This is a genomic window from Aeromonas sp. s1(2024) (genome assembly GCF_040908005.1).
Taxonomy (GTDB): Bacteria; Pseudomonadota; Gammaproteobacteria; order Enterobacterales; family Aeromonadaceae; genus Aeromonas; species Aeromonas caviae.
On the sequence record NZ_JBFOCW010000067.1, the window covers coordinates 57088 to 113647 of the forward strand.

The window sequence follows — 56560 nt, forward strand, 5'->3', positions numbered from 1 at the left end:
GGCATTACCCTGCTGATGCCGGACTCCGCCACCGTCATCGGACACGATGGCCCACACGGCCTGTCACGGCTGATCTATGCCTACGCCTCGGCCGCCGGCAACAACGGCTCCGCCTTCGCCGGCTTTGCCGCCGCCGACAGCTGGCAGTGCATCGCCATCGGGCTGGCCATGCTGCTCGGCCGCTTCGGCTACATCATTCCGGTGCTGGCCATCGCCGGCCAGTTGGCCCGCGCCCCGCGTCAGGAGACGAGCGAAGGGGACTTCCCCGTCAGCGGCCCGCTCTTCATCACTCTGCTGATCGTCACCGTGCTGCTGATGGGGGGTCTCTCCTTCCTGCCGGTGCTGGCGCTGGGCCCGGTGGCGGAACACCTGAGCCTGCTGGGAGGAGCCTTCTGATGCTGCACCTCCGACTGATCTGCGTGACCAACTATTCGATGCAGGGAGCTTTCCAATGAGCAAATCCGCTTCAATGAGCACCGACACCATTCAGGTGAAGGGCAAGAAACAGAAATCACAGATCCTGCAGGCCATGGTGGAAGCCCTCTATCGCTTCAACCCCAGGGCGCTGTTTGGCAGCCCCATCCTGTTCACCCTCTGGCTGGCGGCCGTGATGGCGACCCTGGAGTCGCTGCTGGGGCAGCCGCTCTCCGGCGTCGCCCCTTCGCTGGCCTGGCAGCTGACCGCCTGGCTCTGGCTCACCCTCTGGTTTGCCAACTTCGCCGAGACCCTGGCCGAGGGGCGCGGCAAGGCACGGGCCGACAGCCTGAAGGCCGGCATGAGCCAACTCAAGGCACGCCGGGTCACCAGCCCGCAGGATGACAAGGGCGAGTGGGTACCGGCCACCAGCCTGCTCAAGGGCGATCTGGTGCTGGTGCGCAGCGGCGAAATGATCCCCGCCGACGGCGAAGTGGTCGCCGGCATCGCCTCGGTTAACGAGGCGGCCATCACCGGCGAATCCGCCCCCGTCATCCGCGAGTCCGGCACCGACCGCAGCGGCGTGACCGGCAACACCACTGTCGTTTCCGACCAGATCTGGGTGCGTATCACCAACAACCCGGGCGAAAGTACCCTGGATCGCATGATTGCCCTGGTGGAAGGGGCCAAGCGGCAGAAGACCCCCAACGAGATGGCGCTGGACGCCCTGCTGGTGGGGCTGACCCTGATCTTCCTGCTGGTGGTGGCCACCCTGCCCTGGTTCCTCGACTACAACGGCACCCAGGTGCCCCGGCTCTATCTGCTGGCGCTGTTCATCACCCTGATCCCGACCACCATCGGCGGTCTGCTCTCCGCCATCGGTATCGCCGGCATGGACCGGCTGGTGAAGCTCAACGTGATCGCCAAGTCGGGCCGCGCGGTGGAAGCCGCCGGCGACGTGCGTACCCTGCTGCTGGACAAGACCGGCACCATCACCTTCGGCAACCGGATGGCGGACGAGCTGATCCCGGCCCCCGGCGTGGATCCCTCCCTGCTGGCCCAGGCCGCCATGCTGGCCTCGCTCGGTGACAATACCCCGGAGGGCAAATCCATCCTGACCCTGGCGAGCAAGAGCCACACCAGACCGAGCCAGCTGGAGAGCGACATCATCATCCCTTTCAGCGCCGAGACCCGGCTGAGCGGGCTGGATCGCAATGGCCATCACTATCGCAAGGGGGCGGTGGACGCCGTGCTGCACTACCTCTCCCTCGATCGCAAGGCGGTGCCCGAGCTCATCCTCAAATCGGTGGACAACATCGCCCGCCAGGGGGGTACCCCGCTGCTGGTCTGTACCCATGAGAAGCTGCTGGGGGTGGTGTTCCTCAAGGACATCATCAAGCCGGGTATCAAGGCCCGCTTCCAGATCCTGCGCCACATGGGGATCCGCACCGTGATGATCACCGGTGACAACCCGCTGACCGCCGCCGCCATCGCCGCCGAAGCCGGGGTGGACGACTTCATCGCCGAGGCGACGCCGGAGAAGAAACTGGCCTACATCCGTCAGGAGCAGGCCGACGGCCGGCTGGTGGCCATGTGCGGGGACGGCGCCAACGACGCACCAGCCCTGGCCCAGGCCGACGTGGGCCTGGCCATGAACGAGGGGACCCAGGCCGCCAAGGAGGCGGGCAACCTGGTGGATCTCGACTCCAACCCCACCAAGCTGCTGGACGTGGTGCTGGTGGGCAAGCAGCTGCTGGTGACCCGTGGCGCCCTGACCACCTTCTCCATCGCCAACGACGTGGCCAAGTACTTCGCCATCCTGCCGGCCCTGTTCATCGCCGCCTATCCACAGCTGGGGGCGCTGAACCTGATGCAGCTGGGCAGCCCCGAGAGCGCCATCCTGTCGGCCATCATCTTCAACGCCCTGATCATCGTCGCGCTGGTGCCGCTGGCCCTGCGCGGGGTCAGCCTGCAGGGCTCGGCCGCCAGCCTGCTGCGCCGCAACCTGCTGATCTACGGCGTCGGCGGCCTGATAGTGCCCTTCATAGGTATCAAGCTGATCGACCTGGTCATCACCGGCCTGGGGCTGGTGTAACGGCATTACCGGATGCGGGGCAGACCCGCATCCACCCAACGCATTTGGAGCAAAAAATCATGATAGCAATCAGAACCCTGCTGACCCTGACCCTGCTGCTGGGGGTGGCATATCCACTGGCCGTCACCGGGCTGGCCCAGCTGCTCTTCCCCTGGCAGGCCAACGGCAGCCTGCTCACCAACGCCAAACAGCAGGTGGTCGGCAGCGCCCTGCTGGCCCAGAAATTCGAGCGGGCCGACTACTTCCACTCCCGCCCCTCCGCCAGCGATTTCGCCACCATAGGTGGCGGCGGAAGCAACCTGGGGATGAGCTCGCCGCTACGGGCCGAGTTTGCCGCAGCGGCGGCCAGGGCGCAGCCGGAAGCCAGGGTCCCCGCCCTGCTGACCCGCTCCGCCTCCGGCCTCGATCCCCATCTGCCCCTCGATGCAGCGCTGGCCCAGGTGGATAGGGTCGCCGGGCAACGGGGGCTGGATCCCGTTCGGCTGACGGAGCAGGTCAAGTCGGCGGCACAAGCTGGTATCCTTGGCCCGCAGGTGGTCAACATTCTCCAGTTGAACCTGCAACTCGATCATCAAAAGGGCGCCTGAGGGCGCTCCTTGCCGTTCGGGAAGGCTCCCTTTCGACAACGGGGACAAGCATGAGCAATGAGGTCACGGCCGCGGTTCGGCCGATGCAACGGGAGCACGGGGATGCGTGATGAAGTGAGGGCGGACGCCCTGCTGGCGAGCCTGGAGCAGGAGCACAGGGGCAAGCTGAAGGTGTTTCTCGGCGCGGCCCCCGGCGTCGGCAAGACCTACGCCATGCTGCAGGCGGTGCGGGAGCAGGCCAGGGAGGGGGTCGACATCCTGATCGGGGTGGTGGAGACCCACGGTCGCCAAGAGACCCTGGCCCTGCTCGACAAGCTCGCCATCCAGCCGCGCAAGCTGCACCTGCACCGCCAGCAGCGACTGGAGGAGATGGATCTGGACGGTCTGCTGGCGCGAAAACCCGCCATCGCCGTGGTGGACGAGCTGGCCCACAGCAACGCCCCCGGCAGCCGCCACGAGAAGCGCTGGCAGGATGTGGAGGAGTTGCTCGGTGCCGGCATCGATGTCTACACCACCCTCAACGTGCAGCACCTGGAGAGCCTCAACGATCTGGTGTGGCAGCTGACCGGGGTCAGGGTCAAGGAGACCCTGCCGGATCAGGTGCTGCTGGAGGCCGACAGCCTAGTACTGATCGACCTCCCCCCCAAGGAGCTGCTCGGCCGCCTCAAGGAGGGCAAGGTCTATGTGCCCCACCAGGCCAAGGCCGCCCTGCAGTCCTTCTTCTCCCTCAACAACCTGACCGCCCTGCGGGAGCTGGCAATGCAGACCGCCGCCAGCCACGTGGAGGGGGATCTGCAGTTGCAGTGGCAGGCCGCCGGCAAGACCACCTTGCCGCTGCGGGGCAAACTGATGGTCTGCATCGGGGATGAGCACGGCGCCGCCCTGGTGCGTTACGGCCACCGCTTCGCCCAGCGCAGGCAACTGCCCTGGCTGGTGGTGCACATCGACAGCAAGGGGCAACGCTCCCCCGAGCTGGAGCAGGCGCTGGCCCTCGCCTCCCAACTGGGGGCCAGGGTGCTGACCCTCTCCAGCCCGGCCGTGGCCGATGCCCTGCTGGAAACCGCCGAACAGCAGCAGGTCTCCCAATTGCTGCTCGGCAAATCCCGCAACCCGCCCTGGCGTCGATCCCTGGTACAGCACCTGCTCAAACAGGCGCAGGGATTCGAGATCACGCTGGTGGATACCGAGAAGCGCAAGCCCGGCCTGACCCTACCTACGGCAGGCCCGGGTGAGCTTCGCCAGAGCCTGCTCGCGGTGGCCATCATGGGGGGGACCTCGGCCGTGGTCTGGGCCCTCTCCCACTGGCTGCCCCCCGCCTCCCTGCCCATGCTGTTCGTGCTGGGGGTGCTGGCCACCGCGCTCACCACCAGCCTGGTCCCCGCCATCCTGGCCGCCGTGCTGGGCTTCGTCGGCCACAATCTGCTGTTCACCTTCCCCTACTTCTCCCTGAGCGTGGCCAGCCACAGCGACCTGCTCACCCTGTTCGTGCTGCTCATCGTCGGCATCGCGGCCGGGCGCCTCGCCTCCCGCCAGCGTCAGCAGCTGGTCAGCCTGCGCGAGACCCAGCAGCTCGGTAACGCCCTGCTCTCCCTGAGCCAGGGACTGGCCACCGCCAGCAGCCCGGTGGACGTGCTGAGACAGGGAACCCAGGCCATCGCCCTCGCCCTTGGGCAGCCCGTGTTCGCGCTCGATGGGGATTACCAGTACCGGGCCGGTGACACCCAGACCGGGCCGGGCCAGACAGACAAGGCCGCCATTGACTGGTGCCTGGCCCAGAAACAGAGTGCCGGTGCCCATACCGCCACCCTCAACGCCGCCGAGGCCCAGTATCATCACCTCGGCGATGACCTGGTGCTGGGCATCCGGCTGGCCAGCCCGCTCACCTCCGCCGCCGAGCACCAGCTACAGGCCCTGCTCACCGATATCCGCGCCGCCCTGGCGCGGATCGATCTCAACGAGCGGCTGGCGGACAGCCAGTTGCAGGCGGAGACCGACCGGATGCGCGCGGCCCTGCTCTCCTCGGTCTCCCACGACCTGAAGACGCCGCTGGCCACCATCATGGGGGCTGGCAGCACCCTGCTGGAATACGGGGACCGGATAAGTGCGGAGGACCGCATCGAACTGCTGCACTCGGTGCAGGACGAGGCGCGCCGCCTGCACGGCTATGTGCAGAACCTGCTGGACATGACCCGCATCGGTTCACCGGATTTCCAGCTGAAACGGGATTGGGTCGACCTGGCGGACCTGGTGGAAAGCGCCCGCCGCCGGCTCGACTCCTCCTGGCGCCAGCACAAGCTGCTGGTGCACTTCGATCAGCAGATCCCCCGGCTCTATGTGCACGGCGCCCTGATCGAGCAGGTGCTGGTCAACATCCTCGACAACGCCTCCCGCTACTCACCGGCCGGCACCCCCATCGAGTTCAAGGTGATGCTGGCGGACCCCGACCTCATCATCGACATCATCGATATCGGGGTCGGCATCGCCGAGTCGGATCGGGACAAGATCTTCAATCTGTTCTACACCCAGCCGGTCGGTGACTGCGGCAGCCGCGGCACCGGGCTTGGCCTCGCCATTTCCCGCGCTATGATAGAGGTCCACGGCGGCCGCATCTGGGCATTCACCGGCCCCAACGGCAACGGCACCTGCATGCGCATCTCCCTGCCGCTGGCCCTCAACGCACCGGCGGCCTGATGGTCGCCGCCCTTTTCAATCAGCAAACGGGAGGCTGAATGGCTCACATACTGGTCATCGACGACGAGGCGGCCATCCGCCGTTTTTTGCGGATCAGCCTGATCGCCGAAGGACATCAGGTGAGCGAGGCGGTCGGCGTCACCGAGGGGATGGCGCAGTATCGCCACCTCAACCCCGACCTGGTGATCCTGGATCTGGGCCTGCCGGACGGTGATGGCATCCAAATCCTGCACGCCATCCGCGAGCATCACGCCAATCCCGTGCTGGTGCTCTCGGCGCGGGACTCGGAGCAGGAGAAGGTGCGGCTGCTGGATGCGGGGGCCAACGACTACATGAGCAAGCCGTTCGGCGTCGGGGAGATGATGGCCCGTATCCGGGTGCTGCTGCGCCAGCGAGTCGGTGCCACCAGCGGCGAGTGTCGACACTTCCCCCAGTGTGGCCTGACCCTGGACAGCAGCAGCCACAAGGTGACCCTGCAGGGCGAGGAGATCCCCCTCTCCCGCAAGGAGTTCGCCCTGTTGCAGGCGCTGGTGTGCCACCCCGGCAAGCTGGTGCAACAGACCCAGCTGCTCATCGACATCTGGGGACCTAGCCACAAGGAAGATACCCACTACCTGCGCATCGTCATCGCCAGCCTGCGCAAGAAGCTGGGAGATAACCCCCAGCAACCCACCCTGATCGAAACTGAAGCCGGCATCGGCTACCGTTTTATCGGCAGCTGATGTTTCACGTGGAACGACGCCAACCGCAGCACAGTGCCAGCAGACCGCATCCCCCGAGCAGCAGTCCGAGATCCTGCAAGCTGGCTGCAACCGCCAACCCCAGGCTGAGCAGCAGGTAGTAACCGAGCCCGAACAGGGCCCCGGCACTGCCCGCCACCTCCCGATAGGCCAGCAGTGCCTGGCTCAGCACATTGGGGATAGCCAGCCCGAACGCGATCACCACTCCCGTCATGGGCAGCAGAAACCAGAGCGATGCCTGACTGGCCCACACCAGCCAACTCGAACCCGACGCCAGCACGGCGGCGAGCCGGATCAGCGAGGCAGGCGTCCAGCCACGCCCCAACAGACGCTTGTTGAGCAGGCTGCCCACCAGGGTTGCCAGCGCCAGCACGATGCCGGAGTAACCAAACTCGCCCGCGCTCAGCCCCAGACCGGCAAACAGAAACGGCGCCAGGCTGTAGTAGCCGAACAGCATGGTGTTGAACAAGGCGACCAGGGCGGCGCTGCGCCACAAGACGGTATCACGCACCATCCGGCAGGCCAGCGGCCAGAGTGCGACCCTCTGGGTGATGGCCGGGCGGGTTTCCGGCAGTTGCCAGCAAGTGACCAGCAGCAATCCAACTGCCAATACCAGCAGGGCGCCGAATACCCCGAGATAACCCAAGCCATCAGCCAGCAGGCCACCGCTCACCAGCCCCAGCACCGGGCTCAGGGAGAGCGCGATGCCCATCACCGAAAAGACCCGCGCCAGATCGCTGCCCTGATAGCTGTCGCGCAGCATGGTCTGGGTCACCACGGAACCCACGGCGGCGCCGAAGGCCGCGATGACCCGGGCCAGCAGCAGGGTTTCAAATTGAGTGGCCAGCAACGCCAGCAGGGTGCCGGCGCCATAGGTCAGCAGCCCCGCCAGCATGGCGGGACGCCGCCCGATGAGATCGCACAACCTGCCCCAGCAGACCACGCCCGCCGCAAACGCCAGAAAATAGACCGACAGGGTCTGGGACGCCTGCCCCTCGCTCACCCGAAACTCAGTGGCGATATGGGTCAGCACCGGGCTGTAGATGGTCTCCACTATCTGGGGAAACATCATCAATCCGACCACCAGCCAGCGCGGTGGCAACCTGTTGTTCATGACACACCTCCTTCACAAGAGGTCGCCATTCTAGAGAGGGATAACTTGTCCGATTACAATAAGGCGGACTATAAACAGCAAGAATCGGACACATGGCCTTTATTCTTCCCGATCACCCCTTTGATCCGGACCAGCACGACGGCAGCGCCATCGGTATTGCCACCGCCCTCGGCTGGCACGACTCCGGCCGCCATCAGCACCAGCGCCACCAGCTGCTGTTCGCCCAGGCAGGCTGCATGACCATAGAGCTGGACGATCAGGTCTGCCTGCTGCCGCCGACGCGAGCGGCCTGGTTGCCAGCGGGTCTGCCCCACCGGGTGTTGATGCGCGGAGTTGTGGCCTATCGCTCCCTCTACTTCCAGCCGGAGCCCGAGTTGCCAAACGAGATGGCGGTGCTGGCGGTCAACCCGCTGCTGCGGGAGATCATCGAGCGGATGGCGCTCTGGCCCTGGGACAAGCCGGAAGCAGAGCAAACCTGCACACTGGCATTATTGAAAGAAGAGCTGGCGCAAGCGCCGCGAGAATCCTGGCAGTTGCCGCTGCCGTCAGACGGGCGTCTGACCGGCTGGCTGCAGGAGATAAAGCGGGGTGACACCCTGCCCGATCGGCTCAACCGGCTGGCCGAGCGGGTGGGTGCCAGTGACAAGACCATAGGCCGCATCTTCATGCGGGAGACCGGCATGAGCTACCAGGCCTGGCGCCAGCAGTGGCGACTGCTGCGGGCCATGGAACTGCTGGCCGAAGCCGAGCCCATCAGCCGGGTGGCCGCTGCCCTGGAGTTCGCCAGCGACAGCGCCTTCATCGCCTTCTTCAGGCAGCACACGGGGCAGACCCCCTTGCGCTACCTCAACTCTCGGGATGAGTCGCATCGGCCGAGCTCGCCTCCACCACCAGGGTCTCCAGGGCCAGCGGCTTGAGGTTGTGGATGGCCTCTGCCACCACGTCATGGGAGGCCTGCTGCTGCAAGGCCAGCATCTCCTGCTGCAGGGCGGCGCTGTCCAGCTCGGGTCTGGGGTTCTCGGCGGCCATGGCATTCAGGCTCAGGCTGCTGGCAATCAGGGTAGCGATCAGGATCTTCATCTGGCGTGCTCCGGTGTGGTTGAGATGACCACATAACTATTCCAATAGTTGTGCCAGATTTATAACAGCATGATTTTATTGACATAAATAATTTTTTGATGCTACCACCCCTCTTCCTGAATCGAATGTTGGTTATTTTAAAACCTATAAATGGTTTTTTTTACCACCTCCATCATGGCAACCCTGTTCCACGTGAAACGCCCCGTTTTTTTGATCGACACCCGCTTTTGAAGTGAGCTATGGTGCTAGCTCCCCCCTTAACTGACTCTGGATTTGCCACCGAATGGAATTCTCCTTGTTCGGCGAGAAGTTCACTCGCCACGCCGGTATTACCCAACTCATGGACGACCTCAATCAAGGGCTGCTGAATCCCGACGCCATCATGCTGGGAGGCGGCAATCCGGCCCCCATCCCCGCCATGCTGGAACGCTTTCAGGCCGAGGCCAACACCCTGCTCGACAACGGCGAACTGATCAAGGCCATGGCCAACTACGATGGCCCCCAGGGCAAAGACAGGTTCACCAAGGCGCTGGCCGCCCTGCTCAGCAAGGAGCTGGGCTGGGAAATCTCCGCCCGCAACATCGCCCTGACCAACGGCAGCCAGAACGCCTTCTTCTATCTGTTCAATCTGCTGGCCGGCGAGTTCGCCGACGGTCGCAAGAAGAAGGTGCTGTTCCCCCTGGCCCCCGAATACATCGGCTATGCCGACTCGGCCCTCTCGGACGATCATTTCGTCGCCTACAAACCCACCATCGAGAAGCTGCCCGACGGCCAGTTCAAATACCACGTGGATTTCGAGAGCCTGCAGGTGGGCGACGACATCGGGGTGATCTGTGTCTCCCGGCCGACCAACCCCACCGGCAACGTGCTCACCGACGAGGAGATCGAGCACCTCGATCAGATCGCCCGTGACAAAGGGATCCCGCTGCTCATCGACAATGCCTACGGCGTGCCCTTCCCCGGCATCATCTTCAGCGACGCCAAGCCGTTCTGGAACGCCAATACCATCCTCTGCATGAGCCTCTCCAAGCTCGGCCTGCCGGGCACCCGTTGCGGCATCGTCATTGCCGACGAGAAGATCATCCGGGCCATCACCAACCTGAGCGGCATCATCAATCTGGCGCCGGGCAGCCTGGGTCCGGCCATCACCATTTCGATGATCGAGAGCGGTGACATCATCACCCTGAGCGAACAGGTGGTGAAACCCTTCTACCAGCAGAAAGCCACCTTCGCGGTCCAGCTGCTGCGCGAGGCCATTCCGGATCCGCGCTTCCACATCCACAAGCCGGAGGGAGCCCTCTTCCTCTGGCTCTGGTTCGAAGACCTGCCGATCCACTGCCAGGAGCTGTATGAGCGACTGAAGGCGAAGAACCTGCTGATCGTGCCCGGCCACTACTTCTTCCCCGGCATCGACGACCCCGAGTGGCGCCACAGCCAGGAGTGCATCCGCCTCAACTATGCCCAGAGCGAAGATCTGGTGCGTCGTGGCATCGCCATCCTGGCCGACGAGATCAACGCCCTCTACGCCGGTTGATTTCCCCTTCGGCATGAAAAAAAGAGGCCTGCAGATGCAGGCCTCTTTTCTATCAGGTGGTCAGCGATGTTGTTTAACCGGGCAGTGCCAGCTGATCGGGTTTGCCGATGGGGATGGCGCGGGGCTTGAGCGCTTCCGGCAGCTCCCGGGCCAGCTCTATGGTCAGCAGACCGTGCTCCAACCTGGCCCCCTGCACTTCCACGTGCTGGCTCAGCTTGAAGGCGAGCTCGAAGTCCCGCTCGGCGATCCCCTGATGGAGGAATTGGCGCTCGCCCATGGTGGCGACCTTGCGCCCCTTCACCTTGAGGGTGCCATTTTCGGTCTCCAGCTCCAGCTCATTGCGATCGAAACCGGCCACGGCAACCGTGATGAGGTAGCTGTCGTGATCCCGCTTTTCGATGTTGTACGGGGGGTAGGCCGAGGTCTTCTGATCGAACAGGCCTTCCAGCTCGCGGGCCATCCGCTCGAAGCCGACGGCATTGGAATAGAGATGAGAAAAATCGAGGTTACGCATGATCCTATCCTTCTATAAAGCAACAGGGTTTACTCTCCACGGGCCCGCCATCGGCACCCGGGAAACATCAGCAATGCAACGAGGTCAGGCTGTCAGCCGTTGATCTCGATCTTGCGGGGCTTCATCGCCTCGGGCACTTCGCGCACCAGGTCGATGTGCAGCAGACCGTTCTTCAGGTCGGCCCCCTTCACCCGCACGTAGTCGGCCAGCTGGAAGCGACGCTCGAAGCCGCGTTCAGCAATGCCTTGGTAGAGGTAGTTGCGCTCGGTGTCGGCCTGCTTGCTGCCCTTCACCGTCAGCAGATTTTCCTGGAAGCTCAGCTCCAGCTCTTCCTGGGTAAAGCCCGCCACCGCCATGCTGATGCGGTAGTCGCTGTCACCCAGCTGCTCGATGTTGTAGGGGGGATAGCCGGCATTGCCATTGCTGGCGGCAGATTCGATGAGAGTGGCCAGACGATCGAAACCGATGGCAGAACGATAGAGCGGAGAAAAGTCGATAGAACGCATAGTATTACCCTCTTGTGAGCGATAACGGATTGTTTGCCCTCCTGATGGACGGGCGCCTGGTCGAAACCTCTGTCGAGCGTTCCGGCCTTGTTATCTATATAGGGGCCAGCATTTGGCTTTCAAGGGGTAAAAACAAAAGAAATGCAGGCCATCAAAAATGGCCCGATTAGATCGATAATAGGCCTGCGGGCCACTCATGATCCGTCCCTCATCCCTCCATACTGGCCGTGTCCCCAACGAGAAACCGGAGCACGTCATGAAGATTACCCAGGTTCGCAACGCCACCCTGCTCATCCACTACGCAGGAACCCGCTTCCTCATCGACCCCATGCTGGCCCCCAAGGGGAGCTACCCCGGCTTCGAAGGCATGGCCAACAGCCATCTTCGCAACCCCTTGGTCGAGCTGCCGCTGCCCATGGCGACCCTGCTGGAGGTGGATGCGGTGATTGTCACCCATGACCATCTGGATCACTGGGACGATGTCGCGAAAGCGAAGATCCCCAGGCACCTTCCCCTGTTCGTGCAGCATCAGAAAGATGCCGACACCATGAGGGGATGCGGCTTCGAGGATGTGCGCCTGCTGGGCGAGGTCGGCGAGTTCGCCGGCATCCGCCTGCAACAGACGGAAGGCCGGCACGGCAGCGATACCATCATGGCCCTGCTGGGGGATCGCCTTGGCGAGGTCAGCGGAGTGGTCTTCTCCCATCCCGCCGAAAAGACCCTCTATCTGGCCGGCGACACCGTCTGGAATGCCCAGGTTGAACAAGCGCTGCACCGGCACCAACCCGAGGTCGTTGTCCTCAACTGCGGTGATGCCCAGGTGACGGGTCTGGGCGCCATCATCATGGGCAAGGAGGATGTGGCCGCCGTCTATCAGGCCGCCCCGCAGGCCACCCTGATCGCCAGCCACATGGAGGCGGTCAATCATGCCCTGCTGTCACGGCGGGAGCTGCGCGACTACCTGGACAGCCAGGGGATGGCCGCCCGGGTAAGGGTGCCCGAGGATGGCGACACCATGCTGCTCTGAGCGAGAGGCCAGGCACCACATGGCCCTTCGGCTTTCTGTTGCTGCCCCGTATGATGGGGATCCGAGTGCAAAGGAGTCTGCCACCATGCCCCGTCCTCTCATCGTCGCCGTCATCACCTTCGATCGCTTCAGCCCCTTTCACTGCTCGGTGCCCTGCCTCATCTTTGGCGACAAGATGATGCCGGGCCAGTCGTTGTTCGAGCTGAGACTCTGCGCCGGGGATGACACGCGGCAACCCGCCTCCTCCCAGGGCTTTCGCATGGAGGCCGACTATGGCCTGGAGGGTCTGCTGGAGGCGGATATCATCATCATCCCCTTCTGGCGCGATCCGGCCGAGCGCCCCGCCCAACCCCTGCTCGATGCCCTGGTTGCCGCCCGGATCAGGGGAGCCCAGATCGTGGGGCTCTGTCTCGGCACCTATGTGCTGGCCTATGCCGGCCTGCTGGACGGGCGCGGTGCCGCCACCCACTGGGAATTTGAACAGGAGTTCGTCCAGCGCTTCCCCCGGGTGCGGCTCGATACCAATGCCCTCTACGTCGACGACGACGGGCTCATCACCTCGGCTGGCACCGCCGCCAGCCTGGACTGCTGCCTCTATCTGGTTCGCCAGCATCTCGGCAGCCAGATTGCCAACAAGCTGGCCAGGCGGCTGGTGGTGCCTCCCCACCGGGAGGGTGGCCAGGCCCAGTTCATCGAGCAGCCGGTACCCGCCTCCACCCGGGATGCCAGGATCAACCAGCTGTTCGATCACCTGCGCCTGCACCTGGCCGCGCCCCACACCCTGGACAGCCTGGCGGAACATTGCATGATGAGCCGACGCACCTTTAGCCGCCGCTTCCAGCTCGCCACCGGTCTCTCCCTCGGGGAGTGGCTGATGGCGGAGCGCCTGCGCCGCAGCCAGACGCTGCTGGAGTCCAGCGCCCACACCGTGGAACGCATCGCCGAACTGGTGGGGCTCGGGTCTGCCACCATATTGCGCAAGCACTTTCGCGCCCGCTTCGGGGTGTCGCCGCGGGAGTGGCGCCGCACCTTTCGCGGTGACAGAGTCTAGGTCCCTCATGTTTCACGTGGAACGCGCCCTCTCCCTTCCATCCAGAAAACAAAAAGCCGCTCACGAGGAGCGGCTTTTGATGGTTGTCGGACCGTCTAATTAGACGTCGAGGTTGGCAACCCGCAGGGCGTTGGTCTCGATAAAGTCGCGACGGGGCTCTACGGCGTCACCCATCAGGGTGGAGAAGAGCTGGTCGGCGCCGACCGCATCGTCGATGGTGACACGCAGCATGCGACGGGCTTCCGGATCCATGGTGGTTTCCCACAGCTGCTCCGGGTTCATCTCGCCCAGCCCTTTATAGCGCTGGATGTAGATGCCACGCTTGCCTTCGCCCATCAGCCACTCGACCGCTTCAACGAAGCTGGCGACCGGCTTCACCTTCTCGCCACGCTTGATGTAACCGCCTTCCTCGATCAGGTTGGCGATCTCCTTGCCCAGGGAGACCAGCTGACGGTACTCGGAGGATTGCAGGAAGTCGTAGCTGAGCGGGTATTCGCGATCAACCCCGTGCTGGCGTACCACGGCGTGGGGCACGAACAGGCTGCGCTCCTCGTCGCGGCGTACCTGCATCTGGTACTGGATGCCATGGTTGCTCTCGTTGAGCACGGCTTCCATGCTCTGGCACCAGGTCTGCAGATCGCTCTCGCTGGCCAGCAGGGTTTCGTTCAACTCAGGCTGATAGATCAGCTGGGTCAGCACGGCTTCCGGGGCGCGACGGGACATGCGGGTGATGAGGTGAGTCACGGCGCGATGCTGGTTGACCAGACGCTCCAGCGCCTCGCCACCGATGGCCGGGGCAGATTCGTTGACGTGCAGGGTCGCACCGTCCAGCGCCATGGCGGTCTGGTACTGCAACAATGCGTCTTCGTCTTTCAGGTACTGCTCCTGCTTGCCCTTCTTCACCTTGTAGAGCGGCGGCTGGGCGATGAAGACATAGCCACGCTCGATGATTTCCGGCATCTGACGATAGAAGAAGGTCAGCAGCAGGGTACGGATGTGCGCACCATCGACGTCCGCATCCGTCATGATGATGATGTTGTGATAGCGCAGCTTGTCCGGGTTGTACTCGTCGCGACCGATGCCACAGCCCAGAGCGGTGATCAGGGTGCCCACCTCCTGGGAGGAGATCATCTTGTCGAAACGGGCCTTCTCCACGTTCAGGATCTTGCCCTTGAGGGGCAGGATGGCCTGGTTCTTCCGGTTGCGACCCTGCTTGGCGGAACCGCCAGCAGAGTCCCCTTCCACGATGTAGAGTTCGGAGAGCGCCGGGTCTTTCTCCTGACAGTCCGCCAGCTTGCCGGGCAGACCGGCGATATCCAGCGCGCCCTTGCGGCGGGTCAGTTCGCGGGCCTTGCGGGCCGCTTCGCGGGCACGGGCCGCATCGATGATCTTGTTGACCACGATCTTGGCGTCGCCCGGGTTTTCCAGCAGGAAGTCCGCCAGCTTCTCGCCCATCGCCTGTTCCACGGCGGTCTTCACCTCGGACGAGACCAGCTTGTCCTTGGTCTGGGAGGAGAACTTAGGGTCAGGCACCTTGACGGAGATAACGGCAATCAGACCTTCACGGACGTCGTCACCACTGGCGGCGGACTTGGCCTTCTTGCTGTAGTCCTCCTTGTCCATGTAGTTGTTCAGCGTCCGGGTCAACGCGGTACGGAAGCCCACCAGGTGGGTGCCACCATCCCGCTGCGGAATGTTGTTGGTGAAGCAGTAGACCCCTTCCTGATAGGCGTCGTTCCACTGCATGGCGACTTCGACACCGATGCCGTCCTGCTCGGTGGTGAAGTGGAACACCTTGGGGTGGATCGGGGTCTTGTTCTGGTTCAGGTACTCGACGAAGGCCTTGATGCCCCCTTCGTAGCAGAAGTGCGCCTCGCGGCCGTCACGCTCGTCCATCAGACGGATGGAGACGCCGGAGTTGAGGAAGGAGAGCTCGCGCAGACGCTTGGCCAGGATCTCGTAGTGGAACAGGGTGTCGCTGAAGATGGTCGGGCTCGGCCAGAAGCGAACTTCGGTCCCGGTGCCGGTGCTGTCACCAATCTGCTTGAGGGGGGCCTGCGGCTCGCCCAGGTGATAGGTCTGCTCGTAGACATGACCGTTGCGGCGGATGGTCAGCAGCAGCTTGTCGGAAAGCGCGTTCACCACGGAGACGCCCACACCGTGCAGACCGCCGGACACCTTGTAGGAGTTGTCATCGAATTTGCCACCGGCGTGCAGCACGGTCATGATGACTTCGGCGGCGGAGCGGCCCTCTTCCGGGTGGATGTCCACCGGAATGCCGCGACCGTTGTCGCGCACGGAGACGGAGCCGTCGGAATGGATCTTGACCTGGATATCGGAGCAGTAGCCAGCCAGAGCCTCGTCGATGGAGTTGTCGACGACCTCGAACACCATGTGATGCAGGCCCGATCCATCGTCCGTATCGCCGATATACATCCCCGGGCGCTTGCGGACCGCATCCAGGCCCTTGAGCACCTTGATATTCGAGGAGTCGTAAGTATTTTCACTCATAGCTTACTCTCTGCCTTCTCTAACGTTTCGGAGATCTTGCCTTGTTCCACGTGGAACAGCTTGCAGTCACTCGCATCCATCATGTCTGCGAGCTGACCGGTATCGATGGCGGTGATGAACACCTGGGACGCGCACTGCTTCAGCCTTGCGGCCAGCAGACGACGTTTGTCGACATCCAGTTCAGAGGCAAAATCATCAATTAAAAAAATACAGCCGCGGCTGCTATGTTGATTCAAATAGAGCCCTTGGGCCAGTCGCATGGCACAGACCAGCAACTTCAGCTGACCCCTGGACAAAATATCCTGCGCGGGGACGCCGTTCGCCTTGAGCCGCACGTCCGCCTTCTGCGGACCGACCCCAGTGTACCCCAGCGAACGATCCCGTTCGAACCCCGCCTCCAGCAATGCATCGAGGGGAGTGTCTTTTTCCCAGCCTCGATAGAATCCAAGACTGATATCGAACTCCGGCAGAAAATCTGCCGTCATCTCCTTGATCAGGGGTGTAATGGCCTGACAATAACTGGCGCGAAAACCCGCCAGCTCGCCACCCAGTCGCACTAGCTCCTGATCCCAGAACGCCAGTTGACGATACTGGGTGCTCTGGCGCAGCAAGGCATTGCGCTGCTTCAGCAGCCGACGCACCCGCCCCCAGAGGGAGAAGAAGGTCGGCTCCTGATGGAAAACACCCCAGTCGAGCCAGGCCCGGCGAGCCTGGGGCCCACCGGTCAGCAGGCTGAAACCATCGGGGTGGATCAACTGTACCGGCAACAGCTCCGCCAGATCGGCCAGGCGCTGGGCCTGGGCACCGGCGATCTTGAGCTGGGTTTCGCCCCCCTTGTCCTTGGCAAGCCCGATGGGCACCTGACGCCCCTCCAGCTCGCACTGGGCAAACAGGGTAAAGGCCCGCTCGCCCTGGCGGATGACCCGCCCGGTCAAATGGGTACGAAACGAGCGGCCGAGACCAAGGTAATGAATGGCTTCCAGCACGCTGGTCTTGCCGCTGCCGTTACTCCCGACCAGGATATTGAGGCCGGGAGACAGCGCGAGACTGGCGTGCTGAATATTGCGAAAGTCGCTGAGCTGGAGTTTGACCAGGGACACGACTAGATCCGCATCGGCATCACCACGTACTGGGCATCTTGGTTCTCAAAATCCTCAATAATGGCGCTGCTGATGGAATCGCTCAGGCTGATCCGGATTTGGTCACATTTTAACGTATTCAACACGTCCAGCACATAGGAGACGTTGAAGCCGATCTCCATCTCGCCAGCGGCGTATTGTACGTCAAGCAGCTCTTCGGCTTCTTCCTGTTCCGGGTTGTTGGCGGTGATGCGCAGCAGGTTTTCCTGCAGATTGAGACGCACCCCACGGAATTTCTCGTTGGAGAGGATGGCGGCACGAGCAAAGGCCTGGCGCAGATCCTCGCGACCGGCGATCAGGGCCTTATCGCTCCCTCTCGGGATGACGCGGCGCCAGTCCGGGAAACGGCCATCCACCAGCTTGGAGGTGAAGATGAAGCCATCCAGGGCGGCGCGCAGGTTGCTACGGCCCACTTGCAGCCGTACCGGCTTGTCTTCTGCTTCCAGCAGGCGCACCAGCTCCAGCACCCCTTTGCGCGGCAGGATGACCTGATGATCGGGCAACGATTCCCCCACCACCTCGCGGCGGCAGGTGGCCAGCCGGTGACCGTCCGTCGCCACGGTACGCAGGCCGTGTCCTTCGCTCTCGAACAGCATGCCGTTCAGGTAGTAGCGCACGTCCTGGCTCGCCATGGAGAACTGGGTCGCGTCGATGAGTTTTTTCAGCTCCAGCTGGCTGATGTCGAACTCGAGCACGGATTCCCAATCCTCGATGTTCGGGTATTCGGTCGCCGGCAGGGTCGACAGGTTGAAGCGGGAGCGACCGGAACGGATGATGAGGCGCTCTCCCTCGGTGCTGAGGCGGATCTCCGCCCCCTCCGGCAGACCGCGACAGATGTCCAGCAGCTTGCGCGCCGGCACAGTGGTGCGGCCATCCTGGCTGTCGCTGTTGAGATAGACCTGTCCGATCATCTCCACCTCGAGATCGGTCCCGGTCAGCGACAGCAGGCCATTGCTGACATCGAGCAGGACGTTGCCGAGGATGGGCAGGGTCGGCCGGCCACCCAGGGCACCGGACACCAGTTGCAGGGGACGTAACAGGGCCTCACGGCTAATTTCGAGCTGCATCTGTGCTCTCCGTTGTTATTGGGAGGAAAGGATTCGGATCAGGCTGGAACATGCAATCTGCATCTGTGCACTCCGTTCCGTTATCAGGAAGAAAGGGTACGGATCAGGTTGGAATAGTCTTCCTTGATGTCGTGACTCTCTTCCTTCAGCTGCTCGATCTTGCGGCAGGCATGAAGAACCGTGGTGTGGTCACGGCCACCAAAGGCATCCCCTATCTCAGGCAAACTGTGGTTGGTCAGCTCCTTGGCCAGCGCCATCGCCAGCTGGCGCGGGCGGGCAACGGAGCGGGAGCGACGCTTGGAGAGCAGATCCGCCAGCTTGATCTTGTAATACTCCGCCACCGTCTTCTGGATGTTGTCGATGGTGACCAGCTTCTCCTGCAGGGCCAGGAGATCGCGCAGCGCCTCGCGCACGAAGTCGATGTTGATGGCGCGGCCGGTGAAGTTGGCATTGGCGATCACCCGGTTGAGGGCGCCTTCCAGTTCACGGACGTTGGAGCGAAGCCGCTTGGCGATGAAGAAGGCCACTTCGTCCGGCAGATGGATCTGGTTCTCGTCCGCCTTGCGCATCAGGATGGCAACCCGGGTCTCCAGCTCGGGCGGCTCGATCGCCACCGTGAGTCCCCAGCCGAAGCGGGACTTGAGACGATCTTCCACCCCGTTGATCTCTTTCGGATAGCGGTCCGAGGTCAGAATGATCTGCTGGTTCCCTTCAAGCAGGGCATTGAAGGTGTGGAAGAACTCCTCCTGGGAGCGCTCCTTGTTGGCGAAGAACTGGATGTCATCGATGAGCAGGGCATCGACGCTACGGTAATAACGCTTGAACTCTTCAATGGCGTTATTCTGCAGCGCCTTCACCATGTCCTGCACGAACCGTTCGGAGTGCATGTAGATGACTTTGGCGTCTTTCTTGCGATCCTTGATGGCATTGCCAACGGCGTGCAACAGGTGGGTCTTGCCCAGGCCGGTGCCGCCATAGAGGAACAGCGGGTTGTAGGCACCACCCGGATTGTCGGCCACCTGACGGGCGGCCGCACGGGCCAGCTGGTTGGACTTACCCTCGACGAAATTCTCGAAGGTATAGTTCACGTTGGTGTTGCTCTTGTGGTTTGGCTCGGGCTTGTTTTCGGCCTTGTTTTCCCAGCTCTTGGGAGAGTTATTCACAGGATCGACACCACGGGCCGGCGCCCTGGCGACCGCGACGGGATGAGGGCGATTGCCGATATCAAAACGCAGGGTGGGAGCGTCGGCTCCGCACAGCTCGTTGATGATGCCGTTGACCCGGAGCAGGTACTTGTCGCGTACCCAGTCCAGAACAAAGCGGTTCGGTGCATACAGGGTCAGAGTATTGTCACTCAACTCCGCTTGAAGCGGCCGGATCCACATGCTGAATTCTGCCGAGGGCAACTCATCTTGCAGCCGGTTAAGGCACTGCTGCCATAGCGAAGCAGTCACTCTAGACTCCCGTCAATTGATTAAGTAAAGACCGGCTATTCTACGTTTTTAGTGGCCGGATCTCCAGTTGCTGCCGCACGGATCCAGCAAATAAGATCCTTGACTTTCAAGGATCCAACGCCCCAGGATCCCATTTCATCCCCAAAGTTACCCACAGCCGGATATCGTCAATGTGGACAGAATGGCGCGCTGCGACCATAGTTATTTTATATAACCAAATATCATTTATTTTTTATATTTTATTCCAATAACATCAGCGCCAACCCGTGATTACAACTAAAAATACAGCACTACAGAGAGAGGAATCCCCATGAAAACCACCATCAAGCTGATTTCCGGCGCCGCCATTCTGCTGGCCAGCCTGTCCGGCCAGGCCATCGCCCAGGAAACCATCAAGGTCGGCATGTCCGGCAAATATTTCCCGTTCACCTTCGTCAAGCAGGACAAGCTGCAGGGCTTCGAGGTGGACATGTGGAACCAGATCGGTGAGCGCACCGGCTACAAGGTCGAGTTCGTGACCGCCAGCTTCTCCGGTCTGTTCGGCATGCTGGAAACCGGCCGCGTCGACACCATCTCCAACCAGATCACCATCACCGACGAGCGCAAGGCCAAGTACGCCTTCTCCCAGCCTTATGTCTATGACGGTGCCCAGATCGTGGTCCGCAAGGGCAACAACACCATCCACGGCATCAAGGACCTGGAAGGCAAGAAAGTCGCCGTCAACCTGGGCTCCAACTTCGAAGAGCTGCTGCGCAAGAACGACCCCAACAAGAAGATCGATATCCGTACCTATGACTCCGCCTTCGAGCAGGATGTCGCCCTGGGCCGCATCGACGCCTTCGTGATGGACCGTGTCTCCACCGCCCAGCTGATCAAGGAATCCAAGCTGCCGCTGCAACAGGCTGGTGCACCGTTCGAAACCATCGAGAACGCCCTGCCCTTCCTGAAGACCCCGGAAAAGCAGGCCGTGCTGAAGAAGGTTGACGATGCCCTCACCGCCATGCGCAAAGACGGCACCCTGACCAAAATCTCCGAAAAATGGTTCGCAGCGGACATCACCAGCAAATAAATGATGGAATTTGACCTCGATTACACGCTAGGGCTGTTTCCCATCCTGCTCAAATACCTGGGCACCACGATGGAAATGGTCCTGTGGGGATTCGTATTGGCACTCGTACTGTCGCTGATCCTGGCGATAGTACGGGTGTTTCGCGTTCCCGCACTTCACTGGCTGGCGATGCTGTATATCTCGTTCTTCCGGGGTACACCGCTGCTCGTCCAGCTGTTTCTGCTCTATTACGGGCTGCCGCAGCTCTTCCCCATCTTCGTGGGGATGGATGCCTTTACCGCCGCCATCATCGGCCTGACCCTGCACTTTGCCGCCTACATGGCCGAGTCGATCCGGGCAGCCATTCTCGGCATCCACAAGAGCCAGATGGAAGCCGCCCTCAGCATCGGCATGAGCCGGCTGCAGGCGATGCAGCGGATCATCCTGCCCCAGGCGGCCCGCATCGCGACACCGTCGCTGATGAACTACTTCATCGACATGATCAAGAGCACCTCCCTGGCGTTTACCCTGGGAGTGGCGGAGATCATGGGCAAGGCCCAGATGGAAGCGGCCTCCTCCTTCAAGTTCTTCGAGAGCTTCATGGCGGTGGCGCTGATCTACTGGGTGGTGGTCATCTTCTTCACCCGCTTGCAGCATCTGCTGGAAGTGCGGCTGAACCGTGCTTATTAAAGGAGGCCTGTCATGATCAACCTAACGGGTCTCTCCAAGGCCTATGACGGAAATCAGGTGCTCAACGGCATCGATCTTGAGGTAAAGAAGGGGGAGATTGTCGTCATCATCGGTCCCTCCGGTACCGGCAAGTCGACTCTGCTGCGCTGCCTCAACCTGCTGGAAACCCCGGATGCAGGGCGGCTCGTCATCGATGACCTCGCCGTGGATCTGGCCAAGGCCAGCGACCAGCAGGCCATCGAACTGCGCAAACGTGCCTCTTTCGTGTTCCAGAACTACGCCCTGTTCGCCAACAAGACGGCGCTGGACAACATCGCCGAGGGGCTGATCACCGTCTGGAAGCAGCCGAAGGCGGAGGCTCGTGCCACTGCCCTGGGCATCCTCAAGGACATCGGCCTCGCCGAGAAACAGGATGCCTACCCGGCCTCCCTCTCCGGCGGCCAGCAACAGCGCGTCGGCATTGGCCGGGCCATGGCGGCCCACTCCAAGGTGATCCTGTTTGACGAGCCCACCTCCGCCCTCGATCCCGAGTGGGTCGACGAGGTACTGGGCCTGATGAAGCAGCTCGCCCGCCAGCACCAGACCATGGTCGTGGTGACCCACGAGATCGAGTTTGCCCGTGATGTCGCCGATCGGGTGATCTTCATGGAAGGAGGCCGGATCGTGGAGCAGGGCCCGCCGGATCAGATATTGGTCGATCCGCAGGATCCCCGTACCCGGGAGTTCCTGCGCAAAGTACTTAAATAGCTCTCTCTTTGGCGGCCTGGCCGCCTTTTTTCTTGAGGGATCCTTGTTTAACCCCGGGTTGCCAGTATAATTCGGGGCCCTTGATCCTTCGGATCCTGCCAGATTATCCCGCTCGGTCGACGAACGGGGCTAGATGGAAAGGAACGGCGGATTGACGAGAAGCTGAACTCTGTTTAGAATTCGGCCTCTTTTGCTAGTCGTCACACGCTATAGCTGGCGCGTCGGCTAAGTGTGACAATCAAAACTGTACAGAAATACGGAATCGAATCATGAAACGTACTTTTCAACCGTCCAACCTGAAGCGCAAGCGCTCTCACGGTTTCCGCGCTCGCATGGCTACTGCCAACGGCCGCAAAGTTCTGGCCGCTCGTCGTGCCAAGGGTCGTGCCCGCCTGGTAGTCTAATGCCTACCCAGCACACCTTCTCTCGGGAGTTACGTCTGTTAACTCCCGAACACTTCAAACGCGTTTTCGCCGAGCCTGTCCGGGCCGCTTCTCCGCAAATTACGCTTCTTGCTTGCCCCAACTCCCTCGAACACCCCCGTCTTGGCCTCGCCGTGCCCAAAAAGGCGCTCAAGCGTGCCGTCTGGCGCAACCGTGTAAAACGAGTGGTTCGGGAAAGTTTTCGCCTCAATCAAGCCAATCTGCCCGCTATCGACATCGTCGTTATCGCCAAGGGTGGCGTGAAGGAGATGGACAACGAAGCGCTGTTCAAGTTACTGGAAAAGCTATGGCGCACTCTGTCACGCCGTTGCAATGGGTAGCAATCAAACTGATACGCCTGTATCAGCTAATCATTAGTCCCCTGCTCGGGCCGCGCTGCCGTTTCACCCCGACTTGTTCCCAATTTGCGATAGAAGCAATCCGACTTCACGGTTTCATAAAAGGCGTTTGGTTAGCCAGCAAACGTCTATTAAAATGCCATCCCTTATCCGAGGGTGGTTATGACCCGGTTCCGCAACCAAAGCGAAGAAACTGAAGACTATGGAATCACAACGCAATTTACTCCTGATCGGTTTGCTGTTCGTGAGCTTCTTGCTCTGGCAACAGTGGGAGTCCGACAAGGCTCCGAAGCCGGCCCCGACTACCGTGGCCCAAACCGAACATTTCGTACCTGAAGCCGGTCAGACCGGTGATATTCCTCAGGTTTCCGAGCAAGCAAATGGTAACGCCGCGCGCAAGCTGATCACCGTCTCCTCCGACGTGCTCAAATTGACCCTGGACACCCAGGGCGGTGACATCGTCTCTGCCGAGCTGCTGGCCCACAAGCTGGAAGAAGGCAAGGAACAGCCGTTCACCCTGCTGACCAGCCAGCCTGCCCACCTCTATGTGGCCCAGAGCGGTCTGGTCGGTCGCGATGGTCCGGACAGCCAGGCCCAGGGTCGTCCCACCTATGAAGCCGCCCAGACCAGCTATCAGCTGGCCGATGGTCAGGATCAAGTCGTCGTTCCGATGACCTGGACCGACAGCAAGGGTGTGGTCTTCACCAAGGAGTTCGTGCTCAAGCGCGGTGATTACGCCGTGGGCGTCGACTACAAGATCGACAACAAGTCTGCCGAGCCGGTCCAGGTACAGTTCTACGGTCAGCTGAAGCAGACCATGACCACGCCGAAGGATCAGGAAGGTCATGCCATGGTGGCCAGTGCCTACCGTGGTGGTGCCTTCTCCAGCGAAGACTCCCGCTACAAGAAGTACACCTTTGACGAGATGAAGGATGCCGACCTGAACAAGACCACCCAGGGTGGTTGGGTCGCCATGCTGCAGCACTACTTCGTCTCTGCCTGGGCCCCGAATGCCAACGACACCAACAGCTTCTACAGCCGCGTGATCCCGGGCAAGGACCAGGCCATCATCGGCTACAAGGCGCCGCTGGTTGACGTCGCTGCCGGCCAGCAGGCCGAAGTGAGCGGCAAGCTGTGGATCGGTCCCAAGCTGCAGGATCAGATGGCCAAGGTGGCAAACCACCTGGATCTGACTGTCGACTATGGCTGGCTCTGGTTCATCGCCCAACCGCTGCACTGGCTGCTGACCGTGTTCCACGGTTTCGTCCAGAACTGGGGTCTGGCCATCATCATGCTGACCCTGCTGGTGCGCGGCATCATGTTCCCGCTGACCAAGGCCCAGTACACCTCCATGGCCAAGATGCGCATGCTCCAGCCCAAGCTGGCTGCGCTCAAGGAACGCTTCGGTGACGATCGCCAGAAGATGTCCCAGGGCATGATGGAGCTGTACAAGAAGGAGAAGGTCAACCCGCTGGGCGGCTGCCTGCCCATCCTGGTACAGATGCCCATCTTCATCGCTCTCTACTGGGCACTGATGGAGTCTGTCGAGCTGCGCCACGCGCCGTTCGCCCTGTGGATCACCGACCTGTCGGTGAAGGACCCCTTCTTCGTGCTGCCAATCCTCATGGGTGCCTCCATGTGGTATCTGCAGAAGATGAGCCCGACCACCATCACGGACCCGATGCAGCAGAAGGTGATGCAGTTCATGCCGATCATCTTCACCTTCATGTTCCTCTGGTTCCCGGCAGGTCTGACTCTGTACTGGCTGGTGAGCAACGTCATCTCCATCATCCAGCAGACCATCATCTATCGTCAGCTGGAGAAGAAAGGCCTGCACTCACGCAACTGATGCGCAGCCCATCTTTCCTGATGACAAAAGAGGCGGCCTTCGGGCCGCCTTTTTTATTACAATGTCCCCCACCCTCTTACTCATTCAGCCAACCAGCGAGTCAAGCAAGATGACAACAGATACCATCGTGGCCCAGGCCACCGCCCCCGGCCGTGGCGGCGTCGGCATAGTCCGCGTCTCCGGCCCTGCCGCCGAGCGGGTCGCCGAGATAGTGCTCGGCAAGCTCCCCAGGGTGCGTTATGCCGAATATCTGCCGTTCAGGGACGAGCAGGGCCAGGCGCTGGATCAGGGCATCGCCCTGCTGTTCAAGGCCCCCAACAGCTTCACTGGCGAAGACGTGCTGGAGCTGCAGGGCCATGGTGGCCCCGTCATTCTCGACATGCTGATCCGCCGCATCCTGCAGATCGACGGCATCCGCCCCGCCCGCCCGGGCGAGTTCAGCGAGCGCGCCTTCCTCAACGACAAGCTGGATCTGGCCCAGGCCGAGGCCATCGCCGATCTCATCGAAGCCTCCAGCGAGCAGGCCGCCCGCAGCGCCATGCACTCCCTCCAGGGGCAGTTCTCCGGCAAGGTTCAACAGCTGGTGGAGAGCCTCACTCGGCTGCGCATCTATGTGGAAGCGGCCATCGACTTCCCGGATGAAGAGATCGACTTTCTCTCCGACGGCAAGGTGGCGGGTGACCTCTACGCCATCATGTCCGAGCTGGATGACGTACGCGGCGAGGCCAAGCAGGGTGCCCTGCTGCGAGAGGGGATGAAGGTGGTGATCGCCGGTCGTCCAAACGCCGGCAAATCGAGCCTGCTCAACGCCCTCGCAGGCCGCGAGTCCGCCATCGTCACCGAGATCGCCGGTACCACCCGCGACGTGCTGCGCGAGCACATCCATCTGGATGGCATGCCGCTGCACATCATCGACACCGCGGGCCTGCGCGATACCCAGGACAAGGTGGAACAGATCGGCATCGAGCGCGCCTGGGCCGAGATCGAACAGGCCGACCGGGTGCTGTTCATGGTGGACGGCACCACCACGGATGCCGTCGACCCCCACGACATCTGGCCGGAATTCGTTGATCGGTTGCCAAAAAACATCGGCCTCACCGTGGTGCGCAACAAGGCGGACCTGACCGGCGAGGATCTGGCACCGAGCCAGGAGCAGGGCCATGCCGTCTATCGCATCTCCGCCAAGACCGAACTGGGGCTGCCCGCCCTGCGCGAGCACCTGAAAGCCTGCATGGGCTTCCAGGGCAACACCGAAGGGGGCTTCATGGCCCGCCGCCGCCACCTGGACGCCCTGGAGCGCGCCGCCGAGCGGCTGCTGGTGGCCAGGGAGCAGCTTGAGGTCTATGTGGCTGGCGAACTGGTGGCCGAGGAGCTGCGCCTGGCCCAGGAGTCCCTGTCCGAAATCACGGGCGAGTTCAGCTCCGACGATCTGCTGGGCCGCATCTTCTCCAGCTTCTGCATCGGGAAGTAATGTGGTGAAAAATCAGCAATAAAAAGCAGCCAGTGAGAACATAAGCAATTGTAAATATTGGATTTTGTTTTTTTCTGGCTATTCTTGCCTGATCTTGTTTCGTGAGAATTTACCCCGAGAGTACCCCGAAGTAACCTCTTGGGGTACTTTTGGGGGACACTTATGAAGATCAGCATCGAATACCGCGCACCGGACGCCGAAGGCAAGCGCGCTCTGCGCCTAACCTACTACGCCGGCTCCTACCTTGACCCAACCACGGGCATCCGCAAGCACAAACGCAGCAGAGAGACCCTGGATCTCTTCCTGTACGACAAGCCGCGTACCCCAGCACAGCGGCTCCACAACAAAGAAACCCAGCGAGCAGCCGAAGCCATCCGCGCCAAGCGACTCTTCGAGTACGAGACTGGTAAACACCATCTGGATTTCTCGAATGCCTACAAGGCCAGCTTCTTCGAGTGAAGCGCCCCTGGTTTTCTAGACACTTTGTTGCTGAAAAATAAACTGCCTTTCAAACTCTACCGGCGACAGCCCATCATTGGAACCATGACGCCTGATTGGGTTGTAAAACATCTCGATATAATCAAACACATCGCTGCGGGCTTCGTCTCTTGTCGCGTAAATCCTGCGCTTGATCCGCTCCCGTTTGAGCAACTGAAAGAAGCTCTCGGCGACCGCGTTGTCGTGACAGTTACCCCGTCGGCTCATGCTGCAACTCAGGTTGTGGGCCTTCAGAAAGTCTTGCCATTCACCACCGGTAAACTGGCTGCCCTGATCCGAATGCACCAGTACCGGCTGCTTGGGTTTGCGCCGCCAGACGGCCATCAATAACGCATCAACCGCCAAGTCTGCCGTCATGCGTGACTTCATCGCCCAGCCGACGATCTGGCGAGAGAACAGGTCGAGCACCACCGCCAGGTACAGCCACCCTTCTTGAGTGCGAATGTAGGTAATGTCAGTCACCCAGGTGATGTTGGGGGCTGGCACCTTAAACTGACGTGCCAGCGTGTTTGGGGCAGCTTGCGTGCTCTTGCCTCCATAATGCCCCTTGCGGCGTTGATAGCCCGTTTGCGAACGCAGTCCCTCCCGCTTCATTAATTTGGCCACACGGTGCTTGCCGCAGGCTTCCCCTGCGCCACGAAAGTCGCGATGGATCTTGCGATAACCGTAGACAGCACCACTTTCCAGCCAGGATTGCTTGACCAATCCGGTCAGTCGTTCGTCCTCCTGCTGTCGTGGCGATGTGGGCTGTTTCAACCACGCGTAGAAGCCACTTCGGTGAACCCCCAGGGTCTGGCACAGGGTAACGACACTGTACCGGTCGAGTCGGGAGGTTATGAACGCGTACCTTTCCTTGACTCGCTGGCAAAGTACGCGGCGGCCTCCTTTAGAATATTGCGCTCCTCGGTGACCTGGCGCAGTTCAGTTTTCAGGCGGCGGATCTCGGCTTGCAAGGCAGACTCTTCTATCTGCTGGTCAGCAGGCTTACCGTACTGCTTGAGCCATGCATACAGGCTGTGGCTGGATACCCCGATGGCACGTGCAACGTCAGCCACCGGCCGCCCGCGCTCGGTGATTTGTTTAACGGCTTCGATTTTGAATGTTTCTGGATAACGCTGACGGGTCATAACACCTCCAATAGTTGCCTCATTTTAAGGCTGTGAGGTGTCTAGGGAACTGGGGGCGATTCAATCGGCGCTTTGCGCACCAGCTTGTCGCGCTACCAGGCCGAGCTGTCAGAAATCCGGGCAATTCTGGCGCTGCGCACCCTTTCCAATCTGGAGTACCGCGCCGCCGAGCGAATCCTGCAGGTTTCTATCGAAGCGAGTATTGGCGTGGCAAAACACTGGGCCAAAACGCTGGCAGGCCATACCCCACAGGATGCCTATCAGGCATTCGAGTTCCTTGTCCTACGTGGTGAGCTATGCCCCGACACTCTGATCTGTTGGAGCAAGCTCATTGGCCTTCGCAATACGCTGGTGCACGACTATCTGAATATTGACCCCCGAGATAATTCTCAGTGTGATTACTCCTGGCTATAGCGACCAACTGTTTATGTTTGCAGAGCAAGGTCTCGACTGGTTGGCTGCCCATATTGATTGAAACTTCGACATCATCTCCCCCCGTTTGCTGTTCTCTTACCCGCTATAGGGGATAAATGTTAGATACCGCCTACAGCGTGTAAGTTACATTTACCTCCTATAACAGGTAAATATTGATATACCTGCCATAGCGTGTAAATTGGAAGAAGGCACGCTACCAGGTTGTCGAATCATGAAAGTAACCAGCGCCAAGCAGCTGAGCGCCTGTATCAAGGATGCCAGGCTTTCTCAAAAGCTCTCTCAAGGCAAAGTGGCCGAGAAAGTGGGGATTAGGCAAGACACAGTCTCCAGCTTCGAGCTCAATCCTGAGTCCACCAAGCTGGAAACCCTGTTCAAGATCCTCGCAGCACTCGAATTGTCAGTGGATATCAAACCCCGCAATGAGTCATCCGAGAGTCCGGCATCGGGCTGGAAGGAGGAGTGGTAATGGCCAATCTGGCTGTCTACATGAACGGCTATCGGGTAGGCACATTCACCAAAACTACCAGCGGTGCCCATCAGTTTCAGTACCATGAGTCATGGCTAGCACAACCGGGCAGCCGTCCGATCTCACTCTCCATGCCATTGCGCCATCAGGCCTACCGGGGCGATGAAGCCTATAACTTCTTCGACAACCTGCTGCCAGATAATACGGAGGTGAGGAACAGGGTTGTAGCACGCTATCAAGCGGCATCAACTCAGCCCTTCGATCTGCTCAGTTGCATTGGCCAGGATAGCGTAGGGGCATTACAGCTGGTTACCGAAGGACACGATGTTCCAGATGTCAGGCGAATCGACTACAAGGCCCTTTCCGATGACGAGCTCAAGCAGATCCTGACCAGCTACAAATCAGGAATCCCTTTGGGGATGGTCAGGGAACAAGAGGAGTTTCGGATCTCTATCGCCGGGGTGCAAGAAAAGACTGCGCTGCTCTATCTCGATGGCCTTTGGTACCTGCCACTCAACGCAACGCCGACAACCCACATTATCAAACTCCCTATCGGCAAGATTGAAAGCCACTCCTACTCGATAGACCTCTCCCAGAGCGTAGAAAACGAATATCTCTGCACTCTGATTGCCAAGGAGTTTGGTCTACCCGTACCTCACTGCTTCATGATGCAGGTTGGCCAGGTCAAAGCACTGGCTGTTGAACGCTTCGACAGACGTTACGCTGCCGATCGCAGTTGGATAATGCGCCTTCCCCAAGAAGATTTCTGTCAGGTATTGAATGTTCCGTCAGCACGGAAATACGAGAGCCATGGAGGACCAGGGATCACTGACATCATGGAAACCTTGCTGGGCTCTGCGACACCAGAACAGGATCGCTACCTGTTCATGAAATCTCAGGTCCTGTTCTGGCTGCTGGCAGCCACCGATGGCCATGCAAAGAACTTCTCGGTCTTTATTGAACCGGAAGGGCGTTTTCGCCTGACCCCTTTTTACGACATCCTATCTGTCTATCCAGTGTTTGGCGGCCGAGGCCTCAACCGAAGGGACGCCAAGCTCGCTATGGGCCTAGCAAGCAGCAAGGGAAAGAAGTACTCCATTGAGCAGATATTCCCGCGTCATTTCTTCCAAACGGCAAAAACTGTGGGATTTGAGCGTTCTGCTATGGAAGAGATCCTGACAGAACTGGCCAACTCCGTTGATGATGTTATTGAGCGCGTTACCCAGCAATTGCCAGCAGACTTCCCCGATACCATCAGCAGCACCATTCTAGAGGGCCTAAAAGCCCGCTCAGCCAGGCTGATAAAGGGTTGGGATTAAATTGGCGGTATGTGGGATGACTGCACGGTTAGCCAAACTACCTATGGGAAACTTGCACGGTTCGAAGAGTAAAGCGGCTTTCCAGGCACCGGACGATGCTATAGTCGGTTCAAAATATGTTCAAAACTCACCTAAAAGGCGGCTTTGACTGCGTGTGGTGGCATCGCGTTGATTCATATGGGAAGGCTGCACGATCGAGAATGGACTATGTGGGAACGCTGCACGATGACAGAAACCCGTGAGCGGCCTCTCAATATGCTGTTTTAGTTACTTTTACCCCAAGTGGCCCCCGAAAAGTCACTAACATATTGAAGATAATAAATTATTTACATTCTGCATCGGCAAGTAAATCCGCAGAGCAGGCAATGAAAAGCCCGGGTTCATCCCGGGCTTTTTTGTGCGCTTTTCATCCACCAACCTAGAGGCGGCGCAGGCACCACATGAAGTAAGCGCCCCCTAACAGGGTGGAGACCAGACCGACGGGCACCTCCTGGGGAAAAAGGATCTGCTGGCCGATCCAGTCCGCCGACACCATCAGCAAAGCACCACAGCCTGCGGCGCCGAGCAGGTGCCAGCGCGCCCTCACCAGCCCCATCAATCTGGCCAGGTGCGGCGCCAGCAGACCGGCAAAGGAGAGCGGGCCTATCACCATGGTGGCACTGGCGGTGAGCACGGCCACCAGCAGCAGGATGGTGAGCTGGGCACGGCCGAGATGGATCCCCAGAGCCGTCGCTACCGCAGGCCCCATGGGCATGAGATCGAGCCAGCGGCTCACCAGCAGGCAAGCTGCCAGCATCAGCAGCGCCAACACCACCAGGGCAAGGGCCACCGGCTGGGTGACGTAATAGGTGGAGCCGGACATCCAGGAGAGCAGTTGCTGCACCCGCAGGTCGCCGTTGGCCAGGGCGATGGCCTGCAACGGCTCGAACAGCGCCGTGATGGCGATGCCAGACAGCAGTATCCGCTCCGGCTGGAAGCCGTTGCGCCGGTTGATAAGTACCAGCAACAACAGGCAGGCGAAGGCGCCCACCAGCCCCCCCAGCAGCATCATGGGCAGCGGCAAGGCGGGCAGCAACAGGGCCGCCGCAATCACCCCCATGAAGGTGCCACCGCTCACCCCCAGCAGCTCGGGGCTCGCCATGGGGTTGTTGCTGACTCGCTGCAACAGGGTGCCAGCCAGCGCCAGCAACACGCCTGCGGCACCCGCTGCCAGCGTACGCGGCAAGCGCCACTCCAGTTGGGCCTGCCACCGCAGCCAGCTCGGCCAACCCCAGCCGCCCATCCCCTGCCCAAACAACAGGGAGGCGATCACCGCCGCAGCCAGCCCCAACACCATCAGGCCGACAAGGCGGGTCGGCGCCGGATGGCGGGCCAACTGCAGGGAGGAGTTTGCCTTAGGCGCACTCTGCTTGATACCAAGACGCGGGATCAGCCAGAGCAGCAGCGGCGCCCCCAACAGGGCCGTCATGGCGCCGGTCGGGATCAGCACAGGCCAGAACCAGCTCAGGGTCTGCAGCAGCAGATCGGTGGCCGCCAGCAACAGGGCGCCGAGGATGGGTGCCCACAGCAGCCGCTGGGCCAGTTTTCTGACCCCCAGCAGCCGCACCATGGCGGGCGCCGCCAGCCCGATAAAACCGATCAGCCCCACCACGCTCACCACGCAGGCGGTGACGAACACGGCGAGACCCAAACCAGCCAAGCGCAAATGTTTGAGGGATACCCCCAGGCTGCGAGCGCTGGCATCGTCCAGCTCCAGCACTGCCAGCGGGCGCACCAGCACCACCGCCAGCATCGCGGCCAGCAGCAACCGTGGCAGCAGATAGCCGACGCCGCTCCAGCTGTTCTGGGCCAGAGATCCGCTCCCCCACACCAGCAACCCTTTGAGCTCCTCCTGGAAGAACAGCAGCAATCCCATGCTGATGGCGGCCAGATAGAGGTTGATCACCAGCCCTGCAAAGACGATGACCACGGGATTGAGCTGACGGCGCCAAGCCAGGGCGAAGACCAGCCCCATGGCCAGGCTTCCCCCGGCCATGGCGATCCACTCCCGCCCGATCAGCAGCCAGGAGGGGGCGAGCAGGGTCACCATCATCAGCGCCAGCTGGGCGCCGGAGGCCACCCCCAGGGTGGTGGGCGAGGCCAGGGGATTGCGCAGCACCTGCTGCATCAGGGTACCGGCGAGCCCGAGGGCGGCACCGGCCAGCAGACAGATGGCAAGGCGCGGCAGCCAGCTGAAATGGACCACCGCCTGGCGAGCATCGTCCAGCTCGGGGGAGAACAGGGCCTGCCACCAGAGCGCCCCCGGCAGTTGACGCGACAGCTCGGCGCAAGCCAGCCCCAGTGTCAGCACCAACAGGCAGAGACCCGGGCGCAGCAGGGGCGAAGAAAGAGAAGAGCTCATTGATTTGATCCCCCGGTTGCTCTGTGGACAGCCTGCTCCCGCAAGGCACCGTCCAGCAGGGTGGCGAAGCGGCGGGCCGCCAATATGCCACCAAAACTCCATGTCGCAGGCAGATGGATCACTGGATTGTTCTGTACCAGCGGGAGATGCTGCCACAATCCAGGCTCCTGAAGTTTTTCACCAACTCCTACGGGCACGGGGTCCACCACCACCAGCCTGGCATCCGGCATCCCGAGAAACTGCTCCAGGCTCGCGACCGAGAATCCCCAGGCATTGGTCTCTCCCTGCCAGGCGTTGCGAAGGCCGAGGCGCTGCATCACTGCCTCGAACAGGCTGCCACGGCCAAACACCCGCACATGGCGCTCATCGATGAACTGCACCACCAGCAAGGGGGGCAGATCGGCGGGCTGCGCCGCCTGCATCTGTGCCAGATCCTGCTCCAGTGCGGCGAGCTGGCGTTCGGCCTCCGCCTCTTTGTTGACCAGGGCAGCTATGGTCAGGGTCGCTTCCCGCAGTCGCTGCCACAGATCGGTGCCCGGTTCATACAGGGCGATGGAGTGCACCGGCGCGATGCGGGAGAGAGTCGGCGCCAGGGGGGCCGCCAGCGGCGAGATGAGAATAAGATCCGGTTTGAGCTCCGCCAACAGTTCCCGGTTGGGCTGGGCACGCAGCCCGATATCGATCACCCCGGCAGGAAGCTGGGGTTCACCGACCCAGGCGCGATAGGGGGCCACATCCCCCACCGCCATCGGGGTGACCCCCAGAGCCAGCAGGGTCTCGGCTATGGTCCAGTCCACTGTGGCGATGCGAGGCGTGGCGCTGGTGGCGTCGGTGGCGGTGACAAGCTGCCCGGCCTCCCCTGCCAGGGGCAGCAGCAGACTGAGCAGACAGGGCGCCATCTTCAATAAACGGTTCAAGAGCGGTCCCCGGTCAGACGATGGCGATGGCGTGGTCATGGGCCGGATGGCGAATGACCTCCATGGGGATGCCATAGATGGCGTTCAGGGTCTCCCCTGTCATGATCTGTTCGGGCTCGCCGTGGGTCAGCAGACGGCCGGAGTGCAGCGCCACCAGCCGATCGCAGAAACGGGAGGCCATGTTGATGTCGTGAATGACGATGATGACCCCGAGGTTGAGCTGGCGGCTGAGCTGCTTGACGAGCGTGAGCACCTCCACCTGATGGGCCACGTCCAGGGCGGCCAGCGGCTCGTCCAGCAGGATGAAACGGCTCTCCTGAGCCAGCAGCATGGCGAGCCAGACTCGCCCCCGCTCACCGCCGGAGAGGGTATCCACCAGCCGATCGGCAAAGCGTTCGGTGTGGGTCAGGGCGATGGCACGCTCCACCTGACGGTGATCTTCCGCTCCCATCCGGCCCAGCAGTCCGCGCCAGGGGTAGCGCCCCATCTCCACCAGTTCGCGGCCGAGCAGGTTTTCGGCACTCGGCAGGTGCTGGGGCAGATAGGCCACCTGACGGGCAAACTCCCGGTGGCCCCAGGCAGACAACGGCTGGTCATCGAACAGGATCTCCCCGCCGCTGTGGGGTTGCTGGCGCGCCAGCAGCTTGATCAGGGTCGATTTGCCCGACCCGTTGTGGCCGATGAGGCCATAGACCCGACCTTGCTCGAAGCGAAGGCTGGTGGGGTGCAGCAGCGTGCGGTCATTGACCGCGAAGCTGGCGGATTTCATCTCGAACATAAGCAATTCCTGTGCTGGCTTGCTGCCAGTCTCATCGGTGCCAGCATCAGGCCGGCACCTTGCCATCCAGATGGGCGACCGCATCCCGGCTCACCTGCTCGCGCTGCTCGCCGGTCAGTTCGGTGAGACGGCCCTGGCGCATCTCCAGCAGGCGATCGGCCAGAGAGAAGTAGTGATCGTCGTGGCTGATGGCGATCACCGTCTTGCCCATCTCCTTGAGGCGCGGCAACAGCACCTGATAGAAGATGCGGCGGAACTGGGGATCCTGATCCGCGGCCCACTCGTCGAACAGCATCACCTCCCGCTGCTCTGCAAGGGCCAGCAGCAGGGCGACCCGCTTGCGCTGGCCCTGGGAGAGGTCGATATCGGCGATGAAGCCATCCTTGATGGTAAGCTTGCTGCCCATCTGCAACCGCTCAAGCCACTCGGCGACCAGCGCCTCTTTCGGCTCGGGCCCCAGCAAATGCTGGAACAGGTGGTAGTCGGTGAAGATGGCGGAGAAGAGCCCCAGATAGCCGTTGCGATCGGTGACCGGCTCCCCATCCAGCAGGATCCGGCCAGAGACCGGTTGATAGAGCCCGGTCAGCAGCATGGCCAGGGTCGACTTGCCGGAGCCATTGCCACCGATGAGGAATATCTGCTCCCCCCGCTCGATCACCAGATTGATGGGGCCCACGGAGAAACCGCCCTCCCCCTGGTAGTGAAAGCTCACCTGCTCCAGCTCGATGCGCTGCCAGGGGCGAGGCGCAGGCGGCAACGGGAACGCCTCGTCCGGCTCCGCCAGATTGAGGGCAGCTATCTTGTCGAATGCCACCTGGGCGGCGATCAGGGTCGGCAAGGCTCCGATCCCTTGTAGCAAGGGAGTGCGCAGGAACAGCAGGGTCAGGGCGAAGGTGGCGGCCACATTGGTGTTGGCCCAGCCCAGCCCGTTGGCCAGGAAGAAGACCAGGCCGATGGCACCCAGCATCATGATGTTCGACCAGTTCACCGCGCTCAGGTGGTAGGTATCGGCGCGGATGATCTGCTCCCGGTAGTCCCGGGCATTCTGCTCATAGAGCTGGTGGTAGACGAAGTGGGCACGCTCGCGGTTGAGCGCCAGCTCCTTGCACCCGGCGATGATGGACTGGTAGTTCTGGTAGAGCCTGTCTTCGGCCTGGCGCATGTGCGCCAGGTGGCGATAGACCCGGTTCACCAGCAGCCAGCCCACCACCATGGTCACGGTGACCCAGAGGGCGGTAACACCGAGCAAGGCGGGAGAGAGCAGGCCAAGGTAGATGATGGAGCCCAGGGTGAGCACCAGACCCTGTACCAGTTCCGGCAGGCGCACGAAGGCGATGGTGATCTGACCGATGTCGCTGGAAAGGGAGGCCAGGAGCGGCCCCTGCCCTATTTGACGCAGACGGGCGACGTCGGTATCCAGCAGTTGCTTGAGCAGGCGGCCACGCAACCGGTAGACGAAATGGTGACCCAGGGTGGTCAGGGCCAGTTGGGATCCGAGCGTGATCACCAGCAGCAGCAAGACCAGGCCGACAAGCTGACCCAGGATCGGCAGCGGATCCCCGACTGATTCGATAAGTGATTGATTGATGAAGGCAATGACGCCTATCCCGCTGACAGCACTCAGCAGGCTGAGCAGGGTAATGGCGATGAAGGGCCAACGGTATTGGCGATAAACCAGTGACAAGAGTTCCATGACAGGCCTGTAGATGAATGGAAGGAGGGCGGGAGCCTTCGCCCCCGCCCGGCCTGTCGCTTACCAGCGGTAGTTGACGGTGCCGACTATGCTGCGCGGCTCGCCGTAGTAGCAGTAGTAGTCGCAGCTCGCCACATAGGTGTCGTTCAGCAGGTTGTTGACGTTGATCTGGGCACGCCAGTTCTTGGCAAAGTCATACCCGATCATCGCATCCCATACAGTGTGTGCCGGTACCTTGGCGGAACCATAGATGGGGGTGTAGTCCGCATTCACCGCGCCGATGCCGACGCTGGAACCCACATAGCGCACGCCGGAACCCAGCTCAAGACCGGATACCGGGCCCTGCTGCACCTTATAGTTGCCCCAGAAGGAGGCCTGGTGGCGCGGGATCAGGCTCGCACGACGATCGCCGTTGCCGGTGTCGTTGGTCTTGGCATCGGTATAGGTATAGGCAGCGGTCAGGCGCAACGCCTCGGTGGCCTGCACGCTCCCTTCCAGCTCGACCCCCTGGGAGGTCACTTCACCGGCCTGGGTCTGCTGGCCGGAGCCGGTAGAGACCAGGGAGTTGGTCTGCTCCAGATCGAACAGCGCCAGGTTGATGTAGCCATCGAGGAAGCTGGGTGCGTACTTGATCCCGGTCTCGTAGAGCTTGCCTTCCAGCGGCTTGTAGGAATTGCCGGTGTTGGGGTCTATCCCCGGCAGCACTTCGAAGGATTCCGCATAGGCGAAGTAAGGGGAGAGACCGTTGTCGGCCAGGTACATCAGGCTGCCGGAGAGAGAGAGGTTGTCGTCGTACTGTTTCTCGTTCTTGCTCTTGGCTTCGCTGATGTTGTGGGTTTCCACGTAATCGAAACGACCGCCCGCGGTCAGCAGCCAGCGATCATCCCAGCGGATCTGGTGCTGGGCATAGAGGCCGCTCTGGCCCTTGGTGCTCTTCTGGTGGGTCGCGGTGGATTCATCAAAACCGGGGAAACCGCTGTAATCCGGGTTCATGGTGTTGATGGCGCCCATGCCATAGTTGTCGGCTTCCTGGCCTTCATTGACATGGCGCTGCAGATCCACCCCCAGCAGCAGGGTCTGCTCCGTGCTGTCGGTGTTCCAGTAGCCCACCATCTGGTTGTCCATGGTAGCGCTCTTGGTATCCCCATCCCGGTAGACCAGGCCGCGGTAGGCGGTGGTGCCTTCATAGGTCGGGAAGATATAGGTCTGGCGCAGCAGCAGATCGTTGTAGTTGAAGCGAACGTTCTGCTTGAACTCCCAGGTCTGGTTGAGCTGGTGGGCCAGCTCGTACCCGGCGGAGATCTGGGTATTGCGATTGCGATCGTAATCCGGCTGGCTCAGGTTGGTGGAGGGATCGATCTGGCCGCCGGAGGTATTCAGGGTGCCGTAAACCGGGAAGAAGCCGTTGGTCGGCACCCCTTCATCGTGCTTGAAGCTGGAAAGCAGCGTCAGCGTGGTGCGATCCGAAATATCCAGGGTCACGCTCGGCGCCAGATAGGCGCGCTCGTTGTAGGTGCCATCCAGCACGCCGTCCCGCTCGTTGTAGAGGGCCACCAGACGATAACGGCTGTTGTCGGTAAGGGTGTCGGAGACATCCACCCCGACCTGGCGCAGATCCCGGTTGCCCAGTTGCAGGTTCACCAGTCCCTGCGGGGTCGCGGTCGGACGCTTGCTGATGGCGTTGATGACGCCTCCGGGAGGGGCTTCGCCATACAGAATGGAGGCCGGGCCTTTGAGCACTTCCACGCTCTCAAGGCCGAAGGGCTCCGGGGTCCAGACATAGTAACCGGTGCTGAACAGGCGGTTGCCATCCAGGTAAGAAGCCGCATCGAAGCCGCGCACCTTGAACCAGTCAGCATCCGTGTCCGAACCATAGGACTGGGACAGGACGCCGGAGCGATAGCGCAGGGACTCGTCTAGCTTGAGTACGGCGTGCTGGTCCAGCTCTTCGCGATTGACCACGGAGACGGCACGGGGGGTCTCTGCCATGGGGACCTCGACCTTCATGGCGGTCCCGGTAACGACCATGGTTTCGCCCGCCTTGGGCAACTCTTTATCCGCCTGTTCCGCCGCCAACACGGGCAGGGACGCCAGCAGACAGGAGAGCGGCAGCAGCTGTACGCCTCTCTTTCGCATCACGGCATTCGGGGTATTTTTTTGCGCAATCATATAAGTGTCTCAAATATCAATAAGTTATGTTTGATTTCTTATTATGGGTGCCCAATTGGACCGGTCAGCCCGGCGCCTCAGGCGAATAAAGCAGCGCCATGCTACTACAGGTGCCGTGATCGAATCGATTCAATAATTGCTAATCATTTGCATCTGCATTGTTAATTAATGTTTTGAAGTGTCGTTTGACAACGAAAGGTGCGATGAGGTCGCAACAGGCGGAAAGAAGGCGCCACGACGGCCACGAGACCGGTTTTGGCTGCAAAAAAGTGGACAGGATCCTTATCCCCAAGCTTTATCCATATTTATCCACATGCTTTGGCGGTAAGATCCCCCCTCTTCACTTTTTCGATGACATCAGGATCCATTCCATGGCCAAACTCAACCTCGTCGTCGGCTCCATGCTGGGGGCCTCCGAATATGTCGCAGATCATGTGGTCGGCCTGCTTGAACAGGCGGGCCACCAGGCGGAGATCCACAACCCCGCCAGCCTGGCCAGGATCCTGACCGAGCCAGAAGCCATCGTGCTGGTGGTCACTTCCACCCATGGAGCGGGGGACGTACCCGACAATCTGCAGCCCTTTGCCCGGGATCTTGCCGAACAGCAGCCGGATCTCGCCGCCTTCAAGTACGGAGTGATCGCCCTGGGGGATCGCAGCTATGACACCTTCTGCCAGGGCGGCAAGACGCTGGATCGGCTGCTGGCCGGGTGCGGTGCCAGCCGACTGGGGGATCTCCTGGAAATAGACGTGACCCAGCACGAGATCCCCGAAGATGCCGCAGAAACCTGGATCCACGACTGGATGACCTTGATCGGCTGATCAGGACCAGGGAGATCCGGTCACGACCCCCGATCTCCCTGGTTATCCCCAGATCCCTATCCACCAGGTTATTAACAGGTGGATCCGGATAAGTTTTTCCCGAGAGCTCCCCACATGAGCTCGGATAATTGTGTATAACTTAGGTGCTAAGCTCTGCAAAACCTATAGTTATTCATGTATTAGATCTTGTCGACCATGTATCTGTGTATAAAAACCCATGTTATCCCCCCGTTCGCCCCCTCTGGATCCAAGCTTTTCCACAAGCAGCGATCGACCTTAACCGAATGATCTTTATGATCAAAAATGCCTTATCAACAGAAGTCGCGGATCCTAATAAAAGATCCAATAAAAGATCGATCTAAAGATCCTTAAGATCTATTTAACCGATCCCTGATCCATACTGATCCTGAAGTAGACGTTCCCCTCCGGATGCTAAACAGATAGAATGATCCGCCCTTCAGACCAGGCAAACAAAGATCTTCAGGCGTGCAGATCAAGGTGATCCCCAATGCAATACCATGAACAATTTGATGTGATCGTCGTCGGTGGCGGTCATGCAGGAACCGAAGCAGCAACAGCGGCAGCCCGTATGGGTCTCAATACCCTGTTGCTCACCCACAACATAGATACGCTGGGGCATATGTCCTGCAATCCGGCGATCGGCGGGATCGGCAAGGGACACCTGGTCAAGGAAGTCGACGCCCTTGGCGGGATCATGGCGCAGGCCATCGATCTCGGCGGGATCCAGTTCCGCACGCTCAACTCTTCCAAGGGCCCTGCGGTGCGGGCTACTCGTGCCCAGGCTGATCGCCTGCTGTACAAGGCTGTGGTGCGTCAGACCCTGGAGAACTACCCGAACCTGAAGATCTTCCAGCAGGCCTGTGACGATCTGGTCATGGACGGGGATCGCGTCGCCGGGGTCGTTACCCAGAGCGGGATCCGCATCAGCGGCAAGACGGTCGTACTGACCGTTGGCACCTTCCTCAATGGTCTGATCCACATCGGCATGGAGAACTACAAAGGGGGTCGCGCCGGGGATCCTCCCTCGATTGCCCTCGCCCAGCGCCTGCGTGAAATGCCGCTGCGCATCGATCGCCTCAAGACGGGCACGCCACCACGGATCGATGCACGCACCGTCGATTTTTCCGTGATGCAGCAGCAACATGGTGATGATCCTCGCCCGGTCTTCTCCTTTATCGGCAACGCCAGCCAGCATCCCCGCCAGATGCCTTGCTACGTGACCCATACCAATGAGCAGACCCACGAGGTGATCCGCAACAACCTGGATCGCAGCCCCATGTACGCCGGGGTGATCGAGGGGATAGGCCCGCGCTACTGCCCGTCGATCGAGGACAAGATCACCCGCTTTGCCGACAAGACGGCGCACCAGATCTTTGTCGAACCGGAAGGCCTGACCACCCACGAACTCTACCCGAACGGGATCTCCACCAGCCTGCCGTTCGACGTACAGGTGCAGATCGTCCGCTCGATCCGTGGCTTCGAGAATGCCCATATCACTCGCCCTGGCTACGCCATCGAGTACGATTTCTTCGATCCGCGGGATCTCAAGGCCAACATGGAGAGCAAGTGCATCGAGAACCTCTTCTTCGCCGGCCAGATCAACGGCACCACCGGCTATGAAGAGGCCGCTGCCCAGGGCCTGATGGCCGGTCTGAACGCGGGCTTGCGCGCCCAGGGCAAGGAAGCCTGGCACCCACGCCGGGATCAGGCCTACATGGGCGTGATGATGGACGATCTCTCCACACTGGGGACCCGCGAACCCTATCGCATGTTCACCAGTCGTGCCGAATATCGCCTGCTGCTGCGGGAAGACAATGCGGATCTGCGCCTGACCGCCATCGGCCGCGAGCTGGGTCTGGTGGATGATCATCGCTGGAGCCTGTTCAATGCCAAGGTGGAACAGGTGGAGCAGGAACGTCAGCGCATGCGCTCGACCTGGATCCACCCGCAGCATCCGTCTCTGGAGGCCGTCAACGCCCTGGTCAACACTCCCCTGACCCGGGAGCAGAGCCTGGAAGAGCTGCTGCGTCGCCCCGAGGTGACCTACGATGCCTTGATGGCCATCGAGGGTGTGGGGCCTGCATTGACCGATGCGGCTGCCGCGGATCAGGTGGAGATCCAGATCAAGTACGCCGGTTACATCGAGCGTCAGCACGACGAGGTGGAGAAACAGCTGCGCAACGAAAACACCCTGCTGCCGCTGGACATGAACTACCGCGACGTGAACGGTCTCTCCAACGAGGTGATCGCCAAGCTCAACGATGCCAAGCCAGAGACCATAGGTCAGGCGTCCCGCATCTCCGGCATCACCCCTGCCGCCATCTCCATCTTGCTGGTGCACCTGAAGAAACACGGCCTGCTGCGTAAAACCGCCTGAGGAATTCCCCGTTGGACAACATGCTGCAAAGATTGAACGGCCTGCTCATGCAGGCCGGAATTGTTATCACCGAAACCCAGAAGACCCAGTTGGTGCAGTTGGTCGAGTTGCTGCACAAGTGGAACAAGGCTTACAATCTCACCTCGGTGCGAGATCCGGACGCCATGTTGGTCAAGCATATCCTCGACAGCCTGGTGGTGAGTCCTCACCTGCACGGTGAACGCTTCATCGATGTGGGAACGGGTCCGGGTCTGCCCGGACTGCCGCTGGCCATCATCAATCCGGACAAACAGTTCGTGCTGCTCGACAGCCTGGGCAAGCGGATCAACTTCATCCGCCAGGTGATCCTGGAGCTGGGGTTGACCAATGTGACCCCCGTCAAATCCCGGGTGGAGGAGTATCAACCCGAGACCGGATTTGATGGTGTACTGAGCCGGGCTTTCGCCTCCCTGGAGGACATGCTGAGCTGGTGTCATCATCTGCCGTCACCCGAGGGCAGCTTCCTGGCGCTCAAGGGACAATACCCCGAGCAGGAGCTGGCACAGTTGCCTGACAGCATTCGTCTGGTTGCCACCCACAAGCTGGTGGTGCCGGAACTGGAAGGCGAACGCCATCTGCTGGAGTTTAAAGCCATCCAGCCCGAATAGGGCCGCCGCATTCATTTAGGGGACAGTGTGGGAAAAGTCATTGCCATAGCCAACCAGAAGGGTGGAGTGGGTAAAACCACCACCTGTGTGAATCTGGCCGCCTCCATGGCCGCTACCCGGCGCAAGGTGCTGGTGATCGATCTGGATCCGCAGGGCAATGCCACCATGGGCAGTGGCGTCGACAAGTACGATGTCGAGCGCACCGCCTATGAACTGCTGATCGAAGATGCCCCCATCGGCGAGGTGATCATCCCCGAAACCTCGGGAGGCTATCACCTGATTGCCGCCAATGCCGACGTGACCGCGGCAGAAATCCGCCTGATGGAGTTTTTTGCCCGCGAGATCCGCCTGCGCAACGCCCTGGCCTCGGTCAGGGACAAGTACGACTACGTCTTCATCGATTGCCCGCCTTCTCTCAACATGCTGACGGTGAACGCCATGGCCGCCGCCGACTCCGTGCTGGTGCCCATGCAGTGCGAATACTATGCGCTGGAAGGGCTGACCGCCCTGGTGGACACCATCAGCAAGCTGGCAGCCGTGGTCAATCCGGAGCTGAAGATTGAAGGGGTGCTGCGCACCATGTTCGATCATCGCAACCGGCTGGCCAATGATGTGTCCGATCAGCTGAAACAGCATTTCGGGGACAAGGTCTATCGCACCATCATTCCCCGCAACGTAAGACTGGCGGAGGCGCCGAGCTTTGGCGCGCCAGCCATGCACTATGACAAATCATCGGTGGGGGCCAAGGCCTATCTGGCCCTGGCTGGCGAGATCCTGCGCCGCCAGGAGCAGGAGTCCCAGCCGCTCACCGCAGATCGAGAGAGCATATGACGCCGAAGAAACGTGGGCTGGGCAAGGGGCTGGACGCCCTGCTCAGCACCAGCACGGCCGCCCGCCAGAAACAGGTGATGAGCGACCAGCGCACCGAACAGGCCATGGCCCCGACCAATCAGGGGGAATTGCGCAAGCTGCCGGTGGAGTGGTTGCAGTCCGGCAAATACCAACCGCGCAAGGACATGTCCCAGGATGCGCTGGAGGAGCTGGCCAACTCCATCCGTGCACAAGGGGTGATCCAGCCCATCGTGGTTCGCTCCATCGGTGAAAACCGTTTCGAAATCATTGCTGGTGAACGCCGCTGGCGCGCCTCCCAGCTGGCCCGTCTCGAAGTGGTGCCCTGCCTGGTCAAGGATGTCGCCGACGAGGCGGCCGTCGCCATCGCACTCATCGAGAACATCCAGCGTGAAGATCTCAACGCCATCGAGGAGGCCGTCGCCCTCCAGCGCCTGCTGACGGAGTTCGAACTGACTCACCAGCAGGTTGCCGAGGCGGTAGGCAAGTCCCGCACCACGGTCACCAACCTGCTGCGTCTCAACCAGCTCAACGAGGACGTGAAGCGCTTTGTGGAACACGGCGACCTCGACATGGGGCATGCCCGTGCCCTGCTGGCCCTGAGCGGTCAGGCCCAGTCAGAGCTGGCCAAACTGGTGGCCCAGAAGGGTCTGACAGTGCGAGATACCGAGAAGCTGGTGCAAAAAGCACTGGAACCGGCAAAAACCAGGGTTGAACCCGTCCGCGATCCGCAGTTTGGTTATCTCGAGCGCCAGATTTCTGAAAAAATTGGCAATCAGGTGCAACTTCAGCCGGGCAAGAAAGATAGCGGCAAGTTAGTAATAAGTTACGATAACTTGGCAGATTTGGACCGGGTATTGGGCTATTTTGGCCTGTCAGAATCGTGATTTTTACGCTTTTTGTAGTAATAAAACATCCATTACTTTCGATATGAACATAACCTTAATTTCGCGCGGAAAGCCGCAAAAATTAAGGATTTTTGCCATGTTGCAATAGCCGTCTTCACGGGTATAATTTGACCGGCTTTTCGAGCTGTGAACCTGGGGTCTTCGGATCCCGATTTTTTACAGTTCTGTAATGTTCAGGGGTAGGTTGGTGAAGCAGAAAATAGCCTTGGAAGGTTTGACGCTGGCCTTGGCTATGCTCGTTTGTCAGCTGGTCCTGATCCTGGCGATCGCCACCGTCTGGTTTTATCAGGCGGGAGAGTTCGCCGGACAATCCTCTCTCTACGGAGGGGGGATGTACTGGGTTCCTCAAGCCCTGTTCACGCTCTGGGTTCTGCGCCGCAAGGTGACGAAAGAGAGCGTAGGCCTGGTTTTGCGGGACTTTTATGGTGGGGCAGGGATTAAGCTCATTACTACAACAGGACTTTTCGCCCTGCTGTTTGGCGCCGGGATTGAGGTCGACACCGCCTCGTTCTTCGCCACTTATATCCTCGCCCTCGTTGTACAGTGGATAGTTTCATTCACGCTTAACAACCACTATTAGGAAAACTCATGTCTGCAACCGGAGAAGTCCTGACTCCTCAGGGATATATCTCCCACCACCTGACCCACCTGCAGGTAGGGTCCGGGTTCTGGACGGTGAATATCGATTCCATGATATTTTCCGTCGTGCTAGGCGCCCTGTTTATCTGGTTGTTCCGCAAGGTTGCCGTCAAGGCCACCAGCGGTGTGCCCGGTAAGCTGCAGTGCTTTGTGGAGATGCTGGTCGAGTTTGTGAATGGTAACGTCAAGGACATCTTTCATGGTCGCAACAAGGTCATCGCACCTTTGGCCCTGACGGTGTTCGTGTGGATCTTCCTGATGAACTTCATGGACCTGATCCCCGTTGACTTTATCCCTCACGCTGCACAGTTGATGGGTGTTCCCTATCTGCGTGTGGTTCCCTCTGCTGACGTTAACATCACCATGTCCATGGCTTTGGGCGTGTTCTTCTTGATCCTGTACTACAGCATCAAGGTCAAGGGTATCAGCGGGTTCGTGAAGGAGCTGACGCTTCAGCCTTTCAATCACCCTGCTGCCATCCCGGTTAACTTCATCCTTGAAACCGTCACGTTGATTTCCAAGCCTGTTTCATTGGGTCTGCGACTGTTCGGCAACATGTATGCTGGCGAACTGATCTTCATCCTGATTGCGGGTTTGTTACCCTGGTGGTCACAGTGGATCCTGTCCGTGCCTTGGGCAATCTTCCACATCCTGATCATCACTTTGCAGGCGTTTATCTTCATGGTTCTGACCATCGTCTATCTGTCGATGGCGCAGGAAGACCATGGTTGATGCAACTCAAATAATCCTTTTTATACAATCAATTACATCTAAATAAATGGAGATCCTCATGGAAAACTTGAACATGGACCTGCTGTACATCGCTGCTGCAATGATGATGGGTCTGGCGGCTATCGGCGCCTCCATCGGTATCGGTATCCTGGGTGGCAAGTTCCTGGAAGGTGCAGCTCGTCAACCTGACCTGATCCCTGTTCTGCGTACCCAGTTCTTCATCGTGATGGGTCTGGTGGATGCGATCCCGATGATCGCCGTTGGTCTGGGTCTGTACGTGATGTTTGCGGTTGCCTAAGTCATTACGACTCACGCAGAACCCATTAACTAACTAAAGAGGACATCGGCTGTGAATATCAACGCCACCCTCCTCGGCCAAGCAGTTGCTTTTTTCATCTTCGTAGTGTTTTGCATGAAGTACGTATGGCCGCCGCTGATGGCTGCCATCGAAGCCCGTCAGAAAGAAATCGCTGACGGCCTCTCTTCTGCAGAGCGTGCCAAGAAAGATCTGGAGCTGGCCAAGGCCAACGCCACCGATCAGCTGAAAGAAGCCAAGCTTCAGGCTGCTGAAATCATCGATCAGGCCAACAAACGCAAGGCCCAGATCATTGATGAGGCTGCTGTCGGAGCCCAAGCTGAGCGGGAGAAAATCCTGGCTCAGGGCCGTGCAGAGATCGAAGCTGAACGTCATCGTGCCAAAGAAGAACTGCGCAAGCAGGTTGCTGCTCTTGCCATCGCGGGTGCAGAGAAGATCCTGGCACGCCAAATCGACCAGGCTGCCAACAGCGACATCGTCGACAAACTGGTAGCAGAACTGTAACGGGAACGGGGCTATGTCTGAACTGACTACAATCGCTCGCCCCTACGCCAAGGCTGCTTTCGAGTTTGCCGTTGAGCACAAGGCGGTTGACCAATGGCTGGAGATGCTCGATTTCGCCGCTCAGGTGGCAGAAAACGAGACCATGCACAGCCTGGTAAACGGCTCCGTTGCTGCCGAAGAACTGGCAAAGCTGTTTGTCGGTGTCTGCGGTGAGCAGCTCAACGAGCACGGTCAGAACCTGATCCGGGTGATGGCCGAGAATGGTCGCTTGGGTGTGCTGCCGGCGGTCGTTGCCGAATTCGTCGCGCTCAAGGCTGAACTGGACAAAGAAGTTCAGGCTGACGTGATTTCGGCGATCGAACTGACCGACCAGCAGAAAGCCAATATTCAGGCTTCTCTGGAACAACGTCTCGCGCGCAAAGTGAAGCTGAATTGCAGCACAGATGCGTCCTTGATGGCCGGGGTGCTCATCAAGGCCGGTGATCTCGTTATCGACGGCACGGTCCGCGGTAAGCTGGATCGCATGGCCGATGCGCTGCAATCTTGATTGGGGTATTAGAGCATGCAACTGAATTCCACTGAAATCGCCGAGCTGATCAAGCAGCGCATTGCGCAGTTTGATGTCAAAAGCGAAGCGCGTAACGAAGGTACCATCGTTTCTGTAAGCGACGGTATCATTCGTATCCACGGTCTGGCCGATGCCATGCAGGGTGAGATGATCGAGCTGCCGGGCAACCGCTTCGCTCTGGCATTGAACCTGGAGCGTGACTCCGTTGGTGCCGTAGTAATGGGTCCCTATGCCGATCTGGCCGAAGGGATGAAGGTAAAGGGTACCGGCCGCATTCTGGAAGTGCCGGTCGGTCGTGGTCTGTTGGGCCGGGTGGTCAACACCCTGGGTCAGCCGATCGACGGTAAGGGTCCGGTAGACAACGACGGCTTCTCGCCGATCGAAGTGATCGCCCCGGGCGTTATCGAGCGTAAGTCTGTTGACCAGCCAGTCCAGACCGGTCTGAAAGCCATCGATGCCATGATCCCTATCGGTCGTGGCCAGCGTGAGCTGATCATCGGTGACCGCCAAGTTGGTAAGACCGCCATCGCCATCGACACCATCATCAACCAGAAAGATTCCGGCATTAAGTGCGTCTACGTTGCGATCGGCCAGAAGGCCTCCACCATCGCCAACGTGGTGCGCAAGCTGGAAGAGCACGGCGCCCTGGCCAACACCATCGTGGTCGTGGCTTCTGCCTCCGAAGCGGCTGCTCTGCAGTACCTGGCTCCCTACGCCGGTTGCTCCATGGGCGAGTACTTCCGTGACCGCGGCGAAGACGCACTGATCATCTATGATGACCTGTCCAAGCAGGCCGTTGCCTATCGCCAGATCTCCCTGCTGCTGCGCCGTCCGCCTGGACGTGAAGCTTACCCGGGTGACGTCTTCTATCTGCACTCCCGTCTGCTGGAGCGTGCTGCTCGCGTCAACGCCGAGTACGTAGAGAAGTTCACCAATGGTGCCGTGAAAGGCCAGACCGGTTCCCTGACCGCCCTGCCGATCATCGAAACCCAGGCCGGTGACGTCTCTGCGTTCGTTCCGACCAACGTGATCTCCATCACCGATGGCCAGATCTTCCTGACCTCCCAGCTGTTCAACTCCGGTATTCGTCCGGCGGTTGACCCGGGTATCTCCGTATCCCGTGTGGGCGGTGCTGCTCAGACCAAGATCGTCAAGAAGCTGTCAGGTGGTATCCGTACCGCGCTGGCCCAGTACCGCGAACTGGCGGCATTTGCCCAGTTCTCTTCCGACCTGGACGATGCCACTCGCAAGCAGCTGGATCACGGTCAGAAAGTCACCGAGCTGATGAAGCAGAAGCAGTACTCTCCGATGAGCGTGGCCCAGCAGTCCCTGGTGCTGTTCGCCGCCGAGAAGGGTTATCTCGCCGATGTCGAACTGAGCAAGATCGTCGACTTCGAAGCCGCTCTGCTCTCTTACGCCAATACCCAGCATGCCGAGCTGATGGCTGAAATCAATGCCAAGGCCGACTACAACGACGCGATCGTTGGCAAGCTGACTGCGTTGCTGGATGACTTCAAGGCAACCCAGACCTGGTAAGCGTGTGTGGCAGCGCAAGCTGCCACCTGATGGAGAGAAGAGATGGCCGGCGCAAAAGAGATACGTAACAAGATCGGGAGTGTGAAGAACACTCAGAAGATCACCAGCGCTATGGAAATGGTGGCAGCGAGCAAGATGCGCCGTGCGCAGGAACGCATGTCTGCCAGCCGTCCGTACGCTGAAACCATGCGCAAGGTGATCGGCCATATCGCTCAGGGGAACTTGGAATACAAGCACCCCTACCTCATCGAACGTGAGGTGAAGCGAGTGGGTTACATCGTCGTCTCCACCGACCGTGGCCTGTGTGGTGGTCTGAACATCAATCTGTTCAAGGCTGCCCTCAATGATATGAAGCAATGGAGCGCGAAAGGTGCCAAGGTTGACCTGGCATTGATCGGTAACAAGGCCTCCAACTTCTTTGAACGGCACGGCGCCAAGGTGAAAGCCCACGTCTCCGGACTGGGTGATAACCCGAGCGTCAATGACCTGATCGGTTCAGTGAAGGTCATGCTGAAGGCTTACGACAACGGTGAGATTGACAGGCTGTATCTGGTGTACAACAAGTTCGTCAACACCATGGTTCAGCAACCAAAAGTCGATCAACTGCTGCCTTTGCCCGTAACAGAAGACAGCAAGCTCGCCAAGAAGCACCACTGGGACTACCTCTATGAGCCGGATCCCAAGCAACTGCTGGATACCCTGCTGATTCGCTACGTCGAATCCCAGGTCTACCAGGGTGTGGTAGAAAACTTGGCAAGTGAACAGGCAGCCCGAATGGTTGCCATGCAAGCCGCGACTGACAACGCCGGCAACCTGATTAACGATCTGCAACTGGTATACAACAAGGCCCGTCAGGCCAGTATTACCCAGGAGCTCACAGAGATCGTTTCCGGTGCTGCTGCGGTGTAAGGCAAGGGTTATCAAAGGTTTAGAGGATTTGACATGAGTAACGGTTTCATCGTCCAAATCATCGGCGCTGTGGTGGACATCGAGTTCCCGCAGAATGCCGTGCCCCAGGTGTACGATGCACTGAAGGTTGTCAGCGAAGGCCAAGGCCAGGGTCTGGTACTGGAAGTTCAGCAACAGATCGGCGGCGGCGTCGTGCGTTGCATCACCATGGGTTCCTCCGACGGTCTGCGTCGTGGGTTGGAAGTAGTTAACAGCGGCAAGGCCATCCAGGTACCGGTCGGTACCTCGACCCTGGGCCGTATCATGAACGTACTGGGCGACCCCATCGACGAGAAGGGTCCGATCGGCGAAGAAGAGCGTTGGTCCATCCACCGCGAAGCCCCCAGCTACGAAGATCAGTCCAACAGCACCGAGCTGCTGGAGACCGGCATCAAGGTTATCGACCTGGTATGTCCGTTCGCCAAGGGTGGTAAGGTTGGTCTGTTCGGCGGCGCCGGTGTAGGCAAGACCGTCAACATGATGGAGCTGATCCGTAACATCGCGATCGAGCACAGCGGTTACTCCGTGTTCGCCGGTGTAGGTGAGCGTACCCGTGAGGGTAACGACTTCTACCACGAGATGATGGAGTCCAACGTACTGGACAAAGTATCTCTGGTTTACGGTCAGATGAACGAGCCGCCCGGAAACCGTCTGCGCGTGGCGCTGACCGGCCTGACCATGGCCGAGAAGTTCCGTGACGAAGGTCGTGACGTGCTGTTCTTCGTGGACAACATCTACCGTTACACCCTGGCCGGTACCGAAGTATCCGCACTGCTGGGCCGTATGCCCTCCGCAGTAGGTTACCAGCCGACCCTGGCCGAGGAGATGGGTGTTCTGCAAGAGCGCATCACCTCCACCAAGACCGGTTCCATCACCTCCGTACAGGCCGTTTACGTGCCTGCGGATGACTTGACCGACCCGTCTCCGGCGACCACCTTCGCCCACCTGGATGCGACCGTCGTACTGTCCCGTCAGATCGCGGCACTGGGTATCTACCCGGCCGTTGACCCGCTGGACTCCACCTCCCGTCAGCTGGATCCGCTGGTGGTTGGCAAGGAGCACTACGAGACCGCTCGTGGCGTTCAGACCGTACTGCAGCGCTACAAGGAGCTGAAGGACATCATCGCCATCCTGGGTATGGATGAACTGTCAGAAGAAGACAAACTGACCGTAGCCCGTGCCCGTAAGATCGAGCGTTTCCTGTCCCAGCCGTTTTTCGTGGCCGAAGTATTTACCGGTTCTCCGGGCAAATACGTGCCGCTGAAGGAAACCATCCGTGGCTTCCAGGGCATCCTGAAGGGCGAGTATGACGATCTGCCGGAGCAGGCGTTCTACATGGTTGGCGGCATCGACGAAGTCGTCGAGAAGTCCAAGAAACTGTAAGCCTCGATAGGAGGGCCCATGGCTGAGATGATCTCCTTTCACCTGGATGTGGTGAGCGCCGAAGGAAAACTGTTTTCCGGTCGCGTGCAATCTGCCCAGGTATCAGGCTCCGAAGGTGAGCTGGGTCTCCGCCACGGTCATGCTCCGTTGCTGACTGCCATCAAGCCGGGCCTGGTCCGCTTGATCAAGCAAAATGGTAGCGAAGAGGTGCTGTACATCTCCGGCGGCATGCTGGAAGTACAACCCGAAGCCGTGACCGTGCTGGCCGATACCGCCATTCGCGCAGACGATCTGGATGAGGCGAAAGCCCAGGAAGCCAAGCGTCGTGCCGAAGAGCGGATCAACAGCTCCCATGGTGATATCGACTATGCTCAGGCATCTGCCGAGCTGGCCAAAGCGATGGCCCAGCTGCGGGTTATCGATATCGTCAAAAAGAATTACCGCTAATCACGGTGATGCAAAAAGCGACCTTCGGGTCGCTTTTTTTTTGCCCGTTGGATAGACTCCGCCCAGCATTTCCACCTGTTTCAAAGGCTAGCTATGTCTCTCAATGTCGTGATCCTGGCTGCGGGTAAAGGTACTCGTATGCGTTCTGTTCTCCCCAAGGTGCTGCACCCCGTGGCCAACAAGCCCATGGTCTCCCATGTGATCGATACCGCTCGCCAGATTGGTGCCGAACAGTTGCACCTGGTCTATGGCCACGGTGCCGAGCTGCTCAAGGAGCGGATCGTCGCGGAAGATGTGAACTGGGTGCTGCAGGCCCAGCAACTGGGGACCGGCCATGCCGTCGCCCAGGCCATTCCGTTCTGGCATGACGAAGACGACGTGCTGGTGCTCTACGGCGATACCCCGCTGATCCAGCCCGAGACCCTGCAACGCTTGCTGGCCGCCAAGGCCGACGATGGCATGGCGCTGCTGACCGTGGTACTGGACAACCCGACCGGCTATGGCCGCATCGTGCGGGAACATGGTCAGGTGGTCGGCATTGTCGAGCAGAAGGATGCCAACGCCGAGCAACTTGCCATCCGCGAAGTGAACACCGGCGTGTTGGTGGCCAACGGTGGTCTGCTGCGTAGCTGGCTCTCCCGCCTGGACAACAAGAATGCCCAGGGCGAGTTCTATCTGACTGACGTCATCGCCATGGCCCATGGGGATGGTTGTGCCATCGCCGCCGTCCACCCTGACAGCGCCATGGAAGTGGAAGGGGCCAACAACCGGGTGCAGCTGGCTGCGCTTGAGCGCAGCTACCAGCAGATGCAGGCCGAGAAGCTGATGATCGCCGGCGCCACCCTGATCGATCCGGCCCGTTTCGATCTGCGCGGCACCCTGGAAATCGGGGAGGAGGTGGTGATCGACGTCAACGTCATCATCGAAGGCAAGGTGGTGCTGGGTAATCACGTGCGCATCGGTGCCGGCAGCGTATTGAAGGATTGCGTCATCGGCGACCACACCGAGGTGAAACCCTACTCTGTCATCGAAGGTGCGCAAATTGCCGACCAGTGCTCGGTCGGGCCCTTTACCCGCCTGCGCCCGGGTGCCGTGCTGGAGCAGGATGCCCATGTCGGCAACTTCGTCGAGATGAAGAAGGCCCGGCTGGGGGTGGGCTCGAAGTGCGGTCATCTGACCTATCTGGGGGATGCGGACGTCGGCGCCAAGGTGAACATCGGTGCTGGCACCATCACCTGCAATTACGACGGGGTGAACAAGTTCCAGACCATCATCGAGGACGATGTCTTCGTCGGCTCCGATACCCAGCTGGTGGCGCCGGTGCGGATCGGCAAGGGGGCGACCCTGGGGGCGGGTTCCACCATCACCAAGGATGTGGCGGAAAACGAGCTGGTGATCACCCGGGTGCCCCAGCGCCACATTCCGAACTGGCCCCGTCCGGTCAAGAAGAAGTGATGCCCGATCAATGAAATGCAAACCGGCGCCCGAGGGCGCCGGTTTTTTTGCTTATGGCTGATGGCTGGTGTCACTGGTCGATGGCTGGGGGGCCGCCCATGCGGTGGCGGAGGGACTGTTCTCCATCACCTGATACCAGTCGAGCTTGCGAGTCAGCCCCATGACCAGCGCCAGGGTGGCGAACAGCAGCAGGGCGCCGAGCAACAGGGCTGTCTCCTCGGCCTGCAGCAGCCCGAACAGGATGGCGTAGACCAGCCCCAGCAGGGCGGCGAATCCCATGCCCTGTTTTGGGCCGCCCAGCACATGGCTCAGGTAAAAGCCGTTGAGGGCCACACTGGCCAGGGCGGCAATGAGATAGGCCAAGGTAAAGCCGAGATGCTCGGTCAGCGCCAGCAGCACCAGATAGAAGATGGCCAGCCCCATGCCCACCAGCGCGTACTGGATGGGGTGTACCCGCAGCCCCTTGAGCAGCTCGAACATGAAGAAGCTGATGAAGGTGAGGCCGATGAACAGCAGGGCATATTTGGCGGCCCGCTCGTTCAGCTGATAGTGATCCACCGGTTGCACCAGGCTGACGCTGAATGACGGCAGTTTGGTACCGGCTCCCTTCATCATGCGGTTGAAGCGGCTCTCCATGTCGGTGGCGAACCAGCTGGTCTGCCAGCTTGCCTCGAACCCTTGATCCGCAAGGGTGCGTTCACCGGGCAGAAAGTCGCCGAGAAAATTGGGATGGGGCCAGTTGCCGCTTAGGTGAAACCGGCTGTCCTGTCCGAGCGGCACCACTTCCAGCGCATTCATGCCTTGCAGATCGAGCTCGATGTGAAAGCGGCCATCTTCGTCTGGCAAGGCGTCGAGCGGGGCATGGATCCCCACTCGCCCGTCCCCCAGCTGGGCACCAGGGGCAAACGGGATGCGTTGCTCCCCCCATTGCAGTTCGGGTACGCGGCTGATGCCCCGGGCATCGGAGAGGATCAGGCTGAGATAGGGTTTGCCCGGCACCAGGGCGGGATCCGCCGGGTCGAAGCTCAGGTTCGGGTTGCCGGCCACCAGCCCCTTGTCAGCCAGGCTGGTGGGCATCAGGCCGGAGAGTGAGAGGCGACTGTGATAAATCTGGGCCTGATAGATGCCGAGCTTGCGCGGGGTCACCTCCATGCTGGCCCGCACGTCCAGCCTCTGGGGCAGCAGGTAGCGATAGACCTGCTCCTTGCGCACGAAATGTTTGCCATCCTGCTCGACGGTGACGGCCCGGGTATAGGGCTGTACCAGTACGGGCCCCATCAGGCGCTGGGGCCCGCTGTGGCTGGCCATGATGCTGTGAATGGCCTGACTGCGATAGGCCTGGCGCTCCCGATTCAGCTCCATGATGGCGTGAACCGGGATCATCATCAGCAGGCAGAGCAACAGCAGCAGGGCGATCTTGTGGGTGAAAATCTGTTTGACCATGACACGTCTCCTTGTTGTTGAACGGGAGTGTGCTGGGGTCGCGTGAAGGGAGGATGGGGCAGTGTGAAGTGGTGGTGAAGGGGGATAAAAAAACCGGCGCCAGGCGCCGGTGTTGCTGGCATCAGAGTGTCTTCAACCGGGCCGGCAGGGCGGCGAACACCTCCTCCCTGGCCCTGAGGGAAGCGAACTGCTTGCCCGGCTTCTGGATGACGGTGTGGACGAAGATGAGCGTCTTGCCCTGTTTGCTGGCCCAGCCGACGAACCAGCCGATCTGCTGCTCCCTGTCCAGGCTGCCATCCAGCAGCTTGGGGTAACCCATGCCGGTCTTGCCGTGGATCTGCCAACCGTCGATGTCGGGCTGACGCATCAGGTTGGCGGTATGGCGCAGGGTCTGGGCGGAGACCGGCAGCTTGCCGCTCACCATCTTGCCAAGGAAGCGGGCTTGCTCCTGGGGGCTGATGGCGAGGCTGGCGCTGAGCCAGGCCTGGGTCAGACCGTCGTGCTTGCCCGGGTTGCCTTCGAGATCCCGGTTGCCGTAGTCGAAGCTGTCCACGTAGTGCTGGAAGCGAGCCTCTCCCAGCCACTCGGTGAGGCGCTGGGAATACCAGATGACGGAGTTCTTCATCCAGCTGCTCGGGGTGGTGGTCTGTTTCCACTCCGGCAGGAAATCAGGATCACCGGCCTTGAACGGCAGGGCCGGCAGTTGTTCATCCACCAGGAAGCCGCTGTCATAGCCCATCAGTGCCAGCGGGATCTTGAAGGTGGAGGCCGGGGTCAACTGGGCGGCACAGTCCCCCTGGGTGCTGACGGGTTTGCCGGTTCCATCCGCAAACAGCATGCAGCCAGAAGCGGCGCTGGCAGGCAGTGCACAGAAGAGGCCAGCAGCAAGCAGACCGGACAACAGCATACGGGGCATATCTATCTCCTTGATTAATATGAATGCGCATCGACGGGGAAGGTCGTCATCGAGGAGGTGCAGCTTAGCCCGGCTCTGTGTGCTTGGTGTGAAGTGTCCTCAGTTGCCGGGCAGCCAGAGTGTGGCCAGCACCCCCCCGTCCGGCTGATTGGCAAGAGCAAGATGGCCGCCATGCTGGCGTGCCACCTCCATGGCAAAACTGAGCCCGAGGCCGCTGCTTTTTCCCTTGTCTGGCCTTGGCAGGGAGTAGAAACGCTCGAAAATCCTGGGCAGCGCAAAGTCGGGAATGCCTGGCCCCTGATCCCGCACCCGGAAGCAATAACCCCCCTCCTCCATGGCGCCGCTCAGCACCAGGGTACTGCCGACGGGGGCGAAATCGAGGGCGTTGTCCAGCAGGTTGCCAAGGGCCTGCTCCACCAGCAGGGGATCCCACTTCTGCTTCTGACCTTCCCCCAGCTCGGCGTGCAGGGAGATCTGGCGGCGCTGGGCCTGGATCTGGCGGGCGTCGAGCACCCGTCTGCCCAGCCGGGCCGGCTCGACGGATTGTCTGTCCAGCCCCTGCCCTGATTCGAGGCGGGCGAGTTGCAGCATGCGCTCGATCAGCTGCTGCATGCGGGCCGTCTCCAGATTGATGTTGCCGATAAAGCGCTTTGCGATGTCCGGCGGCGGCGCCTCGGCCAGAATCTCCCCCGCCCCGCGAATGGCCGCCAGCGGGCTTTTGAGCTCGTGGGTCAGGCTGTGGACATAGGCCTCGATATAGGCCTTGCCGTCCAGTTGGCGGCGCATGGTTTCCAGGGAGTGGCCTAGCCTGTCCAGTTCGGGGCTGTAGAGGCGCGGCAGGCTGGCGGGCTGACCCTGACTGATTGCATCTGCATAGTGCACCAGCTTGCCGATGGCGCGGTTGAGCCACCACACTAGCAAGGCGCCGATGAGCAGCGAGATGAACAGCAGCAGGGCCGCCCCTCTTAGTAACTGGTGTTCGCTGCGCTCTATCATGGGCTGCAGGGTGCTGTTGGGCTTGGCGACGGTGAGGGAGCCGAGGATGTCATCCCCTTCCCGCAGCGGGGCGGCCACGTGCATCACCGAGCTGGCGGGATCGTCGGGGTCGCTGCGGGTGCTGCGGGCGCCATATTCGCCGCGCAGGGTCAGGTAGACGTCGTTCCAGCGGGAATAGTCCTTGCCCAGATCCACCCCGTCCGAGTCGTAGACCACCCTGCCTTTTGCGTCGGTCACATAGATGCGGTACTCCGCCTGCTGCTTGAGGTGGCCATCGATGAGGGCATTGATGGGACTCTGGTTGAGGCGGGCGAAGGCGCTGGCCAGCCGGCCATTCGCCATCTTTCCTTCCTGCATGTCGTCCAGGGCCAGGGGGGCCAGCATCTGCGCCATGTCCACCAGGGTATCTTCGGTGGCGCTGCGTACCCCGGGCTTGATCTCCTCGACGAAGATCTCCAGCACGAACCAGGCGGCCAGGGCGAAGATCAGCACCAGGCCGCACAGCAGTTGCAATCCGATTCTCATCTCATCCCCCTGCCGATGCCCGGCCACCCTGAGTTCATGCCAGCTCCAGACTGTAGCCCAGCCCGCGGTGTGTCAGGATCAGGTTGGCGTCAGGGTCCCGCTCCCGCAGCTTGGCTCTCAGGGTCTTGATGTGGGTGTCGACGGTGCGATCCAGACTCTCTTCCGCATCCTGCCACACCAGATCCATCAGCTGCTGGCGGGAGTAGACCCGACCCGGCGCCAGCATCAGGGTCTTGAGCAGCAGGTACTCATAGCGGGTGAGCGTCAGGGGCTGGCCCAGGAAGCAGATTCGTGCCCGCTCCTCGTCCAGGGCGAGTGGCTGTATCGGCTGGGAGGGGGCGGGCTGGCTGCGGCGCAGGATGACCCGCACCCGGGCGCACACCTCACGGGGCGAGAAGGGTTTGGCCACATAGTCGTCTGCCCCTATCTCCAGCCCGATCAGCCTGTCTATCTCCTCGCTGCGGGCGGTGAGAAACATCAGGGGAATATCGGTCAGTGCCCGCACCCGCTTGCACAGTTCGAAACCGCTGATATCCGGCAGCCCCACATCCAGGATCAAAAAATCCGGTCGCGTCTGTTCCAGTCGCGCCAGCAACGGCTGACCGAGGGGGAACCA

Annotated in this window: 54 protein-coding genes (2 of these 54 running past the window's edge); 36 read left to right on the forward strand and 18 right to left on the reverse strand. The window is 60.6% G+C overall.

The window, feature by feature from the left end; translation table 11 throughout:
* The 5 genes from kdpA to AB5Y70_RS16180 all read left to right on the forward strand — a co-directional run.
* Positions 1–396 carry the end of a potassium-transporting ATPase subunit KdpA gene (gene kdpA, locus AB5Y70_RS16160; protein WP_103261624.1) on the forward strand. It extends 1287 nt beyond the left edge of the window, so the window shows 396 of its 1683 coding nt (coding positions 1288–1683); the start codon falls outside the window, past its left edge; its stop codon occupies positions 394–396.
* 55 nt (positions 397–451) lie between these two features.
* Positions 452–2509 carry a potassium-transporting ATPase subunit KdpB gene (gene kdpB / locus AB5Y70_RS16165; protein ID WP_049636912.1) on the forward strand — a complete coding sequence of 686 codons (2058 nt, stop codon included), beginning with the start codon at positions 452–454 and terminating at the stop codon, positions 2507–2509.
* Between the two features lie 59 nt (positions 2510–2568).
* Complete coding sequence (locus AB5Y70_RS16170) at positions 2569–3096, forward strand: potassium-transporting ATPase subunit C (protein ID WP_049636913.1); 528 nt, start codon at positions 2569–2571, stop codon at positions 3094–3096.
* A 102-nt stretch (positions 3097–3198) separates the two neighbouring features.
* Positions 3199–5787, forward strand: a complete 2589-nt coding sequence (locus tag AB5Y70_RS16175) for a sensor histidine kinase KdpD (RefSeq protein ID WP_102948982.1) — start codon at positions 3199–3201, stop codon at positions 5785–5787.
* A gap of 38 nt (positions 5788–5825) precedes the next feature.
* A complete protein-coding gene (locus tag AB5Y70_RS16180) occupies positions 5826–6509 on the forward strand; it encodes a response regulator (protein ID WP_042879730.1) in 684 nt (227 codons plus the stop codon).
* Positions 6510–6513: 4 nt separating this feature from the next.
* On the opposite strand, the gene AB5Y70_RS16185 is transcribed toward AB5Y70_RS16180, so the two are convergent.
* Complete coding sequence (locus tag AB5Y70_RS16185; RefSeq protein WP_102948981.1) at positions 6514–7641, reverse strand: multidrug effflux MFS transporter; 1128 nt, start codon at positions 7639–7641, stop codon at positions 6514–6516.
* 92 nt (positions 7642–7733) lie between these two features.
* Here AB5Y70_RS16185 and AB5Y70_RS16190 point away from each other — a divergent pair, with 92 nt between their 5' ends.
* Positions 7734–8558, forward strand: a complete 825-nt coding sequence (locus AB5Y70_RS16190; protein ID WP_049637227.1) for a helix-turn-helix transcriptional regulator — start codon at positions 7734–7736, stop codon at positions 8556–8558.
* Here the strand turns inward: AB5Y70_RS16190 and AB5Y70_RS16195 are convergent.
* Positions 8488–8721, reverse strand: coding sequence for a hypothetical protein (locus AB5Y70_RS16195; RefSeq protein WP_041214189.1), 234 nt, complete (start codon positions 8719–8721; stop codon positions 8488–8490). The genes AB5Y70_RS16190 and AB5Y70_RS16195 overlap by 71 nt on opposite strands.
* Before the next feature lie 283 nt (positions 8722–9004).
* On the opposite strand from AB5Y70_RS16195, the gene AB5Y70_RS16200 reads away from it, so the two are divergent.
* The gene (locus AB5Y70_RS16200; protein WP_049637226.1) at positions 9005–10255 is read left to right on the forward strand and encodes a valine--pyruvate transaminase; all 1251 of its coding nucleotides are present in this window, start codon (positions 9005–9007) and stop codon (positions 10253–10255) included.
* Positions 10256–10328: 73 nt separating this feature from the next.
* Here the strand turns inward: AB5Y70_RS16200 and AB5Y70_RS16205 are convergent, their stop codons facing one another.
* Together AB5Y70_RS16205 and AB5Y70_RS16210 are read right to left on the reverse strand one after the other, a co-directional pair.
* Positions 10329–10769: an Hsp20 family protein gene (locus AB5Y70_RS16205; RefSeq protein ID WP_010672292.1), complete on the reverse strand. Its 441-nt coding sequence runs from the start codon at positions 10767–10769 to the stop codon at positions 10329–10331.
* 92 nt (positions 10770–10861) lie between these two features.
* Positions 10862–11275: an Hsp20 family protein gene (locus AB5Y70_RS16210; RefSeq protein ID WP_010672291.1), complete on the reverse strand. Its 414-nt coding sequence runs from the start codon at positions 11273–11275 to the stop codon at positions 10862–10864.
* A 256-nt stretch (positions 11276–11531) separates the two neighbouring features.
* On the opposite strand from AB5Y70_RS16210, the gene AB5Y70_RS16215 reads away from it, so the two are divergent.
* Both AB5Y70_RS16215 and AB5Y70_RS16220 read left to right on the forward strand, forming a co-directional pair.
* A complete protein-coding gene (locus tag AB5Y70_RS16215; protein WP_049637225.1) occupies positions 11532–12302 on the forward strand; it encodes an MBL fold metallo-hydrolase in 771 nt (256 codons plus the stop codon).
* 85 nt (positions 12303–12387) lie between these two features.
* Entirely contained in the window at positions 12388–13353 is a 966-nt protein-coding gene (locus tag AB5Y70_RS16220) for a GlxA family transcriptional regulator (RefSeq protein ID WP_049637224.1), read from the forward strand.
* A gap of 99 nt (positions 13354–13452) precedes the next feature.
* Here the strand turns inward: AB5Y70_RS16220 and gyrB are convergent, their stop codons facing one another.
* From gyrB to dnaA, 4 genes are all read right to left on the reverse strand, one after another.
* Positions 13453–15864 carry a DNA topoisomerase (ATP-hydrolyzing) subunit B gene (gene gyrB, locus AB5Y70_RS16225; protein WP_042879717.1) on the reverse strand — a complete coding sequence of 804 codons (2412 nt, stop codon included), beginning with the start codon at positions 15862–15864 and terminating at the stop codon, positions 13453–13455.
* Positions 15861–16964 (reverse strand): DNA replication/repair protein RecF, encoded by a 1104-nt coding sequence (gene recF, locus AB5Y70_RS16230; RefSeq protein WP_010672287.1) that lies wholly within the window; start codon positions 16962–16964, stop codon positions 15861–15863. The genes gyrB and recF overlap by 4 nt, the downstream gene beginning before the upstream one ends.
* Before the next feature lie 2 nt (positions 16965–16966).
* Positions 16967–18070: a DNA polymerase III subunit beta gene (gene dnaN, locus AB5Y70_RS16235; protein WP_039040646.1), complete on the reverse strand. Its 1104-nt coding sequence runs from the start codon at positions 18068–18070 to the stop codon at positions 16967–16969.
* Between the two features lie 83 nt (positions 18071–18153).
* Positions 18154–19524 (reverse strand): chromosomal replication initiator protein DnaA, encoded by a 1371-nt coding sequence (gene dnaA, locus AB5Y70_RS16240; protein WP_039040645.1) that lies wholly within the window; start codon positions 19522–19524, stop codon positions 18154–18156.
* 310 nt (positions 19525–19834) lie between these two features.
* On the opposite strand from dnaA, the gene AB5Y70_RS16245 reads away from it, so the two are divergent.
* From AB5Y70_RS16245 to AB5Y70_RS16285, 9 genes are all read left to right on the forward strand, one after another.
* Complete coding sequence (locus AB5Y70_RS16245; RefSeq protein WP_010672284.1) at positions 19835–20593, forward strand: amino acid ABC transporter substrate-binding protein; 759 nt, start codon at positions 19835–19837, stop codon at positions 20591–20593.
* Positions 20594–21262, forward strand: coding sequence for an amino acid ABC transporter permease (locus AB5Y70_RS16250; RefSeq protein ID WP_080988742.1), 669 nt, complete (start codon positions 20594–20596; stop codon positions 21260–21262). It abuts the gene before it with no gap.
* Positions 21263–21274: 12 nt separating this feature from the next.
* Positions 21275–22009 (forward strand): amino acid ABC transporter ATP-binding protein, encoded by a 735-nt coding sequence (locus AB5Y70_RS16255; protein ID WP_010672282.1) that lies wholly within the window; start codon positions 21275–21277, stop codon positions 22007–22009.
* Positions 22010–22278: 269 nt separating this feature from the next.
* Positions 22279–22413 (forward strand): 50S ribosomal protein L34, encoded by a 135-nt coding sequence (rpmH, locus tag AB5Y70_RS16260; RefSeq protein WP_005307156.1) that lies wholly within the window; start codon positions 22279–22281, stop codon positions 22411–22413.
* Entirely contained in the window at positions 22413–22772 is a 360-nt protein-coding gene (gene rnpA / locus AB5Y70_RS16265; protein ID WP_010672281.1) for a ribonuclease P protein component, read from the forward strand. The genes rpmH and rnpA overlap by 1 nt, the downstream gene beginning before the upstream one ends.
* Entirely contained in the window at positions 22739–22987 is a 249-nt protein-coding gene (gene yidD, locus AB5Y70_RS16270; RefSeq protein ID WP_010672280.1) for a membrane protein insertion efficiency factor YidD, read from the forward strand. Before rnpA ends, yidD begins: the two co-directional genes overlap by 34 nt.
* Positions 22988–22992: 5 nt before the next feature.
* Positions 22993–24639, forward strand: coding sequence for a membrane protein insertase YidC (gene yidC, locus AB5Y70_RS16275; protein WP_041214180.1), 1647 nt, complete (start codon positions 22993–22995; stop codon positions 24637–24639).
* Between the two features lie 109 nt (positions 24640–24748).
* Complete coding sequence (gene mnmE, locus AB5Y70_RS16280; RefSeq protein ID WP_010672278.1) at positions 24749–26110, forward strand: tRNA uridine-5-carboxymethylaminomethyl(34) synthesis GTPase MnmE; 1362 nt, start codon at positions 24749–24751, stop codon at positions 26108–26110.
* Between the two features lie 162 nt (positions 26111–26272).
* Positions 26273–26569, forward strand: a complete 297-nt coding sequence (locus tag AB5Y70_RS16285; protein ID WP_049637215.1) for a hypothetical protein — start codon at positions 26273–26275, stop codon at positions 26567–26569.
* Positions 26570–26584: 15 nt separating this feature from the next.
* Here the strand turns inward: AB5Y70_RS16285 and AB5Y70_RS16290 are convergent.
* Positions 26585–27735, reverse strand: a protein-coding gene (locus tag AB5Y70_RS16290; protein ID WP_102948979.1) for an IS3 family transposase whose coding sequence is annotated in 2 segments (ribosomal slippage) — positions 26585–27498 and positions 27498–27735 — 1152 coding nt in all. Because the reading frame shifts where the segments join, the coding sequence is not laid out codon by codon here.
* A 72-nt stretch (positions 27736–27807) separates the two neighbouring features.
* Here AB5Y70_RS16290 and AB5Y70_RS16295 point away from each other — a divergent pair.
* From AB5Y70_RS16295 to AB5Y70_RS16305, 3 genes are all read left to right on the forward strand, one after another.
* A complete protein-coding gene (locus AB5Y70_RS16295; RefSeq protein ID WP_197725296.1) occupies positions 27808–28149 on the forward strand; it encodes a DUF86 domain-containing protein in 342 nt (113 codons plus the stop codon).
* 232 nt (positions 28150–28381) lie between these two features.
* A complete protein-coding gene (locus AB5Y70_RS16300) occupies positions 28382–28636 on the forward strand; it encodes a helix-turn-helix domain-containing protein (RefSeq protein ID WP_017410478.1) in 255 nt (84 codons plus the stop codon).
* Positions 28636–29955 (forward strand): type II toxin-antitoxin system HipA family toxin, encoded by a 1320-nt coding sequence (locus AB5Y70_RS16305; protein WP_049637213.1) that lies wholly within the window; start codon positions 28636–28638, stop codon positions 29953–29955. The genes AB5Y70_RS16300 and AB5Y70_RS16305 overlap by 1 nt, the downstream gene beginning before the upstream one ends.
* 418 nt (positions 29956–30373) lie before the next feature.
* On the opposite strand, the gene fhuB is transcribed toward AB5Y70_RS16305, so the two are convergent.
* The 5 genes from fhuB to AB5Y70_RS16330 are packed head-to-tail and all read right to left on the reverse strand — an operon-like array spanning position 30374 to position 37913.
* On the reverse strand, positions 30374–32356 hold the full coding sequence (gene fhuB, locus AB5Y70_RS16310; protein ID WP_049637212.1) for a Fe(3+)-hydroxamate ABC transporter permease FhuB: 1983 nt from the start codon (positions 32354–32356) through the stop codon (positions 30374–30376).
* A complete protein-coding gene (locus AB5Y70_RS16315; RefSeq protein WP_049637230.1) occupies positions 32353–33255 on the reverse strand; it encodes an ABC transporter substrate-binding protein in 903 nt (300 codons plus the stop codon). The genes fhuB and AB5Y70_RS16315 overlap by 4 nt, the downstream gene beginning before the upstream one ends.
* Positions 33256–33286: 31 nt before the next feature.
* A complete protein-coding gene (locus AB5Y70_RS16320) occupies positions 33287–34051 on the reverse strand; it encodes an ATP-binding cassette domain-containing protein (RefSeq protein WP_049637211.1) in 765 nt (254 codons plus the stop codon).
* A 46-nt stretch (positions 34052–34097) separates the two neighbouring features.
* Positions 34098–35744, reverse strand: a complete 1647-nt coding sequence (locus AB5Y70_RS16325; RefSeq protein ID WP_049637210.1) for a multidrug ABC transporter permease/ATP-binding protein — start codon at positions 35742–35744, stop codon at positions 34098–34100.
* A 60-nt stretch (positions 35745–35804) separates the two neighbouring features.
* On the reverse strand, positions 35805–37913 hold the full coding sequence (locus AB5Y70_RS16330; RefSeq protein ID WP_049637209.1) for a TonB-dependent siderophore receptor: 2109 nt from the start codon (positions 37911–37913) through the stop codon (positions 35805–35807).
* Positions 37914–38284: 371 nt separating this feature from the next.
* Here AB5Y70_RS16330 and mioC point away from each other — a divergent pair, with 371 nt between their 5' ends.
* From mioC to glmU, 15 genes are all read left to right on the forward strand, one after another.
* Positions 38285–38734, forward strand: coding sequence for an FMN-binding protein MioC (mioC, locus tag AB5Y70_RS16335; protein ID WP_039040628.1), 450 nt, complete (start codon positions 38285–38287; stop codon positions 38732–38734).
* 508 nt (positions 38735–39242) lie between these two features.
* Entirely contained in the window at positions 39243–41132 is a 1890-nt protein-coding gene (gene mnmG, locus AB5Y70_RS16340) for a tRNA uridine-5-carboxymethylaminomethyl(34) synthesis enzyme MnmG (RefSeq protein ID WP_010672271.1), read from the forward strand.
* Between the two features lie 20 nt (positions 41133–41152).
* Complete coding sequence (rsmG, locus tag AB5Y70_RS16345) at positions 41153–41779, forward strand: 16S rRNA (guanine(527)-N(7))-methyltransferase RsmG (protein ID WP_010672270.1); 627 nt, start codon at positions 41153–41155, stop codon at positions 41777–41779.
* A gap of 27 nt (positions 41780–41806) precedes the next feature.
* Positions 41807–42610, forward strand: a complete 804-nt coding sequence (locus tag AB5Y70_RS16350) for a ParA family protein (protein WP_029313362.1) — start codon at positions 41807–41809, stop codon at positions 42608–42610.
* On the forward strand, positions 42607–43515 hold the full coding sequence (locus AB5Y70_RS16355) for a ParB/RepB/Spo0J family partition protein (RefSeq protein ID WP_010672268.1): 909 nt from the start codon (positions 42607–42609) through the stop codon (positions 43513–43515). Before AB5Y70_RS16350 ends, AB5Y70_RS16355 begins: the two co-directional genes overlap by 4 nt.
* A gap of 190 nt (positions 43516–43705) precedes the next feature.
* Positions 43706–44116, forward strand: coding sequence for an ATP synthase subunit I (locus tag AB5Y70_RS16360; protein WP_010672267.1), 411 nt, complete (start codon positions 43706–43708; stop codon positions 44114–44116).
* Between the two features lie 8 nt (positions 44117–44124).
* The gene (gene atpB / locus AB5Y70_RS16365) at positions 44125–44907 is read left to right on the forward strand and encodes a F0F1 ATP synthase subunit A (protein ID WP_010672266.1); all 783 of its coding nucleotides are present in this window, start codon (positions 44125–44127) and stop codon (positions 44905–44907) included.
* A 58-nt stretch (positions 44908–44965) separates the two neighbouring features.
* Entirely contained in the window at positions 44966–45205 is a 240-nt protein-coding gene (gene atpE, locus AB5Y70_RS16370) for a F0F1 ATP synthase subunit C (protein WP_010672265.1), read from the forward strand.
* Positions 45206–45256: 51 nt separating this feature from the next.
* Positions 45257–45727: a F0F1 ATP synthase subunit B gene (gene atpF / locus AB5Y70_RS16375; RefSeq protein WP_010672264.1), complete on the forward strand. Its 471-nt coding sequence runs from the start codon at positions 45257–45259 to the stop codon at positions 45725–45727.
* A 13-nt stretch (positions 45728–45740) separates the two neighbouring features.
* Positions 45741–46274 carry a F0F1 ATP synthase subunit delta gene (gene atpH, locus AB5Y70_RS16380; protein WP_010672263.1) on the forward strand — a complete coding sequence of 178 codons (534 nt, stop codon included), beginning with the start codon at positions 45741–45743 and terminating at the stop codon, positions 46272–46274.
* Positions 46275–46289: 15 nt separating this feature from the next.
* Entirely contained in the window at positions 46290–47831 is a 1542-nt protein-coding gene (gene atpA, locus AB5Y70_RS16385; RefSeq protein WP_010672262.1) for a F0F1 ATP synthase subunit alpha, read from the forward strand.
* A gap of 42 nt (positions 47832–47873) precedes the next feature.
* Positions 47874–48740, forward strand: coding sequence for a F0F1 ATP synthase subunit gamma (gene atpG, locus AB5Y70_RS16390; protein ID WP_010672261.1), 867 nt, complete (start codon positions 47874–47876; stop codon positions 48738–48740).
* Positions 48741–48773: 33 nt separating this feature from the next.
* Positions 48774–50162 carry a F0F1 ATP synthase subunit beta gene (gene atpD / locus AB5Y70_RS16395; RefSeq protein ID WP_010672260.1) on the forward strand — a complete coding sequence of 463 codons (1389 nt, stop codon included), beginning with the start codon at positions 48774–48776 and terminating at the stop codon, positions 50160–50162.
* 18 nt (positions 50163–50180) lie between these two features.
* On the forward strand, positions 50181–50609 hold the full coding sequence (locus tag AB5Y70_RS16400; protein WP_010672259.1) for a F0F1 ATP synthase subunit epsilon: 429 nt from the start codon (positions 50181–50183) through the stop codon (positions 50607–50609).
* Between the two features lie 93 nt (positions 50610–50702).
* Positions 50703–52064 carry a bifunctional UDP-N-acetylglucosamine diphosphorylase/glucosamine-1-phosphate N-acetyltransferase GlmU gene (glmU, locus tag AB5Y70_RS16405; RefSeq protein ID WP_049637208.1) on the forward strand — a complete coding sequence of 454 codons (1362 nt, stop codon included), beginning with the start codon at positions 50703–50705 and terminating at the stop codon, positions 52062–52064.
* Between the two features lie 51 nt (positions 52065–52115).
* Here the strand turns inward: glmU and creD are convergent, their stop codons facing one another.
* The 4 genes from creD to blrA form a co-directional block, all read right to left on the reverse strand.
* Positions 52116–53507 carry a cell envelope integrity protein CreD gene (gene creD / locus AB5Y70_RS16410; RefSeq protein WP_049637207.1) on the reverse strand — a complete coding sequence of 464 codons (1392 nt, stop codon included), beginning with the start codon at positions 53505–53507 and terminating at the stop codon, positions 52116–52118.
* 121 nt (positions 53508–53628) lie between these two features.
* Entirely contained in the window at positions 53629–54423 is a 795-nt protein-coding gene (locus AB5Y70_RS16415; protein ID WP_049637206.1) for a class D beta-lactamase OXA-780, read from the reverse strand.
* A gap of 99 nt (positions 54424–54522) precedes the next feature.
* On the reverse strand, positions 54523–55944 hold the full coding sequence (gene blrB, locus AB5Y70_RS16420; protein ID WP_049637229.1) for a beta-lactam sensor histidine kinase BlrB: 1422 nt from the start codon (positions 55942–55944) through the stop codon (positions 54523–54525).
* A 34-nt stretch (positions 55945–55978) separates the two neighbouring features.
* Positions 55979–56560, reverse strand: partial view of a beta-lactam response regulator transcription factor BlrA gene (gene blrA, locus AB5Y70_RS16425; RefSeq protein ID WP_010672254.1) — the 3' portion only. The gene runs 93 nt beyond the window's last position; 582 of the gene's 675 nt are visible here — the last part of the coding sequence; its start codon lies off the right edge, out of view; the stop codon is at positions 55979–55981.

Bases quoted from the DNA above. Each gene is read 5' to 3' on its own strand.
- kdpB (WP_049636912.1), top strand. From the start codon at position 452: ATGAGCAAATCCGCTTCAATGAGCACCGACACCATTCAGGTGAAGGGC.
- AB5Y70_RS16170 (WP_049636913.1), top strand. From the start codon at position 2,569: ATGATAGCAATCAGAACCCTGCTGACCCTGACCCTGCTGCTGGGGGTG.
- AB5Y70_RS16175 (WP_102948982.1), top strand. From the start codon at position 3,199: ATGCGTGATGAAGTGAGGGCGGACGCCCTGCTGGCGAGCCTGGAGCAG.
- AB5Y70_RS16180 (WP_042879730.1), top strand. From the start codon at position 5,826: ATGGCTCACATACTGGTCATCGACGACGAGGCGGCCATCCGCCGTTTT.
- AB5Y70_RS16185 (WP_102948981.1), bottom strand. From the start codon at position 7,641: ATGAACAACAGGTTGCCACCGCGCTGGCTGGTGGTCGGATTGATGATG.
- AB5Y70_RS16190 (WP_049637227.1), top strand. From the start codon at position 7,734: ATGGCCTTTATTCTTCCCGATCACCCCTTTGATCCGGACCAGCACGAC.
- AB5Y70_RS16195 (WP_041214189.1), bottom strand. From the start codon at position 8,721: ATGAAGATCCTGATCGCTACCCTGATTGCCAGCAGCCTGAGCCTGAAT.
- AB5Y70_RS16200 (WP_049637226.1), top strand. From the start codon at position 9,005: ATGGAATTCTCCTTGTTCGGCGAGAAGTTCACTCGCCACGCCGGTATT.
- AB5Y70_RS16205 (WP_010672292.1), bottom strand. From the start codon at position 10,769: ATGCGTAACCTCGATTTTTCTCATCTCTATTCCAATGCCGTCGGCTTC.
- AB5Y70_RS16210 (WP_010672291.1), bottom strand. From the start codon at position 11,275: ATGCGTTCTATCGACTTTTCTCCGCTCTATCGTTCTGCCATCGGTTTC.
- AB5Y70_RS16215 (WP_049637225.1), top strand. From the start codon at position 11,532: ATGAAGATTACCCAGGTTCGCAACGCCACCCTGCTCATCCACTACGCA.
- AB5Y70_RS16220 (WP_049637224.1), top strand. From the start codon at position 12,388: ATGCCCCGTCCTCTCATCGTCGCCGTCATCACCTTCGATCGCTTCAGC.
- gyrB (WP_042879717.1), bottom strand. From the start codon at position 15,864: ATGAGTGAAAATACTTACGACTCCTCGAATATCAAGGTGCTCAAGGGC.
- dnaN (WP_039040646.1), bottom strand. From the start codon at position 18,070: ATGCAGCTCGAAATTAGCCGTGAGGCCCTGTTACGTCCCCTGCAACTG.
- AB5Y70_RS16245 (WP_010672284.1), top strand. From the start codon at position 19,835: ATGAAAACCACCATCAAGCTGATTTCCGGCGCCGCCATTCTGCTGGCC.
- AB5Y70_RS16250 (WP_080988742.1), top strand. From the start codon at position 20,594: ATGATGGAATTTGACCTCGATTACACGCTAGGGCTGTTTCCCATCCTG.
- AB5Y70_RS16255 (WP_010672282.1), top strand. From the start codon at position 21,275: ATGATCAACCTAACGGGTCTCTCCAAGGCCTATGACGGAAATCAGGTG.
- rpmH (WP_005307156.1), top strand. From the start codon at position 22,279: ATGAAACGTACTTTTCAACCGTCCAACCTGAAGCGCAAGCGCTCTCAC.
- rnpA (WP_010672281.1), top strand. From the start codon at position 22,413: ATGCCTACCCAGCACACCTTCTCTCGGGAGTTACGTCTGTTAACTCCC.
- yidD (WP_010672280.1), top strand. From the start codon at position 22,739: ATGGCGCACTCTGTCACGCCGTTGCAATGGGTAGCAATCAAACTGATA.
- yidC (WP_041214180.1), top strand. From the start codon at position 22,993: ATGGAATCACAACGCAATTTACTCCTGATCGGTTTGCTGTTCGTGAGC.
- mnmE (WP_010672278.1), top strand. From the start codon at position 24,749: ATGACAACAGATACCATCGTGGCCCAGGCCACCGCCCCCGGCCGTGGC.
- AB5Y70_RS16285 (WP_049637215.1), top strand. From the start codon at position 26,273: ATGAAGATCAGCATCGAATACCGCGCACCGGACGCCGAAGGCAAGCGC.
- AB5Y70_RS16300 (WP_017410478.1), top strand. From the start codon at position 28,382: ATGAAAGTAACCAGCGCCAAGCAGCTGAGCGCCTGTATCAAGGATGCC.
- AB5Y70_RS16305 (WP_049637213.1), top strand. From the start codon at position 28,636: ATGGCCAATCTGGCTGTCTACATGAACGGCTATCGGGTAGGCACATTC.
- fhuB (WP_049637212.1), bottom strand. From the start codon at position 32,356: ATGAGCTCTTCTCTTTCTTCGCCCCTGCTGCGCCCGGGTCTCTGCCTG.
- AB5Y70_RS16315 (WP_049637230.1), bottom strand. From the start codon at position 33,255: ATGGCGCCCTGTCTGCTCAGTCTGCTGCTGCCCCTGGCAGGGGAGGCC.
- AB5Y70_RS16320 (WP_049637211.1), bottom strand. From the start codon at position 34,051: ATGTTCGAGATGAAATCCGCCAGCTTCGCGGTCAATGACCGCACGCTG.
- AB5Y70_RS16325 (WP_049637210.1), bottom strand. From the start codon at position 35,744: ATGGAACTCTTGTCACTGGTTTATCGCCAATACCGTTGGCCCTTCATC.
- AB5Y70_RS16330 (WP_049637209.1), bottom strand. From the start codon at position 37,913: ATGATTGCGCAAAAAAATACCCCGAATGCCGTGATGCGAAAGAGAGGC.
- mioC (WP_039040628.1), top strand. From the start codon at position 38,285: ATGGCCAAACTCAACCTCGTCGTCGGCTCCATGCTGGGGGCCTCCGAA.
- mnmG (WP_010672271.1), top strand. From the start codon at position 39,243: ATGCAATACCATGAACAATTTGATGTGATCGTCGTCGGTGGCGGTCAT.
- rsmG (WP_010672270.1), top strand. From the start codon at position 41,153: ATGCTGCAAAGATTGAACGGCCTGCTCATGCAGGCCGGAATTGTTATC.
- AB5Y70_RS16355 (WP_010672268.1), top strand. From the start codon at position 42,607: ATGACGCCGAAGAAACGTGGGCTGGGCAAGGGGCTGGACGCCCTGCTC.
- AB5Y70_RS16360 (WP_010672267.1), top strand. From the start codon at position 43,706: ATGTTCAGGGGTAGGTTGGTGAAGCAGAAAATAGCCTTGGAAGGTTTG.
- atpB (WP_010672266.1), top strand. From the start codon at position 44,125: ATGTCTGCAACCGGAGAAGTCCTGACTCCTCAGGGATATATCTCCCAC.
- atpE (WP_010672265.1), top strand. From the start codon at position 44,966: ATGGAAAACTTGAACATGGACCTGCTGTACATCGCTGCTGCAATGATG.
- atpH (WP_010672263.1), top strand. From the start codon at position 45,741: ATGTCTGAACTGACTACAATCGCTCGCCCCTACGCCAAGGCTGCTTTC.
- atpA (WP_010672262.1), top strand. From the start codon at position 46,290: ATGCAACTGAATTCCACTGAAATCGCCGAGCTGATCAAGCAGCGCATT.
- atpG (WP_010672261.1), top strand. From the start codon at position 47,874: ATGGCCGGCGCAAAAGAGATACGTAACAAGATCGGGAGTGTGAAGAAC.
- atpD (WP_010672260.1), top strand. From the start codon at position 48,774: ATGAGTAACGGTTTCATCGTCCAAATCATCGGCGCTGTGGTGGACATC.
- AB5Y70_RS16400 (WP_010672259.1), top strand. From the start codon at position 50,181: ATGGCTGAGATGATCTCCTTTCACCTGGATGTGGTGAGCGCCGAAGGA.
- glmU (WP_049637208.1), top strand. From the start codon at position 50,703: ATGTCTCTCAATGTCGTGATCCTGGCTGCGGGTAAAGGTACTCGTATG.
- creD (WP_049637207.1), bottom strand. From the start codon at position 53,507: ATGGTCAAACAGATTTTCACCCACAAGATCGCCCTGCTGCTGTTGCTC.
- AB5Y70_RS16415 (WP_049637206.1), bottom strand. From the start codon at position 54,423: ATGCCCCGTATGCTGTTGTCCGGTCTGCTTGCTGCTGGCCTCTTCTGT.
- blrB (WP_049637229.1), bottom strand. From the start codon at position 55,944: ATGAGAATCGGATTGCAACTGCTGTGCGGCCTGGTGCTGATCTTCGCC.